Origin of the sequence: Planococcus sp. SE5232 (assembly GCF_050686535.1) — a bacterium.
GTDB lineage: Bacteria > Bacillota > Bacilli > Bacillales_A > Planococcaceae > Planococcus.
Genome location: NZ_JBOGCP010000004.1, coordinates 55835 through 113505, shown reverse-complemented (window position 1 = coordinate 113505; position 57671 = coordinate 55835). Strand labels below are relative to the sequence as shown.

53 protein-coding genes and 1 other annotated feature (1 of these 54 cut by a window edge) are annotated in these 57671 nt (G+C 45.1%); of the genes, 42 read left to right on the top strand and 11 right to left on the bottom strand.

Translation table 11 applies throughout. The features are described 5' to 3' along the window. Positions 1–38 precede the first annotated feature (38 nt). The 5 genes from ACRC6Q_RS14025 to ACRC6Q_RS14005 all read left to right on the top strand — a co-directional run bounded on the left by ACRC6Q_RS14025 (position 39) and on the right by ACRC6Q_RS14005 (position 4549). On the top strand, positions 39–989 hold the full coding sequence (locus ACRC6Q_RS14025; protein ID WP_223637098.1) for an ABC transporter permease: 951 nt from the start codon (positions 39–41) through the stop codon (positions 987–989). Continuing rightward, on the top strand, positions 982–1932 hold the full coding sequence (locus ACRC6Q_RS14020) for an iron chelate uptake ABC transporter family permease subunit (protein ID WP_223637094.1): 951 nt from the start codon (positions 982–984) through the stop codon (positions 1930–1932). The genes ACRC6Q_RS14025 and ACRC6Q_RS14020 overlap by 8 nt, the downstream gene beginning before the upstream one ends. Beyond that, positions 1929–2690 carry an iron ABC transporter ATP-binding protein gene (locus tag ACRC6Q_RS14015; RefSeq protein WP_146558308.1) on the top strand — a complete coding sequence of 254 codons (762 nt, stop codon included), beginning with the start codon at positions 1929–1931 and terminating at the stop codon, positions 2688–2690. Before ACRC6Q_RS14020 ends, ACRC6Q_RS14015 begins: the two co-directional genes overlap by 4 nt. A gap of 21 nt (positions 2691–2711) precedes the next feature. Continuing rightward, the gene (locus ACRC6Q_RS14010; protein WP_431466852.1) at positions 2712–3671 is read left to right on the top strand and encodes a siderophore ABC transporter substrate-binding protein; all 960 of its coding nucleotides are present in this window, start codon (positions 2712–2714) and stop codon (positions 3669–3671) included. 239 nt (positions 3672–3910) lie between these two features. Then, complete coding sequence (locus ACRC6Q_RS14005; RefSeq protein ID WP_223637086.1) at positions 3911–4549, top strand: phosphatase PAP2 family protein; 639 nt, start codon at positions 3911–3913, stop codon at positions 4547–4549. Positions 4550–4576: 27 nt separating this feature from the next. Here ACRC6Q_RS14005 and ACRC6Q_RS14000 read toward each other — a convergent pair whose 3' ends face one another. After that, positions 4577–5866: an ammonium transporter gene (locus tag ACRC6Q_RS14000; RefSeq protein WP_431466851.1), complete on the bottom strand. Its 1290-nt coding sequence runs from the start codon at positions 5864–5866 to the stop codon at positions 4577–4579. A 12-nt stretch (positions 5867–5878) separates the two neighbouring features. Then, positions 5879–6220 carry a P-II family nitrogen regulator gene (locus tag ACRC6Q_RS13995; protein ID WP_298832635.1) on the bottom strand — a complete coding sequence of 114 codons (342 nt, stop codon included), beginning with the start codon at positions 6218–6220 and terminating at the stop codon, positions 5879–5881. A gap of 121 nt (positions 6221–6341) precedes the next feature. On the opposite strand from ACRC6Q_RS13995, the gene ACRC6Q_RS13990 reads away from it, so the two are divergent. The 21 genes from ACRC6Q_RS13990 to ACRC6Q_RS13890 all read left to right on the top strand — a co-directional run bounded on the left by ACRC6Q_RS13990 (position 6342) and on the right by ACRC6Q_RS13890 (position 28196). Next, positions 6342–6989 carry a uracil-DNA glycosylase gene (locus ACRC6Q_RS13990; RefSeq protein ID WP_431466850.1) on the top strand — a complete coding sequence of 216 codons (648 nt, stop codon included), beginning with the start codon at positions 6342–6344 and terminating at the stop codon, positions 6987–6989. A gap of 92 nt (positions 6990–7081) precedes the next feature. Beyond that, positions 7082–7891: a zinc transporter ZupT gene (gene zupT, locus ACRC6Q_RS13985; protein ID WP_431466849.1), complete on the top strand. Its 810-nt coding sequence runs from the start codon at positions 7082–7084 to the stop codon at positions 7889–7891. Positions 7892–7944: 53 nt separating this feature from the next. Next, positions 7945–8892 (top strand): DUF4003 family protein, encoded by a 948-nt coding sequence (locus tag ACRC6Q_RS13980; RefSeq protein ID WP_431466848.1) that lies wholly within the window; start codon positions 7945–7947, stop codon positions 8890–8892. 149 nt (positions 8893–9041) lie between these two features. Continuing rightward, positions 9042–10259 carry an MFS transporter gene (locus ACRC6Q_RS13975; protein WP_223637068.1) on the top strand — a complete coding sequence of 406 codons (1218 nt, stop codon included), beginning with the start codon at positions 9042–9044 and terminating at the stop codon, positions 10257–10259. Positions 10260–10402: 143 nt separating this feature from the next. Further along, positions 10403–11251 (top strand): GNAT family N-acetyltransferase, encoded by an 849-nt coding sequence (locus ACRC6Q_RS13970; protein WP_431466847.1) that lies wholly within the window; start codon positions 10403–10405, stop codon positions 11249–11251. Between the two features lie 87 nt (positions 11252–11338). Then, the gene (locus tag ACRC6Q_RS13965) at positions 11339–12307 is read left to right on the top strand and encodes an ABC transporter ATP-binding protein (protein WP_431466846.1); all 969 of its coding nucleotides are present in this window, start codon (positions 11339–11341) and stop codon (positions 12305–12307) included. Further along, positions 12304–12942, top strand: coding sequence for an ABC transporter permease (locus ACRC6Q_RS13960; protein WP_223637059.1), 639 nt, complete (start codon positions 12304–12306; stop codon positions 12940–12942). Before ACRC6Q_RS13965 ends, ACRC6Q_RS13960 begins: the two co-directional genes overlap by 4 nt. Positions 12943–12954: 12 nt before the next feature. Next, positions 12955–13857 (top strand): glycine betaine ABC transporter substrate-binding protein, encoded by a 903-nt coding sequence (locus ACRC6Q_RS13955; protein ID WP_223637056.1) that lies wholly within the window; start codon positions 12955–12957, stop codon positions 13855–13857. Between the two features lie 476 nt (positions 13858–14333). Continuing rightward, a complete protein-coding gene (locus tag ACRC6Q_RS13950) occupies positions 14334–15482 on the top strand; it encodes a thiolase family protein (protein WP_431466845.1) in 1149 nt (382 codons plus the stop codon). 27 nt (positions 15483–15509) lie between these two features. Next, positions 15510–16280, top strand: coding sequence for a 3-hydroxyacyl-CoA dehydrogenase (locus tag ACRC6Q_RS13945; protein ID WP_223637050.1), 771 nt, complete (start codon positions 15510–15512; stop codon positions 16278–16280). A gap of 14 nt (positions 16281–16294) precedes the next feature. Next, positions 16295–17443 (top strand): acyl-CoA dehydrogenase family protein, encoded by a 1149-nt coding sequence (locus ACRC6Q_RS13940; RefSeq protein WP_223637047.1) that lies wholly within the window; start codon positions 16295–16297, stop codon positions 17441–17443. Then, positions 17444–18427 (top strand): CaiB/BaiF CoA transferase family protein, encoded by a 984-nt coding sequence (locus tag ACRC6Q_RS13935; RefSeq protein WP_298832597.1) that lies wholly within the window; start codon positions 17444–17446, stop codon positions 18425–18427. Then, positions 18424–20040, top strand: coding sequence for a long-chain fatty acid--CoA ligase (locus ACRC6Q_RS13930; RefSeq protein WP_431466844.1), 1617 nt, complete (start codon positions 18424–18426; stop codon positions 20038–20040). The genes ACRC6Q_RS13935 and ACRC6Q_RS13930 overlap by 4 nt, the downstream gene beginning before the upstream one ends. Before the next feature lie 529 nt (positions 20041–20569). Next, positions 20570–20805 (top strand) — a binding site (T-box leader). A gap of 62 nt (positions 20806–20867) precedes the next feature. Beyond that, positions 20868–21860 carry an anthranilate phosphoribosyltransferase gene (gene trpD / locus ACRC6Q_RS13925; RefSeq protein WP_298832592.1) on the top strand — a complete coding sequence of 331 codons (993 nt, stop codon included), beginning with the start codon at positions 20868–20870 and terminating at the stop codon, positions 21858–21860. Continuing rightward, complete coding sequence (gene trpC, locus ACRC6Q_RS13920) at positions 21857–22630, top strand: indole-3-glycerol phosphate synthase TrpC (RefSeq protein WP_298832589.1); 774 nt, start codon at positions 21857–21859, stop codon at positions 22628–22630. Before trpD ends, trpC begins: the two co-directional genes overlap by 4 nt. Beyond that, on the top strand, positions 22627–24423 hold the full coding sequence (gene trpB / locus ACRC6Q_RS13915) for a tryptophan synthase subunit beta (RefSeq protein ID WP_317851919.1): 1797 nt from the start codon (positions 22627–22629) through the stop codon (positions 24421–24423). The genes trpC and trpB overlap by 4 nt, the downstream gene beginning before the upstream one ends. After that, positions 24420–25190, top strand: coding sequence for a tryptophan synthase subunit alpha (gene trpA, locus ACRC6Q_RS13910; protein WP_431466843.1), 771 nt, complete (start codon positions 24420–24422; stop codon positions 25188–25190). Before trpB ends, trpA begins: the two co-directional genes overlap by 4 nt. 20 nt (positions 25191–25210) lie before the next feature. Beyond that, positions 25211–25801 carry a DNA-3-methyladenine glycosylase gene (locus ACRC6Q_RS13905; RefSeq protein ID WP_431466842.1) on the top strand — a complete coding sequence of 197 codons (591 nt, stop codon included), beginning with the start codon at positions 25211–25213 and terminating at the stop codon, positions 25799–25801. Between the two features lie 69 nt (positions 25802–25870). Then, on the top strand, positions 25871–26392 hold the full coding sequence (locus ACRC6Q_RS13900; protein WP_298832580.1) for a type 1 glutamine amidotransferase domain-containing protein: 522 nt from the start codon (positions 25871–25873) through the stop codon (positions 26390–26392). A gap of 164 nt (positions 26393–26556) precedes the next feature. Continuing rightward, entirely contained in the window at positions 26557–26886 is a 330-nt protein-coding gene (locus ACRC6Q_RS13895) for an ArsR/SmtB family transcription factor (protein WP_298832577.1), read from the top strand. A 14-nt stretch (positions 26887–26900) separates the two neighbouring features. Next, on the top strand, positions 26901–28196 hold the full coding sequence (locus tag ACRC6Q_RS13890; protein ID WP_431466841.1) for an arsenic transporter: 1296 nt from the start codon (positions 26901–26903) through the stop codon (positions 28194–28196). 73 nt (positions 28197–28269) lie between these two features. On the opposite strand, the gene ACRC6Q_RS13885 is transcribed toward ACRC6Q_RS13890, so the two are convergent. Further along, positions 28270–29079: a GNAT family N-acetyltransferase gene (locus tag ACRC6Q_RS13885; RefSeq protein WP_223637025.1), complete on the bottom strand. Its 810-nt coding sequence runs from the start codon at positions 29077–29079 to the stop codon at positions 28270–28272. A 209-nt stretch (positions 29080–29288) separates the two neighbouring features. On the opposite strand from ACRC6Q_RS13885, the gene ACRC6Q_RS13880 reads away from it, so the two are divergent. The 4 genes from ACRC6Q_RS13880 (at position 29289) to ACRC6Q_RS13865 (ending at position 33813) form a co-directional block, all read left to right on the top strand. Continuing rightward, positions 29289–30215, top strand: coding sequence for a manganese-dependent inorganic pyrophosphatase (locus tag ACRC6Q_RS13880; RefSeq protein WP_223637021.1), 927 nt, complete (start codon positions 29289–29291; stop codon positions 30213–30215). 334 nt (positions 30216–30549) lie between these two features. Beyond that, on the top strand, positions 30550–31260 hold the full coding sequence (locus tag ACRC6Q_RS13875; RefSeq protein ID WP_223637018.1) for a DsbA family oxidoreductase: 711 nt from the start codon (positions 30550–30552) through the stop codon (positions 31258–31260). A gap of 108 nt (positions 31261–31368) precedes the next feature. Beyond that, positions 31369–32007: an FMN-dependent NADH-azoreductase gene (locus tag ACRC6Q_RS13870; protein ID WP_223637015.1), complete on the top strand. Its 639-nt coding sequence runs from the start codon at positions 31369–31371 to the stop codon at positions 32005–32007. A gap of 252 nt (positions 32008–32259) precedes the next feature. Further along, on the top strand, positions 32260–33813 hold the full coding sequence (locus tag ACRC6Q_RS13865; protein WP_431466840.1) for an FAD-dependent oxidoreductase: 1554 nt from the start codon (positions 32260–32262) through the stop codon (positions 33811–33813). 406 nt (positions 33814–34219) lie between these two features. Here ACRC6Q_RS13865 and ACRC6Q_RS13860 read toward each other — a convergent pair whose 3' ends face one another. Then, positions 34220–34741, bottom strand: coding sequence for a YceI family protein (locus ACRC6Q_RS13860; protein WP_223637012.1), 522 nt, complete (start codon positions 34739–34741; stop codon positions 34220–34222). A gap of 202 nt (positions 34742–34943) precedes the next feature. Between ACRC6Q_RS13860 and murB the strand changes: the two genes are divergently transcribed. The 7 genes from murB to ACRC6Q_RS13825 all read left to right on the top strand — a co-directional run bounded on the left by murB (position 34944) and on the right by ACRC6Q_RS13825 (position 41474). Continuing rightward, positions 34944–35861: a UDP-N-acetylmuramate dehydrogenase gene (gene murB / locus ACRC6Q_RS13855; RefSeq protein ID WP_298832562.1), complete on the top strand. Its 918-nt coding sequence runs from the start codon at positions 34944–34946 to the stop codon at positions 35859–35861. Between the two features lie 134 nt (positions 35862–35995). Continuing rightward, complete coding sequence (locus ACRC6Q_RS13850) at positions 35996–38362, top strand: penicillin acylase family protein (protein WP_431466839.1); 2367 nt, start codon at positions 35996–35998, stop codon at positions 38360–38362. 223 nt (positions 38363–38585) lie between these two features. Beyond that, complete coding sequence (locus ACRC6Q_RS13845) at positions 38586–38774, top strand: hypothetical protein (protein WP_431466838.1); 189 nt, start codon at positions 38586–38588, stop codon at positions 38772–38774. 116 nt (positions 38775–38890) lie between these two features. Further along, positions 38891–39523 carry a hypothetical protein gene (locus ACRC6Q_RS13840; RefSeq protein ID WP_431466837.1) on the top strand — a complete coding sequence of 211 codons (633 nt, stop codon included), beginning with the start codon at positions 38891–38893 and terminating at the stop codon, positions 39521–39523. A gap of 253 nt (positions 39524–39776) precedes the next feature. Further along, positions 39777–40100 (top strand): hypothetical protein, encoded by a 324-nt coding sequence (locus ACRC6Q_RS13835; RefSeq protein WP_431466836.1) that lies wholly within the window; start codon positions 39777–39779, stop codon positions 40098–40100. Between the two features lie 179 nt (positions 40101–40279). Further along, positions 40280–41125: an alpha/beta fold hydrolase gene (locus tag ACRC6Q_RS13830; RefSeq protein WP_431467001.1), complete on the top strand. Its 846-nt coding sequence runs from the start codon at positions 40280–40282 to the stop codon at positions 41123–41125. 40 nt (positions 41126–41165) lie between these two features. Continuing rightward, on the top strand, positions 41166–41474 hold the full coding sequence (locus ACRC6Q_RS13825; protein WP_431466835.1) for a tyrosine-type recombinase/integrase: 309 nt from the start codon (positions 41166–41168) through the stop codon (positions 41472–41474). A gap of 606 nt (positions 41475–42080) precedes the next feature. Here ACRC6Q_RS13825 and ACRC6Q_RS13820 read toward each other — a convergent pair. From ACRC6Q_RS13820 to ACRC6Q_RS13800, 5 genes are all read right to left on the bottom strand, one after another. Further along, positions 42081–43805: a hypothetical protein gene (locus ACRC6Q_RS13820; RefSeq protein WP_431466834.1), complete on the bottom strand. Its 1725-nt coding sequence runs from the start codon at positions 43803–43805 to the stop codon at positions 42081–42083. A 2-nt stretch (positions 43806–43807) separates the two neighbouring features. After that, positions 43808–46576 carry a peptidoglycan-binding protein gene (locus ACRC6Q_RS13815; protein ID WP_431466833.1) on the bottom strand — a complete coding sequence of 923 codons (2769 nt, stop codon included), beginning with the start codon at positions 46574–46576 and terminating at the stop codon, positions 43808–43810. A gap of 218 nt (positions 46577–46794) precedes the next feature. Beyond that, on the bottom strand, positions 46795–47262 hold the full coding sequence (locus ACRC6Q_RS13810; protein ID WP_431466832.1) for a HEAT repeat domain-containing protein: 468 nt from the start codon (positions 47260–47262) through the stop codon (positions 46795–46797). 13 nt (positions 47263–47275) lie between these two features. Further along, complete coding sequence (locus ACRC6Q_RS13805; RefSeq protein ID WP_431466831.1) at positions 47276–48976, bottom strand: FG-GAP-like repeat-containing protein; 1701 nt, start codon at positions 48974–48976, stop codon at positions 47276–47278. A gap of 477 nt (positions 48977–49453) precedes the next feature. Further along, positions 49454–50176, bottom strand: coding sequence for a patatin-like phospholipase family protein (locus ACRC6Q_RS13800; RefSeq protein ID WP_431466830.1), 723 nt, complete (start codon positions 50174–50176; stop codon positions 49454–49456). A 1402-nt stretch (positions 50177–51578) separates the two neighbouring features. Between ACRC6Q_RS13800 and ACRC6Q_RS13795 the strand changes: the two genes are divergently transcribed. The 3 genes from ACRC6Q_RS13795 (at position 51579) to ACRC6Q_RS13785 (ending at position 53218) form a co-directional block, all read left to right on the top strand. Continuing rightward, positions 51579–52472, top strand: coding sequence for an alpha/beta hydrolase (locus ACRC6Q_RS13795; RefSeq protein ID WP_223636978.1), 894 nt, complete (start codon positions 51579–51581; stop codon positions 52470–52472). A 63-nt stretch (positions 52473–52535) separates the two neighbouring features. Next, positions 52536–52889, top strand: a complete 354-nt coding sequence (locus ACRC6Q_RS13790; RefSeq protein ID WP_431466829.1) for a fluoride efflux transporter FluC — start codon at positions 52536–52538, stop codon at positions 52887–52889. Then, positions 52886–53218, top strand: coding sequence for a fluoride efflux transporter FluC (locus ACRC6Q_RS13785; protein WP_431466828.1), 333 nt, complete (start codon positions 52886–52888; stop codon positions 53216–53218). The genes ACRC6Q_RS13790 and ACRC6Q_RS13785 overlap by 4 nt, the downstream gene beginning before the upstream one ends. Positions 53219–53428: 210 nt before the next feature. Here the strand turns inward: ACRC6Q_RS13785 and ACRC6Q_RS13780 are convergent, their stop codons facing one another. Both ACRC6Q_RS13780 and ACRC6Q_RS13775 read right to left on the bottom strand, forming a co-directional pair. Continuing rightward, positions 53429–53848 (bottom strand): universal stress protein, encoded by a 420-nt coding sequence (locus ACRC6Q_RS13780; protein ID WP_223636969.1) that lies wholly within the window; start codon positions 53846–53848, stop codon positions 53429–53431. Between the two features lie 11 nt (positions 53849–53859). Next, the gene (locus ACRC6Q_RS13775; RefSeq protein ID WP_431466827.1) at positions 53860–55326 is read right to left on the bottom strand and encodes a SulP family inorganic anion transporter; all 1467 of its coding nucleotides are present in this window, start codon (positions 55324–55326) and stop codon (positions 53860–53862) included. 247 nt (positions 55327–55573) lie between these two features. On the opposite strand from ACRC6Q_RS13775, the gene ACRC6Q_RS13770 reads away from it, so the two are divergent. Together ACRC6Q_RS13770 and ACRC6Q_RS13765 are read left to right on the top strand one after the other, a co-directional pair. Beyond that, complete coding sequence (locus ACRC6Q_RS13770) at positions 55574–55930, top strand: ArsR/SmtB family transcription factor (protein WP_431466826.1); 357 nt, start codon at positions 55574–55576, stop codon at positions 55928–55930. Next, a protein-coding gene (locus ACRC6Q_RS13765) for a heavy metal translocating P-type ATPase (RefSeq protein ID WP_431466825.1) crosses the window boundary here: on the top strand, positions 55923–57671 show its 5' portion. It continues 321 nt past the right edge of the window; the window shows 1749 of its 2070 coding nt (coding positions 1–1749); its start codon is at positions 55923–55925; its stop codon lies beyond the right edge, outside the window. Before ACRC6Q_RS13770 ends, ACRC6Q_RS13765 begins: the two co-directional genes overlap by 8 nt.

Sequence of the window (57671 nt, the reverse complement as noted above, 5' to 3'; positions counted from 1 at the left end):
ATCAATATTGTTTTATTGAGGACAGATGAGGGACAGGAATGAAGAAACGTTATTTAATACCAACATTAATCATACTGTCAATCATTTCCTTGTTTGTCGGGGTCAGCAGTATCAGCATTGTTGATTTGCTTGATTTCCAATCGGAAGAGACACAGATATTCCTGATCAGCCGTCTGCCAAGGCTGGTCGCGATTTTGCTGGCGGGTGCAGGGATGAGTATGGCAGGACTCATCATGCAGCAGTTAAGCCGCAATAAGTTCGTGTCTCCAACGACGGCAGGTACATTGGACGCCACTCGGCTTGGGATTCTGGTATCGATGCTGATGTTTGCCAATGCATCGATGCTGGAAAAAATGACAGTGGCTTTCGCCTTTGCGCTTGCCGGTACCTTTCTTTTCATGCAAATTCTAAATCGCATCAAATTTAAAGATGCTATATTCATTCCTTTAGTGGGTTTGATGTTTGGGAACATCCTGTCGTCCATTACAACATTTTTCGCTTACCGGGCGGACGTTATCCAGAACATGTCCGCTTGGCTGCAAGGTGACTTTTCGATGGTCATGAAGGGGAGTTATGAACTTCTCTACATCAGCGTTCCGGTCTTTGTCATCGCTTATCTATACGCCAACCGATTTACGGTAGCAGGTATGGGCGAAGATTTCTCTAAAAATTTGGGGATGAAGTATCGGAGTGTCGTCAACATCGGTTTGACACTCGTAGCCTTGATTACGGCGACGGTAGTTTTGACGGTGGGGGTTATCCCATTCCTTGGGTTGATCATTCCGAACATCGTGTCGATCTTCAAAGGAGATCATCTACAAAAAACATTGCCGCATACTGCAATGCTTGGAGCTATTTTCTTGCTGATGTGCGATATCTTGGGAAGAGTGCTGATTTATCCGTATGAGATTTCCATTAGCCTGATGGTCGGTGTTATCGGAAGCTTTATTTTCCTCTTCTTATTGTTTAGGAGGAAATCGTATGCGTGACCTACATAAGATGCTCATACTAGTCGCTTTAGCTTTAGCGGCTTGTGGAGTCTATCTGTTTCAGGACCTGAACGGGAGTTTCGATTACGCATTGCCGAGACGTGGGGTAAAAGTGTTTGCCATGGTTTTGACGGGAGTCGCCATCGCATATGCGACGGTTGTCTTTCAGACCATCACCCATAACCGGATATTGACGCCGAGCATTATGGGCTTGGATTCACTGTATATGCTGCTTCAGACGGTGCTGATCTTTTTCCTGGGTTCAGATCATATTACAATCGTAAACAAGCAAGTGAATTTCTTGCTGTCGATTGCTGTAATGGTAATCTTCGCCTTGTTATTCTACCGCTTGCTCTTTAAAAAGAACGATCGGCCGATCTACTTTCTCTTATTGGTCGGCATCATTTGCGGAACGTTTTTCAGCAGTATTACGACTTTCCTCCAAGTGCTGATCGACCCCAACGAATTCTCGATCATTCAGGACCGGATGTTTGCCAGCTTCAATAATGTCAATTCTGATTTGGTGTGGACCTCACTGGCCATCATCACTTTGCTGATTGCATTCGCCTGGAAACAAAATTCGTCCTTGGATGTTCTGACGCTGGGGCGGGATACAGCGATCAATCTCGGTGTAAACTACGACGCATTGGTAAAACAGATGCTGGTTCTGTCGGCTGTCTTGATTGCAATTGCCACGGCCCTGGTCGGACCGATTACGTTTTTCGGTTTGATTGTCGCAAACTTATCCTATCAATTCTTCACGTCATATAAACATTCGGTCTTATTGACAGGATCTATTGTCATCAGTGTAGTCGCCTTAATCGGTGGCCAGTGGGTAGTGGAGCGGCTCTTCACTTTCAATACGACATTGAGCGTTATCATCAATTTCATCGGTGGAGTCTACTTCATCTATCTACTATTAAAGGAGAGTCGATCTAAATGATCCAAGTTCGTGAATTGACAAAGCTATACGGCAAAAAACAAGTTGTGGAAAATGTCTCTGTTGATATCCAACGCGGCCAGATTACGTCCTTTATCGGACCGAACGGTGCTGGGAAATCCACATTGCTTTCTATGGTCAGCCGTCTTTTGGATGCCGATACCGGAGAAGTCCTCATTGATTCAACCAATACCAAAAAGTTGAAATCCAATGAGTTCTCAAAACGTGTATCGATCTTAAAGCAGTCCAACTATATGAATGTCCGTTTGACAATTCGCGAGCTTGTCTCTTTTGGCCGCTTTCCTTATTCAAAAGGCCGTCTGAATGATGAAGATGAAAAAATGGTGGACCAGTCAATCGATTACATGGATTTGAAGGAAATGGAGAACTCCTATCTGGATGAACTTTCAGGTGGTCAGCGCCAACGCGCATTCATCGCGATGGTCATTGCACAGGACACCGATTATATTTTATTGGACGAGCCTTTGAATAACCTGGATATGAAACACTCTGTTCAAATCATGAAGATTCTGCGCCGTTTGGTCGACGATCTCGGCAAAACCGTGGTCATTGTCCTTCATGACATCAACTTCGCATCTGTCTATTCCGACCGCATCGTAGCCTTGAAAAATGGCCGGGTGGTCAAAGACGGTACGACAGAAGAAATTATCCAAAGTGCTGCATTAAAAGAAATCTACGATATGGATATCCCGATTCAGCAGATGAACAATTGCCGGATTTGCGTATACTTCAATTCTTAAAAAAGAGGAGCTCGAAACGATATGAAGAAATGGTTATTGGTGGCATTTACCCTTATGATGGTGGCTTTCCTTGCAGCTTGTGGATCCACTGAAGAAACGACGGAATCCGATACAGCAACTGCTGAGGCGGAAGAAAAAGAAGAAATGACAGTTACGCACGAACTTGGTGAAACGACTTTTGACAAGAACCCTGAAAAGGTAGTCGTATTCGATTTTGGTGTTCTTGATTCAATCGACAAATTAGGTGTTGAAGCTGTTGCTGGAGTTCCACAGGAATCTTTGCCGGCTTACCTTGAAAAATATGCTGACGCTGAGAAGTACGAGAACGTCGGTACGTTGAAAGAAGCGGACTTTGAAGCGATCAATGCTATGGAGCCGGACTTGATCATCATCTCTGGGCGCCAGGCTGAAATGTACGAAGAGTTTTCTGACATCGCCCCAACTATCCATATGGCTGTAGATACTACTGATTACATGGGATCGTTCAAATCAAACATGACCACTCTGGGTGAAATCTTCGGTAAAGAAGATCAAATCGTTGAAGAGTTGGCAGCAATTGATGAACAAATCGAATCTGTAAAAGCAACAGTAAGCGAATCTGATGAAAAAGCATTGATCACTCTTGCCAATGAAGGCAAAGTAAGCGCATATGGCGCAGCTTCACGTTTCGGCATCATCCATGATGTGTTCGGTGTCAAACAAGCTGACGAAGGCATCGAAGCTTCAACTCACGGCCAAAGCGTTTCATTTGAATACATTTTGGAAACAAACCCGGACATCATGTTCGTGGTTGACCGCAACGCTGTAGTTGATAGCGGCACAAGTGCTGCAGAATCTCTTGAAAACGAATTGGTTGAAAAAACGAATGCTTACAAAAACGATAAAATCATCTACTTGGATCCGGATTTCTGGTACTTGTCAGGTGGCGGATTGCAGTCTGTCGCTCAAATGATAACAGACATAGAATCTGCATTCGAATAAAAAACAATAAAAATCAGCGGGAATCCAGAGGATTCCCGCTGATTTTCTGTTTGTATGCTTCGACGATGGGCAGCCCTTGGTTCTGACAAATGAAGATGTTCTGAACTTTTTAAAATGGTTGATGGTGTGCTTGAGCTGCAGTGAGTGGAAGGGCATCGAGTCCGTTTGCCGATAGGGCAGGCGGGCTTTTCGTTTTGCATATGTTAAAATATAGGTATTGATGAAAGAGGGTGGATGTCTTGAAGCGTCTTTTTTATCCGTTGGCAGTAGCGGCATTGCTTGGCTTTTTTGCCATACTCGTAAATTACTCAAGTGAGTCCATTATTCGGATCGATCGGTCTGCAGGAGAGTTACTCGGTGGCAGGACGCTGCTTAGCAGCATGTCATTTTTAGGAGATCCTTGGATGATCATTTCTGTCAGCCTCTTATTGCTCGTCTATCTTTGGTTGTTCCAAAAAAACTATCGGGCAATGTTGTTTGTCTTTTTTGCGGTAGGTGTGGGGAATGTTCTGAATCAGTTAATGAAGGGCTGGTTCGAGCGTCCGCGACCGGAATTACCGGATGCTTTGGAGTCCTTCAGTTTCCCGTCGAACCATGCGATGGTCGGTTTGCTGTATCTCTTTACGTTGGCTTATTTTGTTTCTGAAGGGAGTGCTTCCCGGACATCGAAGGCAGTGGTCTGGCTGGTGGCTGTCGTGTTGTCCGTGACTGTCGCCTTATCAAGAGTGGCAGGTGGAGAACATTATTTTTCTGATGTAATTGCCGGGCTGTTTGCTGGATATGCGTGGTTTGTTGGAGTGGCTGTCTGGTATGAACTCCGTGAGCGACTGTTTCGTAAAAAGACAAGTATTGAAAAAGAAGAGGAATTCCTGGACTAGACAGGAATTCCTCTTCTTTTGCTTTGTTCAGGAGATCGATTTCTGGGAAGAAGGTGTCTCTCCCAATTGATTCAACCGGTGGGCAAACGAATCGTTGCGTCCGGTCGGTGAACCCTGCAGAACATCCTGCATCGAATATGCTTGTGAGCCGTGCTCTGAAAAGTCCAGGCCTGCTTCTTCGTCTTCTGCTGTGACCCTTAGCGGCACGATGCTGCCAACGGCGAAGAGCACCAAGCCTGTTGAAACCGAAGCCCATGCAATTACGGCGAGAACGCCGACTGTCTGGATGCCGAGAATTTCTGCTCCGCCTCCGTAAAGGAGTCCACCCGTGGTATCAAATAATCCGATTGCAAGCGTCCCCCAGATACCTGCAATACCGTGAACGGAAATAGCTCCGACCGGATCATCGATGCGAATTTTAGAGTCAAGCAAGCGAATCGCTTCGGTCATGACAACTCCGGCTATCAACCCGATAGCAAGAGCGCCGACAAGAGAGACGTTCGCTGCCCCTGCGGTAATGCCGACAAGGCCGGCAAGTGCGCCGTTCATCGTCAGGGAAGCATCGATGCGGCCGTAGCGCAACCGTGTATATCCAGCGGTAGCGATAACCCCGGCTGAAGCTGCCAATAAGGTATTAGCGATTACCGGAGGCACGAGGGCAGGATCGGCTGCCAAGGTGCTGCCTCCATTAAATCCGAACCACCCCAGCCAAAGGATGAAAACGCCTAATGCGCCAAGTGGTAGACTGTGGCCGGGAATTGTATTGACAGACTTTCCGCTGTACTTGCCAAGGCGTGGACCGATTTTCCATGCTGCTACAAATGCAGCCACCGCACCTGTTAAATGCACTACAGTGGATCCTGCAAAATCGATGAAGCCGATCTGTGACAGCCAGCCGCCTCCCCATACCCAATGTCCGACAATTGGATAGATGATGGCGGTCATAGCGATGGTCAGCAAAATGTATGCGGATAAGTTCATCCGTTCAGCCACCGCCCCGGAAATGATTGTTGCACAAGTGGCGGCGAAAACTGCCTGGAAAACAAAGAATCCAATATCTTCGACCCCTGAAAGAGCAAATCCTTCAGTGCCGATCAATCCGAAAGAAGAAGGACCGAACATTAGAGCGTATCCCACAATAAAGAAGAGAATCGAGCCAAGTGAAACGGTGATCATGTTCTTCATTAAAATATTCAAGGTGTTTTTAGAACGTGTAAATCCTGACTCCACCATTGCGAATCCTGCATGCATGAAAAATACCAGCATAGCCCCGAGCATCACCCATATCATATCTACTGAACTTTGAACTGCTTCCATCCAATCTCCTCCTTATCCAATTGCGACTGTGCCGCGTTCTTTTGTTCTGATCCGTATTGCTTCCTCTACCGGTAAAATAAAAATTTTCCCATCCCCAACCTGGCCGGTTGAAGCGTAGTCCAACAAAGCTTGAATAATATCTTCGACTTTGTGGTCCTCCACCACCATCTCCAGTTTCAATTTCGGAGAAAACTCCATTGTGTAGGCATTCCCGCGGAACAATCCGACTCGGCCTTCCTGCTTTCCGATTCCGGCAATTTCCGTTACACTCAAACCGTCTATTCCTTCAAGTGCCAAAGCTTGGCGAACGTCTGCGAAAACGGATGGCCGAATAATCGTTTCAATCTTTTTCATGTTATCTCCTCCTTGATGTTAGGTTTGTTAACATATTAGTTTATATTTTCTGATAATGCAAGAGTTTTTTTGAATTAATGTTAGGTTTTCTAACATAAAATAAAAATAGAGGTGAATTTGGATGTATAGAATTTCAGAAGAAGTAGCTGCAATGGGAAAAAAACGGATTGAGGGATATCCGGTTGATGGCTTTGTATGGGGGAGTGGACCGAAAAATCCGGCGATTATGCTCGTAGGGGAAGCGCCGGGAGAAAATGAAGTGGAAACGGGCATCCCATTTACAGGGCGAGCAGGAAAAGAATTGATGGCTTCTCTGCAAAGTGTTGGTTTGGCAAGGGAGGATGTTTATATCACCAGTGCGGTAAGAAGCAGACCTTATAAATGGGGAACCAAAAAAAAGCGCAACGGAGAAATCATCGAAAGAAAGTACAACCGGCCACCGACCAAAAAAGAAATAATCGCCCATGCGCCTATTTTGGATACCGAGATTCAAGACGTCCGTCCGCCGCTGATTGTAACTTTAGGGAATGTCGGATTGCAGAGATTGATCGGTCCCAAAGCGAAAGTCATGGAACTTCATGGAGTGCTGATGGAGACGCCGATTCTATATTGGGATGACGAAGATGGCCATTTCAAAGAAACGGCTGAAATTTACCACATTTTCCCTACCTTTCATCCAGCCAGCGTATTTTATAATCCGCCTGTTCGAACGTTAAAGGATGCTGATTGGCAAAAATTGAAAAGTTTGCTTGGTGATGTGAATGAATAATGGGAAATCTTTCTTAGTTAAAAAAAGTTGCGCTAAGGAAACTTTCGCTGTACAATAACCATATTCACTAGAATTGGAAAGAAGGCATGACTATGGATAGTACAGTCTTATTCGCACTTGGACTAACTCTTTTTGCTGGACTGGCCACAGGGATTGGCAGTTTAATTGCATTTTTTGCATCCCGTACCAATACAAAATTCCTGTCGATTTCTTTAGGATTTTCAGCTGGCGTCATGATTTATGTCTCTATGATCGAAATCTTCTTTAAAGCAAAAGATTCCTTGACGACTGCCCATGGTGAGACGATGGGCTACTGGCTGACTCTCGCTGGGTTTTTCGGCGGAATGATTTTCATGGCGGCGTTGGATCGGATTCTGCCTCAACTGGGAAATCCGCATGAAGTCAAAACAGTGGAAGATATGGATGAAGGACCCACCAATGACGAGTATGCCAGGCTTCGGAAAATGGGGATCTTTACTGCTTTAGCAATCGGTATCCACAACTTTCCGGAAGGGATTGCCACATTCATGTCGGCTATACAGGATCCTGCACTTGGGGTAGCTATTGCAATCGCCGTAGCCATTCATAACATTCCGGAGGGCATCGCCGTATCAGTACCGATTTACTATGCAACCGGCAGCCGGATAAAAGCTTTTCAATACAGCTTTCTCTCCGGGATTTCAGAGCCGATCGGAGCAATTGCTGCCTGGTTGTTCCTGATGCCTTTTCTCAGCGACACATTGTTCGGAATCATATTTGCCGGCGTAGCTGGCATCATGGTCTTCATCTCACTTGATGAATTATTGCCAGCAGCGAAACGCTATGACGAAGCGCATCTGTCCATCTACGGATTGGTGGCCGGCATGGCAGTGATGGCTGTCAGTCTGGTGCTGATCGTTTAATCATGAAACTTTTGCCTCCTGTTCTCGTAGTAAAGAGAAAGGAGGCTTTTTCTATGGACATCAAACGCATTGAACAGACTTTCTCGGAGGTATCGAAAATAGCCGGCTGGGCAGTAGACAAGCGGATTGTATTGGCTGTCACAAATGTTTACTTATCCCGCGGCCGAAGTTTTGACGGCAAGGCACACGAGGGAGCGGTCGAAACCATCAAAAAGAATGAGGGCTGGACTTCGCCTCTCCGCTCACACTTGCTCCATATCGCGGCAGCTTTCATGGTGATCAAAGAAGAAGATGTGGGAAATTCGTTGAAGTTGGTCAACCAAAATCAGAAAGAGCTTAACAACGCTGGATTTTGGAAAACTTCCTACACGTATCTGGCAGCGCTGTTGATGAAGCAGCCGGAAGAAGCGGAACGGACAAGAAAATTATACGAAGAGATGAAGAAGCATCATAAGTTTCTGACATCAAACGAAGACATTCCTTATGCAGCTTTATTGGCGAGCAGGGAAGGGGATCTTGAAGAACGGGCAACAACCATGAATATGTATTACCGCGACCTTCGCGAACAGGGCTTCACGATGGGCAACGATCTTCAATGGCTATCTCAAATCATGACTTTCGATTCCCCGACCTATGATCCGGAAATGGTGGGGCGGGTTTTAGCAATCCATCAATTCTTCAAAGAGGAAAAAATAAAAATCCGTACTGCCCAATACCCCATTCTTGGTTTTTTAGCGGTAACGCGAGTGGACGGTGAAGCGCTAAGTGGGATTGCATCAAATACACGTGAGTTGGAAAAACATAAAATTTTCCGATGGTATAAGGATATGGCTTTTTCTACGGCTGTCCAACAGGCGATGACTGACAGTATCGATGCCCAGGACATAGCTGCGATGACTTTTTCGACCTCGTTGGAGACCTTGATGCAAGCCCAACAAGCTGCGATGATGGTCAGCATGAACGCAGCGATTATATCGTCGACAAATAATTCTTCCAGTTAAACTGCAGGGATGATTTGATTGCTTCGTGCCATCTGACCTTGAATTTTTGGAAAAAACAGATTTTCATTCGCGGCTTGTCACCAAACGGCCTTCAGCGTATAGTTGTGTAAAGACACCACTGTACATGTGTAAAGACAAGGAGAATGGCAATGTCGACTGTAGCTGAGAAAAATTCAGGTTCTATTTCAAGAAACAAACTACTATGGGTCGCCGGATTGGGCTGGCTCTTTGATGCGATGGATGTCGGGATTCTATCTTTCGTAATTGCAGCATTGCACGAGGACTGGGGACTGACCTCCAGTCAAATGGGTTGGATTGGCAGCGTCAATTCAATCGGGATGGCGGTTGGGGCGTTCGTCTTCGGCATCTATGCAGACCGCGTTGGCAGGAAGAAGATATTCATCATTACTTTACTGCTGTTTTCCATAGCGAGCGGACTTTCCGCCTTTACTACGACGCTCGCAGCGTTTATGATTCTGCGGTTTTTTGTCGGAATGGGACTGGGCGGAGAACTGCCGGTGGCTTCTACGCTGGTATCAGAAAGTGTGCCAGCAAGAGAGCGCGGGCGTGTCGTCGTCCTGCTGGAAAGTTTTTGGGCAGCTGGCTGGCTGGTTGCGGCAGTTATTTCATACTTCATCATTCCGTCTTTCGGCTGGCGTATTGCGCTGCTGCTGACGGCGTTGCCGGCGCTTTATGCACTTTACCTGCGCATCAATTTGCCGGATTCACCCCAGTTTTCCGCTAAAAAGGATGTATTGCGGTCGATTTCCACCAATATTAAAGACGTCTGGTCCAAAAAATACAGGCGCCCTACTTTAATGTTGTGGATCGTCTGGTTTACAGTCGTCTTTTCGTATTATGGAATGTTCCTGTGGCTGCCGAGTGTAATGGTGCTTAAAGGGTTTACGCTCATTCAAAGCTTCCAATATGTCTTGATCATGACCCTGGCTCAATTGCCCGGCTACTTTTCAGCTGCTTGGCTTATCGAGCGTGTGGGGCGGAAATTCGTGTTGGTTACGTATTTAATCGGAACAGCTGCCAGTGCCTTGGCGTTCGGTAATGCGGATACGATCACCTTATTGATCGTTGCGGGGGCTTTCCTGTCCTTTTTCAACCTGGGAGCTTGGGGGGCGTTGTATGCGTATTCCCCGGAACAGTACCCAACAGTCATCCGAGGTACCGGTACAGGCATGGCTGCATCTTTTGGACGGGTTGGCGGAGTGCTCGGACCGCTATTGGTCGGTTCGATGCTGACAGCTGGAATCGGCATCAATATAATTTTCGGGATTTTCTGTGTCTCCATCCTCATCGGAGCGATGGCCGTCGCATTTCTTGGAACTGAAACAAAACAGATGGAATTGGAATAGCACAGCTTAAAAACAACGTAGCCGATACACTTTCGGAGTACGTTGTTTTTTAAATAAAGAAATAGCGGATATATGCAGGAGATTTTCCATAATATAGCTAATACCTTATGAATAGGAATTACAACAGAAATGGACGTGGGGAAATGGAATTGCTTATCTATTCGGATTCAGCAGTTTTTTCGGAAAAAGTGTCACCGCTGCTGTACCGGAACGAAGACATTCATAGTTTGTTCTTGGGCGTGCTTGGACAAATTCAAGCAAATCAATACGAAGATTATTTCCTGGCGCTCGCAAAAAAGGAAGGCGAAATTGTAGCGGCTTGCCTGATGACGCCCCCGCATGCCTTGCAATTGGTTGTTTTTCGGCATTTCCCTGAAATTGAACAAGAGATAGCCGGCCACTTGCAGAATCTTGGGGTTGAAGTCAGTGGGATTGTCGGGGAACAGGAAACGTCCCGTCTCTTTGCGGAAGCGTGGACCCGCCATACGGGAGAGCAGATAAAGGTGTTGATGAACCAAGGCCTGTACCGGATTGATGCGGTCACTAAAGGACTCCAGAAAAGTGAAGGGACATGGCGGGTCGCCAGTAAAAAAGATGCGGAAATTTTGGAGGAGTGGTACCGGCTTTTCGAACAGGAAACGGGAATAGGCCGTCATTCTACTCAAGCGGAAGCTACGCGTCGGATTGCTGACTTTCTGGAAAGGAAAGAAGTCTATGTGTGGGAAGTCGATGGAGTGGCCGTCTCCTGCATGAAGAAATCACGTCCTTCAAAAAATGGCATAACGGTCTCATTTGTATTTACTCCAAAGGGTCAGCGGGGCAGGGGATACGCACGGTCGTTGGTCGCTGAAGTCACAGATGAGCTGTTGTTGGAGTACGATTTTGTCATGCTTTATACGGACCTTGATAACACCACGGCCAATAAAATCTACAAGGAAATCGGCTATGAGCAGATCGCCAATCCGGTTCACCTTGTTTTTGAAGAACAGTAATTTGAACCTGAAAATTTTAGGGAGTATAAAGAGTTGCCAGAGGGTATAAAAAAGCTAGGCTGAAAGAAACAGAAGGGAGCGGAGGCTATGATTCGATTTGAAAATGTCACAAAGCGTTTTCCGGATGGAACGGAAGCATTAAAAGACATTTCACTCGTACTTCCCACTCATGAATTGACTGCCATCATCGGCCCCAGCGGCTGCGGTAAAACCACTTTGATGAAAATGATCAATAAACTGGAAAAACCGACTGATGGGAGTATTTATATCGATGAAAAGCCCATTAATGGAATGGATGAAGTTCAACTGCGCCGTTCAATCGGCTATGTTATTCAGCGTATTGGACTGTTTCCTCATATGACCATTTCGGACAATGTGGCGCTGGTTCCGAAACTGCTGGAATGGCCAAAAGCTAAAAAAGAAGAGCGGGTACGCGAGTTGCTCCAGTTGGTCGGCTTGGATCCCGAAATCTATATGGACCGCTATCCCCTCGAGTTGAGTGGAGGACAGCAGCAGCGCGTAGGAGTAGTGCGTGCCTTGGCTGGAGACCCAAACATCGTCTTAATGGATGAACCGTTTTCAGCACTTGATCCCATCAGCCGGGAACAATTGCAGGACGAACTCCGAAATCTTCAACAAACCATCAACAAAACCATTGTTTTCGTTACACATGACATGGATGAAGCACTGAAAATCGCAGATTCCATCATCGTAATGCGTGACGGCCAAGTCGAACAGACAGGAACGCCCCAGCAATTGATCGACGATCCCGCAAATGAGTTTGTCCGTAATTTTATCGGTGTAGAACGCATCAATCAGAAGCGGACATTCGGGGAAAAGAGATTGGTGGAGTTTCTGGATCTATTTACAAGGGACTGGGCAGGCGATGCCGAGAATATTTCTGCTGACTCCACAATTGAAGCAGCTTTCACTCAACTGGATAACAGCGATCAGGACTATTTGGCAATCATCGAAGATGAAAAGGTCGTGGCTTATGCCAATGACCGTGATTTATTGAAGGCTGCTCTTGTTAAGGAATCGGGGGTATTGGTATGAGGAATTTTTTCGATACACTCATCAATCGGCAGGATATGATCATCAGCGCGCTTCTGGAACATATTTATCTATCATTCGTAGCGGTTGCAATCGGCATTGCGATTGCACTGCCGCTTGGAATTGTCATCACACGCTACCGGCGATACGCTGAACCGATTATTGGTGTGACGGCTGTTTTCCAAACCATCCCAAGTCTTGCGCTGTTCGGCTTTTTGGTTCCTATATTGGGAATCGGTTCACCAACGGCTTTAATTGCACTCATCATCTATGCCTTGCTCCCGATTCTGCGGAATACCTATGCCGGAATTGTAGGTGTCGACGGTTCCACGATTGAAGCGGGGCGGGGGATGGGCATGACCCGGACACAGATATTGCGGCAAATCGAATTACCGCTCGCATTGCCCTTTATCATGGCGGGGATACGAACGGCGACCGTCCTGACTGTCGGGATCGCTACACTTGCGACATTCGTCGGGGCTGGCGGTTTGGGGGACATCATCTACCGCGGCCTGCAATCGTATAATAACGCGTTGGTTCTTGCAGGAGCCCTTCCAGTTGCGCTGCTTGCCATCGGGTTTGACCAGATATTGAAGTGGATCGAAAAGAGAGCAACGCCAAAAGGCTTAAAAACATAGGAGGAAATGAGCATGAAAAAAATAGCATTTGGTATTTTATTGGCTGGAACCACAGTGATTGCGGGTTGCGGATCAGGTGGAGATGCATCGGATCCACTTGTGATCGGCGGTAAGCCATGGACAGAACAATATATTCTACCTCATATTCTTGGGCAGTATATTGAAGCGAACTCGGAATACACCGTAGAGTACGAAGATGGTCTCGGTGAAGTATCAATTTTAACGCCTGCCTTGGAACAAGGAGATATCGATATGTACGTAGAATATACGGGTACGGGGTTGAAGGACGTTCTGAAGGAAGAATCAGTGCCTGGCCAATCTTCAGAAGAAGTGCTGGAGATTGTCAGAGCTGGCTATGAAGAAGAACTGGGGGCAACCTGGCTTGAACCGCTGGGTTTTGAAAACGGCTATACTTTAGCTTATTCAAAAGACAGTGGCTATGAGGCTGAAACCTATTCGGATTTAGCGGAGATCTCACAATCGGAAGGCATGCGTTTCGGTGCACCCCATCCGTTCTATGAACGTCAGGGAGATGGTTACGACGACTTGGTCGCCATCTATCCATTTGAGTTTTCTGCAACGGAAAGTTTTGATCCGGCCATCATGTATGAGGCTGTCCAAAGTGGAGAGGTAGATGTCATTCCAGCTTTCACAACAGATAGCCGAATCGAATTATTCGATCTTGAAACAACAGAAGATGACCTGTCGTTTTTCCCGAAATATGATGCAGTTCCTGTTGTGCGGATGGAAACACTTGAAGAGTACCCGGAACTTGAAGAAGTATTAGGCGGACTGGCTGGGCAAATCAGTGAAGAAGAGATGCTGGCCATGAATTCACGCATTGATGTAGACCAAGAGGCTGCGAGTGATGTCGCCCGTGAGTTCCTGATTGAAAAAGGATTGATCGAAGAGTAAATGAAAAATCCGCTGCTTAGGCAGTGGATTTTTTTGGTTTCCAACGAGAGTTATCAGGCAAAGAACGCCGCACTGCTGGTCTGCCTTATGCCCGGCAGAGCTAAACGGCTGCCTGCGCTTTTCTTATTGTCCAGACTCCGACAGCCAGCTCTTTGGGTCATAAGTCAACCCAGCTGCGTGGCAAAGAACGCCACACTACTGGTCTGCCTTATGCCCGGCAGAGCTAAACGGCTGCCTGCGCTTTTCTTATTGTCCAGACTCCAGCACCCAGCCCCTCGAGTCGCTTCAGGCTTACCCGCGATGGCAAAGACCGCCATCACCGGTAAGCCTTCCAGCTCTTGTCGGGACTACACGGGTGCTTCCGCTTTTCTTGTAGCATTTGGGAAAAGGTTCTTGTACAATAGATTTAATGAGTGAATAGTCATTCAATTCTGCTAAATGAAAGCGATTTCAATAATTGTGATGGGGTGAAGAGTATGAGAGAAGTTGTCATTGTAGAAGGGGTGCGTTCGCCGGTAGGGCGGAGAAAAGGACAGTTTGCCAATCAACGTCCGGATGAATTGGCAGCTTTAGTGCTGGAAGAGTTGGTGAAGCGTGCAGGTGTAGAAAAAAGTGAAGTAGAAGATATCATTCTAGGCTGTGTTTCCCAAGCGGGAGAACAAGGCGGCAATATTGCGCGAACTGCGGCGCTAATTGCCGGTTTTCCAGACTATGTGCCTGGAGTGACTATCGATCGCCAATGTGGCTCGAGCCAGCAGGCAGTGCATTTCGGAGCGCAGGCGATTTTAGCGGGAGATATGGATATCGTCATTGCGGGCGGAGTGGAAAGCATGACGCGCGTACCGATGTTTTCCAATATGCAGGGGTCGGAGCTAAGCGAAAAGTTGACCGATCAATATGAAATCATCAATCAGGGATTGTCGGCAGAACGAATTGCTGAAAAATGGGGATTCACCCGAGATCAGCTTGATGCTTATGCAGTGCAAAGCCATGAACGGGCGCAAAAGGCCATTCGTGAAGGACATTACGAGCGTGAAATTGTGCCGATTGAAACACAGGGGCCAGACAGGGAAAAACAAACCGTTGCAGTTGATGAAGGGCCGCGTCCTGGAACGACCCAGGAAGTTCTCGGAGGGTTAAAAACGGCCTTTGATGAGAATGGCGTAATTACTGCAGGCAACGCCAGCCAAATGAGTGATGGTGCTTCTGCGGTTCTATTGATGTCAGCAGAGAAAGCGCGTGAACTTGGCTTAAAGCCGAAAGCCCGGATATTGGCGCGTGTTGTGGTCGGTTCCGATCCAACTTTGATGTTGACGGGGCCGATTGCGGCAACGAAGAAAGTCCTTAAAAAAGCAGGGCTCGAAATTGGCGATATGGATCGTTATGAAGTCAATGAAGCGTTTGCGCCAGTTCCGCTTGCTTGGCTGAATGATATCGGTGGAGACCCTGAAAAATTGAATGTCAACGGTGGCGCGATTGCGCTTGGCCACCCGCTTGGGGCAACTGGAACCAAATTACTGGTATCGCTGCTGCATGAACTGGAGCGAACGAATGGGCGTTATGGTCTGCTGGCAATTTGTGAAGGCATGGGAATGGCAAATGCCACAATCATTGAGAAACTATAGATTTTTTGAAAACTAAGGGGGATGACAATGGAATTTTCAAAGGTTAGTGCAGTAATTACGGGGGGAGCTTCCGGGCTTGGGGAAGCGACGGTGCGCCGCATTGCAGAAAGTGGCGGAAAAGCTGCTATTTTTGATTTGAATGCGGAACGCGCGAAAAAGTTGATTGAGGAACTGGGGGAAGAATCGGTCATCTACAAAGAAACCGATGTGACGAACGCGGCGCAGGTTGAACAGAATATAAGCGAAACACTCGAACAGTTCGGCAGCATTGATTTGGTCGTCAATTGCGCAGGGATTGGTACACCGGGGAAAGTGTTATCCAAAGGCACACCGATAGCATTGGATCAATTCGAAAAAGTCATCAAAGTGAACTTGATCGGCAGTTTCAATGTAATCCGGGTTGCCGCGGCAGCTATGCAGAAAAATGAACCGAATGAAGAAGGGGAGCGCGGAGTCATTATTTCAACAGCATCAGTAGCCGCATATGAAGGGCAAATTGGGCAGGCGGCCTATAGTGCATCAAAAGGCGGGGTGGTATCGATGACGCTGCCGATAGCGCGGGAACTGGCAAGAGACGGAATCCGCATCATGGCAATTGCACCTGGATTAATGGAGACGCCGATGGTGGAAGGGCTGCCGGATGCAGCCATTGCTTCATTGTCGGCAGCTGTACCATTTCCGGCGCGTCTCGGGAAGCCTGCTGAATATGCGCAATTAGTGGAAAGTATAACGGCAAATCCGATGTTGAATGGGGAAACGATCCGACTTGACGGAGCAATCCGCATGCAGCCGAAATAAGGGGGACGAAGAGGATGGGGAAATATCGTTTTGAAGAAGAAGAACAGGTGATGTTCCGTAAATCGTTACGGAAGTTTTTGGAGAAGGAAGCAGTACCGAATTATGACCAATGGGAAAAAGATCGCCTCATTCCGAAATCATTCTGGAAAAAACTTGGGGATATGGGTTTTTTAAGCCCTCAAGTTGAAGAACAATACGGCGGTCTCGGTCTTGATTTCCGATACGCAGTTGTTATTGGGGAAGAAATGGAACGTGTCGGTGCCAGTTTGACAGGGGTGGGTCTGCATAATGACATTACCGTACCTTATATTGAAGCCTACGGAAACGAAGAGCAGAAACAGCGCTGGCTGCCAGGCTGCGTTTCTGGCGATCATATTACAGCGATCGCTATGACAGAGCCGGGAGCAGGGTCTGACCTTGCCAATATATCAACCACTGCCGTTCGGAATGGCGATAATTACATAGTCAATGGCCAGAAGACCTTCATCACCAACGGCATCAATTCAACATTGGTGCTGGTGGTGGTAAAAACCGACCCGAAAGCGGAACCGAAGCACCGGGGGATTTCCTTATTGATGGTGGAAGAAGGAACGCCGGGCTTTGAGAAAGGGCGCAAGCTCGATAAAGTTGGCCTTCATGCACAAGATACTTCGGAATTGTACTTCGAGGATTGCGTTGTCCCAGCCGCCAATTTAATCGGCGAAGAAAACAAAGGCTTTACTTATTTGATGGAAAAACTGCAGCAGGAACGCCTGGTGGTCGCAATGGCTGCACAAGTGGCTTCAGAGGATATGCTGGAAATGACCTTGGAATATGTGAAGTCAAGAAAGGCTTTTGGCAAGCCGATCGGTTCGTTTCAGAATTCCCAATTTAAATTGGTGGAGATGGCGACGGAAATCGAATTGGGCCATTCATTTTTGGAATCGCTCATTGAAGACCATATGGCTGGAAAAGACATTGTGTCCAAAGTGTCGATGGCGAAGTTTTGGTTGACCGATACGGCCAAAAAGATTTCCGGTGAATGCATGCAATTGCACGGAGGGTACGGCTATATGGAAGAATATAAAATTGCACGCCGGTACCGCGATATTCCAGTGGCAGCGATTTACGCCGGTTCCAACGAAATCATGAAGACCATCATTGCCAAGCGGATGGGCCTATAGATGAAAGATGCGTTGAAAGGCGTGCGCATATTGGATGTCACTTATTACGTGCCGGGGCCGTATGCGGGCATGCGGCTTGCTGAACTGGGTGCGGAAGTCATCAAAGTTGAACCGCCGGCCGGCGATCCGGCGCGCTATATGAGCGGAGGGCATGTCCACGAGGCGAATAACCGGGGTAAAAAAATTGTCCATATCGACTTGAAATCACCTGAAGGCCACCTGGAAATGCTGGAATTGGTGAAGAGTGCTGATGCACTTATAGAAACATTCCGGCCCGGTGTCATGAAAAAGTTAGGGTTGGATTATGACAGCTTGAAGCAGGTAAAGCCGGACCTGGTTTATTGTTCCCTGTCGGGTTATGGACAAAGGGGTGAAATGGCTGGATTGGGAAGCCATGATTTGAACTATATGGCTTTGTCGGGTGCTTTGGACCAATTGAGGGATGCATCGGGCCGGCCGGTCCATCCGACAAATACATTTGCTGATTTTACGGGTGGACTGTTGGCATCTGAACAGCTGATAGCCGCTTTATTTAAAAAATTCCGTACGGGGCAAGGGGAATACCTGGATATTGCTCTGGTTGAAGTGATGGCGGAATTTCTCGGAAATCATGATGTCTACCATGCGGCGGGTGTGTCGGAAAGAGGGGTCCCGGAAATCGGGGGCGCGCGGATCAGCTACGCCATCTATGAAACAAAAGACGGACGTTATATGACTTTAGGAGCGCTGGAAGAGAAATTTTGGCGGGCGTTTTGTGAATTTGCCGGACAGCCCCAGTGGCTGGAATGGGGAGAAAAGTCGGTGGGGGGTCCGGAGCATCAGCAAGTCGCTGATTTTTTCTACTCGAAGGATTGGCAGGAGTGGTACCAAATTTCCTTGCAGGTGGATGCCTGCCTGGCGCCTGTCTTAAAAGCGTATGAACGGCACGAGCACCCGTTTTTCATTGAAAAAAATAGAGCGAAAAAGGAGTCGGATGTCACATGATGGAATCGCCGTTATTATTATCTTCTTTTGTAAAAAGAGCAGAGCGTTATTTTCCTGAAAAATTGATCATTTCGCGGACTGGTGAAAACATGGTCCACCGCATTCCCTATAAAGAGTTTGCGGTAAGAACCCGCAAATTGGCTGCTGCTTTGACGAAAATCGGTATGGAGCGGGGAACGAAAGTCGGAAGTTTTGCCTGGAATCATCATCGCCACCTGGAACTGTATTTTGGTGTGCCGGGTGCCGGTGCCATTCTGCACATGATCAATATCCGCCTGTCTCCGGAACATATCGCCTATGTCATCAATCATGCCGAAGATGAAATTCTGTTGGTTGATCACGATTTGTTCCCGCTAATCGAAAAACTCGCGCCCATGCTGAAATCGGTCAAGCATTTCGTCATCATGAAAGATGGAACGGATTTACCCGAAACCACGCTTGAAAATGTTTACTCCTATGAAGAACTGCTGGTTGCTGAAGATGGCAGCTTTGAATTTCCGGAAGATCTGGACGAAAACACGCCGGCCGGCATGTGCTACACATCGGCGACAACCGGCAACCCGAAAGGTGTCGTCTATACACACCGCGGCCTGGTGCTCCACAGCTATGCGCTGGGCATGGCCGATGCCATGGGCTTGTCGGAACGTGACATTGCTTTGTCGATTGTTCCAATGTTTCATGCCAACGCATGGGGCTTGCCATTTGCCTGCGTCTTGTTCGGCACTACGCAAGTGCTGCCGGGGCCGGGCTTTGCTCCAGGCATGCTGCTGGATTTGATTGAATCAGAAAAAGTTACACTGACTGCTGGCGTTCCGACCATTTGGATGGGCGTACTGAAAGAATTGGAAGCGAACCCGCGCAATATCGAAACCCTTCGAATGATCATCTGTGGTGGATCGGCTTCACCGAAGGGCTTGATCCGGGCGTTTGAAGAAAAATATCATGTGCCGTTTGTGACTGGCTATGGGATGACAGAAACGGCTCCGCTTGTCAGTTTGGCCATCACTACTTCGGCGATGGCTGATATGACGATGGATGAGCGCATTGAGCGCCGGTCTATGGCGGGCTTGCCGATGCCGGGATTGGAAGTGCGGATCGTCAATGAAAACGGCGAAGCCCCATGGGATGGCGAAACGATGGGTGAACTGAATGTTAAAGGTGCATGGATCGCCGATGAATATTATAAAGACGAACGGACCGCAGATGCCTTTAGGGGCGGCTGGCTTTATACGGGCGACATCGCCGTCATCGAACCGGATGGCTACATTAAACTGACAGATCGGACGAAAGACCTGATTAAGAGCGGCGGCGAATGGATTTCCTCCGTCGACCTGGAAAATTCATTGATGACCCATGATGCGGTTTTTGAAGCGGCAGTTGTCGCAATTCCACATGAAAAGTGGATGGAGCGGCCGCTCGCCTGTGTGGTCCTGAAAGAAGGCTATACGGAAGACGAGGCGACGAAATCCGAATTGCTGACTTATCTGGAAAGTCAATTTGCCAAATGGTGGGTGCCGGACGATGTGGTCTTTTTGAAAGAAGTGCCGAAGACCTCGGTCGGGAAATTCCTGAAAGCGGCTTTGCGAAAAGAATTGGATGGTTACTATCAGTGATTATTATTTAACGGAGCGCAAGCGGCGGGGAGACTCTGGCTGTTTGCGTTTTTTTCATTGTCGAGGCTAGATGGCTGCTTCTGCTTTTCTTAAGCCGACCCAGCGGCGTGGTAAAGAGCGCCACTCTGCTGGTTCGTCTTATGACTGTCGAATCTACATGGGCGCCTCCGCTTTTCTTATTGTCCAGACTCCAACGGCCAGGTCCTAGGGTCATAAGCCAACCCGGCTTTGCGACTGAAAAGATGTCGCTTTGCCGGTCTGTCTTATGCCGTCGGACCTACATGGCCATTTCCGCTTTTCTTTGTCCAGCTCCAGCAGCCAGCCTCTCGAGTCGCTTCAGTCCTGCCAGCAATGGCAAAGAGCGCCATTACCAGCAGGACTTCCAGCGCTTGTCGAGGCTAGACGGCTGCTTCCGCTTTTCTTTTACTTGACAGAATAAACAAAACCTTTTAAGATAAGGGTCAACTTGTTGTACGAGAAGCAAGTCCTTTTGAGAGAAGAGCCCAGTGAAGACGAGAATAGAAGAGTGTATAAATCGAGGATTGAGACGAGTAGGCAGGGAGCTCCATTTAGAGAGTCAGCGGCTGGTGCAAGCTGATTGGATGAACTGCGCGAATGGACTTAGGAGAGCTGGCCTGAAAGCGGAAGCGAGTAAGGGAGACGTAAGCCCTGCGTTAAAGGGAAAGGCGAAGAGCCTGTTTAAGTGAGTGCAGAAATTCATTGCATTAATGCGTGGTGGTACCGCGGTTTCAACCCGTCCCCGCAATCAGATAACTATCTGGTTGCGGGGATTTTTGCATTCAAAAACGAGACGAGGAGAGATTGAGATGAGCAGAGTAGAGAATATGAACGAACAAACGATGTATGAAAGATCATTGGAGATTTTGAACGGCACAATAGATGAACAACAGGTAAAAAACTTTTTATCCGGATTGCATGAAAAAGGCGAGACCGCAGATGAACTGGTGGGGCTGGTCAAGGCGATGCGTGAAAAAGCCGTGAAACTTCCAGCAGTGGAAGGGGAACTGGTCGATGTTTGCGGAACCGGCGGGGATCGTTCATACAGCTTTAACATCAGCACATTGACGGCTTTTGTGCTGGCAGGCTGCGGCTTAACGGTTGCAAAGCACGGCAACCGCAGTGTTTCCAGCAAAACTGGTAGTTCAGATGTTTTGGAAGCACTGGGTATTTCAACGGAAACGGACGTTGCAGCGATTCCGACAATGCTGGACCAGACGGGAATTGCGCTACTCTTTGCACCAGCCATCCATCCTGCACTTGGGGGCCTGCGCCAGATTCGTAAAGACATCGGTACGCCGACGATCTTCAATTTAGTTGGACCTTTGGCGAATCCTCTTCCGATTACGGTTCAGATGACCGGGGTTTACCGCCGTGACATGCTGGAGCCGATGGCAGATGCCTTGATCCGGCTGGGTCGGAAAAAAGGAGCTTTGGTCCACGGAGCAGGCGGATTAGACGAATTATCGCTTGCCGGCACCAATGAACTGATCGTTTTTGATGAACTGGGCAAGCGGGAAATGACCATTCACCCGAACGAAGTCGGTTTAGAGGTCGCCCCAATCGAAGCGATTCGTGGAGGAGACCCTGAACGCAATGCAGAAATTTTTATGGATGTATTATCTGGAGCCGACAGCCCTTATCTGGACACGATTGCTTTGAACGCAGGTACTGTATTGTATATCAGCGGCAAAGCGAAAACAGTGAAAGAAGGGGTGCAGCAGGCGAAAGCATCACTCAAATCTGGCGAAACCGCGCGCGTCTTTGACTTGCACCGGTTAGCAGCGGGGGTATTTGCATGACGATATTGGATAAAATCATTGCGACAAAATATGAAGAAATAAAAACCTATAAACCGGTACAGCCCGAAAATAACGCTTTTCCTGAAAAATCAAAGCTGCTTCCACATCTGCAGGAAAAGAATGGTGTCATTTCAGAGATTAAGCGGGCGTCTCCGTCGAAAGGTGATATCCAGACCGAAGTGGATATTGTGGGGCAAGCCAAAAAGTATGAAGAAGCGGGAGCTGCCGCAATTTCGGTGCTGACGGATGAAACCTATTTTAAGGGATCGATCGACGACCTGCGGAAAGTGGCGCAAGCTGTTTCAATTCCAGTGCTATGTAAAGATTTCATGGTCAGTGAAATTCAGATTGACCGTGCGCAAAATGCAGGCGGCACCATCATTCTGTTGATTGTCGCAGCACTTGAAAAACAGCAGCTGGAGAACCTTTATCAGTATGCCCTTTCTAAAGGGCTGGAAGTTTTGGTGGAAGTCCACGACGAAGAGGAATTGCAGGCGGCACTCCAATTGGATGCAAAACTGATCGGCGTCAATAATCGGGATTTGAAGACCTTCGATGTATCGATTGAACGAACCGCGCAATTGGCTGAGAAATTTCCATTTGATGGCGAGCGGGTGCTCATCAGCGAAAGTGGAATGCATACAAAGGAGGATGCGAAATTCGCTTATGCAAACGGAGCTTCCGGTATTTTAGTGGGGGAAGCGTTAATGCGCTCAGAAGATCCGGGGAGCTGGATTCGACAGGCGACGAGTGAGGAGGCAATCCAATGACCAAAGTGAAGATCTGTGGTTTGAAGGAAGAACAACATGTCAAAGCGGCGAAGCGGGCAGATGCCATTGGATTTGTCTTTGCTCCGAGCAAGCGTCAGGTGACGATTGAGCAGGCAGCTGAGTTGGCTAAACACATTCCCGCAGATACAGATAAAATCGGCGTTTTTGTCAATGCTTCCTTGAAGGAAATTGAAGACACTATCGCGGGCGTTCCATTAACGATGGTTCAGCTGCATGGGGATGAGCCGGACGAACTGGTGCAGGCAATCCAAGTTCCCGTAATCCAAGCTTTTTCAATCCGCACGAAAGAAGATGTAGGGAAATTGAAGAAGTCGCAGGCTGATTACATATTAGTGGATGCCCCGGGTACTGAATACCGAGGGGGCAGCGGCAATGTATTCGATTGGTCTTTACTCGATGGAGCCGATATCGATCCATCCCGTCTGATTGTGGCGGGCGGCTTGAATCCTGGAAATGTCCATGCGGCAATCGGTCAGACTGCTCCTTATATGGTAGACGTTTCCAGCGGAGTTGAAACGGATGGACGTAAAGATACAGCGAAAATACAGGAGTTCATAAAACAGGTAAAGGATGATTCGATGGAACAGACAATAGAGAAAACAGGATTTTTCGGCAAGTACGGTGGACAATTTGTGCCGGAAACCTTGATGAAAGCCGTCAAAGAATTGGAAGATGCCTATGAGGCAGTAAAAGAAGATCCTGAATTCCATAAAGAATATCATCATTATTTATCCGAATATGTAGGGCGTGAACAGCCGCTGACATTCGCAAAACGGATGACGGAAGCATTGGGTGGTCCGAAAATCTATTTAAAACGGGAAGACTTGAATCATACCGGTGCCCATAAAGTGAATAATGCGATCGGCCAGGCGCTGCTTGCCATGCGCATGGGCAAACGTAAAATCGTAGCGGAAACCGGAGCGGGACAGCATGGGGTTGCGACAGCGACAATCTGTGCGCTTTTCGATTTGGAATGTGTTATTTTCATGGGCGAAGAAGACATTAAGCGCCAGCAATTGAACGTTTTCCGCATGAAGCTTCTAGGGGCGCGTGTGGAAAGTGTCACCAAAGGCAGTGCAACGTTAAAAGATGCCGTCAATGAAGCACTGCGCTACTGGGTGTCCAATGTGGAAGATACGCATTACCTGATCGGCTCGGCTTTAGGACCGCATCCATTCCCAACGATGGTCCGCGATTTCCAAAGCGTCATCGGGGAAGAAACGAAACGCCAGATTCTTGATAAAGAAGGTCGCTTGCCTGATGCCATATTGGCATGTGTGGGCGGCGGCAGCAACGCCATCGGCATGTTCTATCCATTTATTAAAGACAAAGATGTTCAGTTGATCGGTGTTGAAGCAGCCGGTGAAGGTGTCGATACGGACAAGCATGCTGCAACCTTAACCAAGGGAACTGAAGGTGTCCTTCATGGGGCGTTGATGAAATTATTGCAGGACGATGCAGGCCAGGTGCAGGAAGCGCATTCGATTTCTGCAGGCCTTGATTATCCGGGGATTGGGCCGGAGCATGCCTATTTGGCGGATATCGGCCGCGTTGAATACCGGTCGATTACGGACGAGGAAGCCTTGGCTGCGGTCATCAGCATGTCCCGTCTTGAAGGGATCATTCCGGCACTGGAGTCCGCTCATGCCATTGCGGAAGCTGAAAAGCAGGCAAAAACGATGACTGCCGATCAGATTTTGGTCATTTGCGTGTCAGGCCGTGGCGATAAAGACATGGCAACATATGCCGAGAAACTGGAGGGACTGTCATGAATCGACTGGAGCAACTGAAAAGTACAGGAAACAAAGCGTTTGTCGCTTACATCATGGCGGGAGACGGCGGGCTTGACCGCTTGAAAGAACAAGTGCAGTACCTGCAGACAGCGGGTGTAACGGCCATTGAAATCGGTATCCCTTTTTCGGATCCGGTGGCGGATGGCCCGACAATCGAAGCAGCGGGCAACCGTGCGTTGAAGCAGGGCGTCACTCTTCAGAAAGTATTGGAAGAACTGCAGAGTTGGACTTTTCAGGTTGAGATTCCTTTGCTGGTGATGACGTATTTGAATCCGGTGCTGAAATTCGGGGTGGAACGTTTTGCTACTGAATGCGGCAAAGCTGGCGTTTCAGGCGTCATCATCCCGGATCTTCCCTTTGAACACAAGCAGCTTGTGCAGCCTTATGTCGATAAGGAAGGCATCAAGTTGATCCAGTTGGTGACGTTGACGACGACTGATGCCCGGCTGAACGATATTTTAAGCGAAGCGGAAGGCTTCGTTTACGCTGTAACCGTCAAAGGCATAACCGGTTCACGCGATGAAATGTCGGAAGAAGTGAAAGGGTTCATGCGCAAAGTCCGGGAGAAAAGCCCGGTTCCGGTTTATGCCGGCTTCGGAATTTCGAAGAGCAGCCACGTCGAGATGCTGCGGGATGATGTGGATGGATTTATTGTGGGAAGTGCGATCGTCGAAGCTTTCAACGACGACAGAATTCAGGAAATCGAACCGCTTATCCATGCAGTGACTGCCTCCCATTCGATATAATAGAGGCAGGAGGGGATTTTATGTTTACACCAGTCTCTGCTGATTTTTTCGATGCTCCGACACTGGAACTGTCCCGCAGTCTGCTGGGCCAGATCCTGGTCCATGAATTGCCGGACGGCATCGTTGCGGGGCGCATCGTAGAAACGGAAGCCTATATGGGTGCGGAAGATCGCGCTGCCCACAGCTTTGGCAATCGGCGCACGAAGCGTACAGAAATCATGTTCGGAAAACCCGGACTCGCTTATACTTATCAAATGCATACCCACACATTGATCAATGTCGTCAGCGGGCCGGAAGACACCCCGCGGGCGATTTTAATCCGTGCAGTCGAACCGGTGGAAGGCATAGACCTGATGGCTGAACTGCGCGGTAAGCATATGCCGATTAAACAGTGGACCAGTGGACCAGGGAAGCTGACCAAAGCGATGGCCATCACGATGGATCATTATGGCCACCATTTTACGGAGAAACCGCTTTATATCGCCGAGGGAGACCCCGTCCATGCCGTATCGGTCGGACCGCGGGTAGGGATCGGAAATTCACTCGAAGCGGTTCATTATCCTTATCGTTTTTGGGAGTCGGAAAATCCATTTGTCTCGAAATTTCGCTAGTTCGGTGTTTAATCCCGTTTTTTTGTGGAATACTGAAAGGGAATGATTAAACAGAAGGAGTGGAAGATAGTGGCAAAAATTGCAACGTTGATTACAGACATGTTCGAAGATGTGGAATATACTGATCCGTCGAAAGCATTTAATGATGCAGGTCACGAAGTTTTCACTATCGAAAAAGAAGCAGGCAAAGAAGTTACCGGCAAACAGGGAGAAGCGGTTGTCACCATCGATAAAGGCATTGACGAAGTCAGCGCCGATGATTATGATGCTTTGTTCCTGCCGGGAGGATTTTCTCCGGATCAATTGCGTGCTGATGATCGTTTTGTAGAGTTTACAAAAGCTTTCATGGATGCGAAAAAACCTGTCTTTGCCATTTGTCATGGACCTCAATTATTGATTACGGCGAAAGCATTGGAAGGCCGCAAAGCCACAGGCTATAAGTCGATTCAAGTCGATATGGAATATGCTGGCGCCACTGTAGTGGACGAAGAAGTGGCCGTGTGCCAGGACCAATTGGTCACCAGCCGCCAGCCGGATGATATCCCGGCGTTTAACCGTGAATCATTGCGTGTCCTTGAGCAACTCGCGTAATAAAGAGCAGAACCCGAATCAGCATTGCTGGTTCGGGTTTTTTTGTGTGAGAAATTACGGATGAAGGTTTTGAGGAGCAATAGTTCGAGGTTTTCACATTCTCTCTTGAATACATAAGTGGTTGCTTATATAATGGGTGAAGTGCTGTAAAAGAAGGTGAAGATATGGAATATGATCAAATGGAGACGTATTTAAAAGCAATTGGTGATCAGAAAAGATTGCTGATTTTAAAATTCCTGGCCAAAGAGGCTTTATGCATCTGTGAATTCACAGATCTTCTGGAAATGACGCAGCCGGCCATCAGCCAGCATATGCGCAAATTGAAACATGCTGGACTGGTTTGGGAAGAAAAGCGCGGACGTTGGACGATTTGGTCCTTGAACACGCAGCATATGCAGTACTCGGTGTTGATTCATTTATTGGATCTATTGCCGGAACCTCGCCGCTCAATTGGCCGCTTGATTGCGGAAGGGAAAAAAGTGAATTGTGAATAGGGAGTTGGATGAACGTGGATGTATTTTTAGCGAGTTTTATTTTTATCGTCACATTGATATTTGTTATTTGGCAGCCGAGAGGCTTGTCGATCGGCTGGTCCGCCATTGCGGGGGCAGTTGTTGCGTTGCTGTTTGGGGTTGTTGATTTCGGCGATGTCTGGGACGTGACCGGCATTGTCTGGAATGCGACATTGACATTTGTTGCATTGATCATCATTTCATTGATTTTGGATGAAATCGGCTTTTTCGAATGGGCCGCTTTACATATGGCGCGTTTTGCCAAAGGCAGTGGATTGCGGATGTTCTTCCTGGTCATCATGCTGGGGGCAGTCGTAGCGGCGTTGTTTGCGAATGACGGGGCGGCATTGATCTTGACGCCGATTGTTTTGGCGATGGTCCGGGCACTGAAATTCAAAGACGCAATGATTTTACCCTTTATCATGGCTTGTGGATTTATCGCTGATACGGCGTCACTGCCTTTTGTAGTCAGCAACCTGGTCAATATTGTCTCTGCAGATTTCTTCGGCATCGGCTTTACCGAATACGCAATCCGCATGGCTGTACCGAACTTGTTCAGCATCGCGGCAAGTATGCTGGTATTGTACCTGTATTTCCGGAAAGATATTCCGAAACATTTTGATGACAGTGTCTTGAAAACGCCGGCATCGGCAATAAAAGATATCAAGATTTTTCGTTTGTCGTGGGCAGTACTGGTGATTTTGCTGATTGGTTATTTCAGCAGCGAAGCATTGAATATTCCAGTTTCCTTTATCGCTGGATCGGTCGCCATCATCTTCCTGGCGATTGCACGAAGAAGTAAATCAGTTGAAACAATGACTGTTTTAAGAGGGGCGCCTTGGGCCATCGTCTTTTTCTCCATCGGCATGTATGTCGTGGTGTATGGTTTGAGAAATGTGGGGCTGACATCGGTGCTGGCAACAGCAATTGAATGGACAGCAAGCCATGGTTTATATTCAGCCACCATTGGAATGGGCTTCATCGCAGCAATTCTGTCGTCTGTTATGAACAATATGCCGACTGTCATGATTGATGCCTTGGCTATCGCGGAAACCGAGACAACTGGAGTTGTGAGGGAGGCGTTAATCTACGCCAATGTGATTGGGTCAGATTTAGGGCCGAAAATCACGCCGATCGGTTCACTGGCGACTTTATTGTGGCTGCACGTACTGAAGGTGAAAGGCGTAGAAATTACATGGGGTTATTATTTCAAAATCGGTATCATCCTGACGGTTCCGACTTTGTTCATCACCTTGACCGGCTTGTACTTATGGCTGACAATTTTAAATTAAATCGACAAAAAAGGAGCATGCCAGTGGTATGCTCCTTTTTTGTCTGGGTTATGAAAATGTGTGATGCGCTTTTCTAATCCAGAAACTTGGCCAAGTAAATTTCGTTATGGGGTTCGTCGTTAATCATCATGGACTTTTGTCGGATGCCTTCAGATTCGAACCCGGCCTTTTCATATAATTTGCGGGCAGGTTCATTTTCTTCGACGACCGTCAATTCCAGTCGGGTGATGCCCTTTTCCTTGGACCATTCCTCTGCTTTTTGGAGCAGGGATTTTGCGATTCCTTTGCCTTGTGCATCCTTTTGGAGACCGAGGTCAATCGAGGCACGGTGAGCGGCCCGTTTGGCTGCATTGCCCATAATCATCAAATAACCGACATGCTGGCCATTGAGGATGGCGATGATGATGGTCGAATGGCCACTTTGTTTCCATTCGATGATTTGCTTTCGGACTTTCTGTGTGGATTGGGTCCGTTCATCTTTAGCGTATAGCATAAAGTCAGATTCGGATTCCACTGTTTTCTGTAAAGCGGCCAGGGAGCGTGCGTCCCCATGCTCTGCAGTTCGGATCAATAAAATGTCCTGGTCTTCGTCATCGTTAGCCGAACCTTTTCCATTTGAAAGATCCGCTCTCTCGAAGACAACAAAGCGATCTGGTTCAACATCGCTGACGAAATAACCGGCATCCACCCACGCGTGAAAATGTTTGGCCGGCGCTTTTGTCTTTTTCCACCAACTTTTGTTTAAGTAGGCAGCATTAGGCAAATTCTGTCCCATGATTTGTTCAATTTCGGAAAATGTTAACTTTATTGAAGAATTCGTCGCTCCGGAGAAATAATCAGCCAGAGGAATGTATTTCTTTTCCAGTAAAATAGTCACAGACATCTCTTCCTTCCACCTAACTTTGAATTAGTTAGTCATATTATACCATTCGCATATGCTAAAGTACACAATGAATTTTAAAAATACTGATAATTCTATAAACTTACCCATCTTTAGTTTTATTTATTTGGTTCTTGGAGTTTGGTTTTTTCAATTGGGGTACTTGTGATAGAATAAGCACAGAAACTAAGTTATCCAGGAGGCTATCATTCATGTCAAATGTTTTAGTATTGGGTCACAAAAATCCGGACACCGATTCAATTTGTTCGGCCATTTCATATGCCTATTTAAAAAATGAAATGGGCATGGTTGCTGAACCGATCCGCTTAGGTGAAGTGAACAACGAAACCATATTCGCTTTGGAGACTTTCAAATTCGACCAGCCAAGATTGGTGACGCATGTTGCCAAAGAAGCCGAACAAGTGATTCTGGTGGATCACAACGAACGCCAGCAAAGTGCTGAAGACATCAACGAGGTCCAAGTGATTGAAGTGGTGGACCATCACCGTATCGCCAACTTTGAAACGACCGATCCGTTATACTTCCGTGCGGAACCGGTTGGGTGCACGACGACCATCATCTTAAAGCTGTTTAAAGAAAACGGCATAGAAGTACCACCGAACATTGCAGGTTTGATGCTTTCTGCTATTATTTCGGATTCTCTTCTTTTCAAATCACCGACCTGCACAGACCAAGATGTGAAAGCTGCTGCTGAATTGGCGGAAATCGCGGATGTGGATGCGCAAAGCTATGGCCTTGATCTATTGAAAGCTGGAGCCGATTTGAGCAATAAAACATTGGAAGACCTGATTTCATTGGATTCGAAAGAGTTCGAAGCAGGCGAGCACCGATTTGAAGTTGCGCAAGTCAATGCGATCGATGTAGAGGAAGTCATGATTCGCCAAAAAGAACTTGAAGTATTGATGGCTGATACCATCTCTGCTAAAAAACTCGATCTTTTCGTATTTGCTGTTACCGATATCCTCAACAATAATTCAGTCGCCATCGTTCTTGGCCAAAGAGCCGGCATCATCGAAAGCGCCTTTAAATCAAGCGTAGTTGATAACCGTGTCCTGTTGCCGGGCGTCGTATCACGCAAAAAGCAGATTGTACCAGTCATTACAGAAGCATTAAGCTGATTCCCTCTTGGGAGTCAGTTTTTTTGTGTCCAGCTTCGGCCCCTTGAATCTCGGGGTCTTAAGTCATTCCGTCTATGCGACAAAAAGCGCCGCTTCGACGATCGGCCTTAAGCCCGTCGATTCAGGACAGGCGCCTGCGCTTTTCTTGTTGTCCAGTTGCAAGTGCCTAGCTCTTCGGGTCATAAGTCAACCCAGCGGCGTGGCAAAAAGCGCCACACTGCTGGTCTGTCTTATGCCCGGCATAGCTACACGGGCGCCTCCGCTTTTCCTTCTACAGGCAAAAAAATTGAGCGCTGTTGTTTTCGTTGCTATAGTTAATGGCGAGGTGGATAATATGAAAATTGAAGTTTGGTCAGATTATGTGTGCCCATTCTGTTATATAGGCAAGCGAACTTTGGAACAGGCATTGGTTCAATCAGGTTTTGAAAGCCAGGCGGAGATTTCGTTTAAGGCCTATCAACTGGATCCGAATACGCCCATTGATTCTACTGTCCCGACGTATGAAAGTTTAGCGAAGAAATTGGGGCAAACAGTGGAACAGGCGAAAGAGATGACTAAGGGAGTGGCGCAGCATGCCCGCTCGGTTGGTTTGGAATATGATTTCGATAACATGGTGGAAGCCAATACCTTGGCTGCTCATCGTTTGGTGAAATGGGCTGAAACTAAAAACAAGGATGCAGAACTGACTGAACAGCTTATGCACCAGTATTTTGTAGAAGCGAAAAATGTTGGCAGTCATGATATTTTATTGACCATTGCAGAAGCGGTCGGTTTGCCTCGCGATGAAGCGAAGCAAGTATTGGAATCGGATCAATTTATGGCACAGGTCCAGGTTGATATCGCTGAAGCCGGCCAAATTGGTGTACAAGGTGTACCGTTTTTTGTAGTCAACCGCAAATATGCGCTTTCCGGTGCACAGCCGTTGGATGCATTTGTGGAAGCATTGGAGCAGATTGCTGAAGAAGAAGGCATCCGCCCAAAGCTTAAGCCGATGGGGAAGAAGAAAACCAGTTATTGCACAGGGGATTCCTGTGACGGAGTATAAGTCCGAGGCAGAGTAATTGACTTATACTCTGCCTTTTCTTATGATAAGAAAGTGCTTTTAATTTGAGATAAATAATTTTAATATAATTGAAGAAGGAGTTTTAACCTAATGACTAACGTTTTAGTAGTAAAAGCAAATAACCGCCCTGCATCTGAAGGGGTTTCAAGCAAGATGTACGAAGTATTCATGGATTCAATCGGCATGGGTACAGAGCTTAACGTCAACACTTTCGATGTATTCAAAGAAGATATGCCGTATTTCGGCCAGGATTTCTTTGATGCTATGCAAAAATCAGCGCAGGCTGAAGAAATGACTGAGTTGGAACAACGCATTTTGACTGCTGCCAACAAAGCTATGGATGCATTTATGGATGCTGACGTTGTTGTATTCGCCTTCCCATTATGGAATAAAACAATTCCTGCACCGTTACAGACGTTCATCGATTACGTTTACCGTGCAGGCGTTACGTTCAAATATACAGCTGAAGGCCCAGTCGGTCTTGTTCCTGAGAAAAAAGTCATCATCTTGAACGCGCGCGGCGGAGTTTACTCAACACCTGAAATGGCTCCTGCTGAAATGAGCGTCAACTATATCCGGTTGATCATGGACTTCTTCGGTATTACTGATATTGAAGAAGTTATCATCGAAGGACATAATATGTACCCTGATCGCGCTGAAGAAATCATTGCTGATGGCATGAAACGCGTCGAGCAATCTGCAAATTCATTAGTAAAAGTATACGCATAAGTTTCTCACAGAGGACTGCCCCTTAAAGGGCGGTCCTTTTTTTGCTTTAAAAGGCGTTTCGACAGAAAATGTGCCGGATTGGAAAGTAAACTACCTGGATTGGACAGTATTTCTGGGATTTGGACAGTATTTCAGCCATTTTGGACTGTATGTCCAAATAACTGGAAAATTTCGCTGGTAATCCATTATATTGATTAGGATTTTTCTATGGGGGTAGACATTTACTAAAAGCTTTCTATGAGGAGGAACGGCATGGTGCAAAGTGATAACGTGAGTCGGGTTCCAGAAGTGCAGAAGTCATATTGGAGAGAATACAAAGATATTCCAAGTTATCCCGCTTTACAGGCAAATGAGTCGACAGATATTGCGGTTGTTGGTGGAGGGATGGTTGGGATCATCAGTGCCTACCTATTGGCCAAAGCCGGAAAAAAAGTAACCTTGATTGATGCCGGAAAATTAGTGGATGGGGTGACAGGCTATACGACTGCCAAAATTACGGCGCAACACGGGTTGTTTTATTATCCGCTGGTCAAGCTTGTGGGAGAAGAGCAGGCGAAGCTGTATTACCAGGCGAATATGGATGGCTTAAAGTTCATTGAAGAAACTGCCGAAGAGCTTGGCATCGATTGTGACTTTTCGCATCATAATGCATTTGTCTATGCGAATACTGTGGTAGGGGCGAAGTTGGTGGAAAAAGAGGCGGAGACCTATCAGCAACTGGGCATTGACGGCGAGTTGGCGAAAGATGAAGTCGAATTGCCGTTCCAGGTGAAAGAAGCGGTGGTCATGCGCAACCAGGCGCAGTTTCATCCGGTGAAATTCCTGGCAGGGCTGGTAAAGGAGATTGAGCGATTGGGCGGTACGATTTATGAAAAAACCCGTGCGATGAAAATCCTCAGTAAAAATGATCCGGTTATCCAAACTGAAAATCTTTCGCATTTATCGTGCAATAAAGTCATTGTGGCGACGCATTATCCATTCAATGATTTTGACGGGATGTACTTTTCCCGTCTCTCTGTCACCCGTTCGTATATCATTGCGGCCAAAGTGAACAGCAAGATTCCGAATGATATGTACATCAGTGGGGATATGCCTTCCCGTTCCTTGCGCTATGCAACAGATGAAAACGGAGAAAAGCTGCTGCTGATCGGCGGCGATGACCATCCGACGGGCAAGAGTTCGAAAGAAACAATGGAACATTACCATAATCTTGAGAAATTCGGAGACGAGCATTTCGGTATTCAGGAAATTCCGTATCGCTGGTCTGCACAGGACATGACAACGCTCGATCAAATCCCTTACATCGGGACCATCACTGCAGGATATGACAATATCCTGGTGGCTACCGGTTTCCATAAATGGGGAATGTCGAATGGGGCATTAGCCGGAATGATGCTGACAGATCAGATTTTGGGCAAGGAAAATCGTTATGCCCCAGTCTTCAGTCCGACCCGTTCGAAAATGAAGGCGGTGGATGCCGCAAGTTTTGCGAAAGACAACGCATCGGTTGCCAAGGAATTGGTCAAAGGAAAACTGAAAAGGGCTTCCAAAACAGTCGATGATCTTGGCAAAGACGAAGGTTCATTGGTCAAAGTCGGCAAGAAGAAAGCTGGCGGTTATCGCGATGAATATGGACAGGTGCATCTGGTCGATACGACCTGCACCCACATGGGATGCGAAGTTAACTGGAATGACGCAGAGCGTTCCTGGGACTGTCCATGCCACGGTTCCCGTTTCTCCCATACCGGAGAAGTGTTGAATGGTCCGGCTGTTAAACCGTTGAAGAAGATAGAACAGGAATTTTGAAATGCGGAAGCTGCCGTTTAGATTTGACGGGCATAAGACGCTCCGGCGAAGCGGTGTTTCCTCAACCGCATAGCTGGAGTGACTTATGAGCCTAGAATCTGGCAGCTGAAGCTGGACAATAAGAAAAGTAGAAGTGCCTGTTCAGCTCTGACAGGTGTAAGATGAGCTGGCGAAGCGGCATGTTTTCAGCCGCACAGCCGGATCGGCTTACATCCCGAAGAGCTAGGCACTGAACTAGACACCTGGAGCGACTTATGACCCTAGAATCTGGCAGCTGGAGCTGGACAATAAAGGCGCAGAAATTAAGCTTTCATAATACTGAAAAAAGCAGTGCGAGGATTTTCCCTCGCACTGCTTTTTTGAATTTCTTGTTGGCTGATAGTACAGCCATTTCCACTTTTCTTGATTAAGCTGGGTTGCCTTCTAATTCCAAAGTGATTTTGATGTCTTCGCCGACCATTACGCCGCCTGTTTCAAGTGCCTGGTTCCATGTAAGGCCGAAATCTTTACGGTTTACTTTGCCTTCTACATTGAATGCAACGACTTCAACGCCCCATGGGTTTGTTGCTTTGCCGCCGTACTCCACTTCAAACGTAGTAGGACGGGTAACGCCTTTCATCGTCAGGTCGCCAGTCAATTCGTACTCGTCGCCTTTTTTAACGATATCATTCGCTTTGAATGTGATGTATGGGAATTGCTCAGCGTCAAAGAAATCAGCAGAGCGAAGGTGATTGTCGCGGTCTGTGTTATTCGTATTGATGCTTGCTACGTCGATTTTGAAGTCGATCAATGCGCCTTGCAGATCTTCTTCATTTGCTTCAACGGTTGCTTCGTATGATGAGAAAGAGCCTTTTACTTTTGAAATCATCATGTGTTTTACTGAGAATCCGACTTCCGAGTGTGCTGTGTCTACTGTCCATTTTTTCATGTTAAATTCCTCCTAGATATGTTGTTCTGCACCTAATATAACAAGATGAAATCTCGATGTCAATAGTTATTAATTAATAATTCTCGAATTCGAGATAATAATTTATTGGACTTTTGTACCGAAGAACGTTATATTGCTTGTCAAATCGGGATGAAAATCGGATACTAGTAGAAGTTAAAAGTTTAGAAGGGATTTGCTTTGAATGACGAAAGAACAATGGCTGACGGATTTGCGCGGTTTTTTAACCGATGATCACGTCAAAATGGATGAACCGCTACACCTTCATACATTAACTAAAATGGGTGGGCCAGCTGATATTTTTGTGACACCGACTACTGAAGATGAAACTGCATATACAGTTAAATACGCATATGAAAACAATATACCATTGCTGCTTCTTGGGAATGGGTCCAATATGGTCGTTCGTGACGGAGGATTCCGTGGAATCGTCCTAACTTTGAAGAGCTTGCAGGCGATTCAAATAGAAGGGACGAGAGTTTATGCGCAAGGCGGGGCGAACATCAAGAAAGTCTCGAAAACTGTTGCAGCGAAACAACTGACCGGATTTGAGTTCGCTTGTGGAATCCCAGGTTCCATCGGTGGAGCCATGGCGATGAATGCTGGCGCTTATGGCGGAGAAATTAAAGACATCATTATACAAGCGACAGTTCTTTCGAAAGAAGGAGAGAAACTGATTTTATCCAAAGAAGATTTGGAGCTCGGCTATCGCAAGAGCATCATCACCAAAAAAGGCTTCTACGTCTTGTCGGCAGAGTTTGAGTTGGAAGTCGGCAAACAAACAGTCATTGATGCGAAAATGAGTGAACTGACTTATCAGCGTGAAACGAAACAGCCTTTGGAATTTCCTTCTGCAGGAAGTGTCTTCAAACGTCCGCCTGGTAATTTCGCCGGTAAATTGATTCAGGACAGCGGTTTGCAGGGACGCGGATTTGGCGGAGCGGAAGTCTCCACTAAACACGCTGGATTTATCGTCAATAAAAACAATGCATCCGCGAATGATTATATCCAGACAATCGAGATGGTCAAAGCGGCGGTCCAGGAGAAGTTCGGAATTGATTTAGAGCTTGAAGTAAAGATTGTAGGAGAAGACCAAGTTTAATCAGAAAGATGTCCCAGCTCTGGGGCATCTTTTTTTATGCGGATGGAAGCGGCAGAGGGATTATTTTATTCTCAAAAAAGGGATTTATCCTTCGCCAGTCGAATAAACATCATTAGGAAAAAGGGGGCAAGACCATGAGGGGAAAAGTGAAAAATAAAAGGTGGTTGAAATGGCTTCTGGCTGTACTGGGTGTTCTTGTCACAGTTGCGGTTGCTGGATTGATTTTTGTAAACGTTTACATAGGGAAGTCCAAACCGCTCATTGAAGGAGAAGCGGCAGTTGCGATACTGGACAGCGATGTTACCGTCATCCGTGACGACATCGGGGTTCCGCATATACAGGCGGACACAGATGCCGACCTTTACCGGGCACAAGGATATGTACAGGCGCAGGATCGCATGTTCCAAATGGATTTATCCCGTAGGCAGGCCAGCGGGCAATTGGCGGAAGTGATTGGAGCGGATGCGCTCGATACCGATAAGTTTTTCCGGACCTTCAGTTTGCGGAATGCTGCTGAAAAATCGTGGGATGGCTATGACGCGGAAGCCAAGCAAGTTCTGGAATGGTACGCAGAAGGCGTCAATACCTATATGGAAGAAGCGAAAGAAAATGGCGGCCTCAGCTTCGAATTCGCTTTGCTCGGATACGAGCCTACCGAATGGACGCCTGTCGACTCTTTGACGATCGGAAAGTTTATGGCTTATGACCTTGGGGGGCATTGGAATACACTTGCCGTCCGCCACTGGGCATTAAATGAATTTCCTGAAGACAAGGCCCGTGAGCTGTTTATCGAATATCCGGAAACGGCGCCGGCGATTTTGGCGGCGAACAAAAAGCAGCCCGTCCAAGTGGCCGGTGAGTTTGATGCTTCTGTCATTCCGCCTGAATTTAATGGCAGCAACAACTGGGTGGTGGCAGGAGACAAAACGGCGAGCGGCAAACCACTGCTTGCGGACGATCCGCATCTCGGGCTCAGTACACCGTCCATCTGGTATCAGATGCATTTGGAATCCCCTGAACAAAATGTCAGCGGCGTCATTTTTGCCGGCATTCCAGGAATCATCCTCGGCCATAACGAAGAAATCGCGTGGGGCGTCACCAATGTGGGGCCAGACGTTCAGGATCTCTATATCGAAACCCCAAATCCGGAAGATCCGACACAATTCCGGTATGAAGGTGAATGGGAACAGGCAGAGGTAAGAGAAGAGCCGATCAAGGTCAAGGACGGAGAAACGGAAGACTTTGAAGTACTGGTGACGAGGCATGGCCCTGTCGTTTCGAACGTCTTATACGATGAAGAAGAGCCGGGAGCCGTGTTTTCGATGCAATGGACGGCTCTCGAGCCGACTTTAGAGCTGCAGGCAGTCCTGAATTTCAATAAAGCATCCAATTGGAAAGAATTCGAATTGGCGCTGGAGGACTTCCAGGCGCCTGCGCAGAACTTTGTCTTTGCCTCCACTGATGGAACCATCGCCTATAAAGCCAATGGCCGCATCCCAATCCGCAAATCCGGAGATGGCCAGCTGCCGGTTCCGGGAGATTCGGCGGAATATGGGTGGGAGGGCTATGTGCCTTTTGATGAATTGCCGCGGTCAGTCAATCCGGAAAGCGGGTTCATTGCCACTGCGAACAATGAAGTCATCGATGATTCCTATCCGTATCACATCACCGATTTCTGGGCGCAGCCATATCGCTACGAACGGATTGCCGAAGTTTTGGAGGCATCGGACGAGTTGACGGCACAGGATATGATGGACTTGCAGATGGATCAGAAGAATTTGTATGCAGCGGAATTTTTGGACGAAATGATTGCAGCTGTGCGCAGTGAAACTGACGAACATGATGAAGTGCTCACGATGCTGGAGAAGTGGGATCAGGTCGACAGCCAAGAACAGGCCGCACCTTTGGTATTCCATAAATGGATAAAACAATTGCCTGAGACGTTATTGGCAGAGGAATTTCCGGAGGATGTCTTTGACATGCTGTCAGGCAAGAACCACATTACCGATGAAATGATGCGGGGTGCTTTCGCTGGTGAAGAAGGTGTGTGGGTAACGGAATACGGTGGCGTGGAAAAATGGCTTGTGGATGCTCTCGAGGCAGCGGTCGCCGAAATTGATGATGAGCAAGGAAACGACCTGGCCGACTGGACATGGGGCGAACATCATCAATTGACCTTCCCGCATCCACTTGCAGGAGCGTCCCCGATCTTTGCCGAATTCTTGAACCCGGATCCTGTACCGATCGGAGGCTCCAATATTACAGTACAAGCAGCCGCGTCTACATCAGAAGGCAATGTGAATCACGGGGCATCCTGGCGGTTTGTGGCGGACCTCGCTGATTTATCGAGTGCCTATCACATTGTCGGCCCTGGTTTGAGCGGACATTTGAAATCGGATTACTTCCATAACCAAGTGGACGATTGGGCAGAAGGCGATTTCCACGAAACAGAAATTGAAGACGAAGTGGAAGGATCAACATTAACGCTGAAGGCTCAATAAGATAGATTCAAAAATTGTTTGTAAACGTCTATGTAAACTCGCGAACGTTCGTAAAGTGTTTTGATACTTTTACGAACGTTCTTTTTGTGTTTTTTAGTTGTTTTTTGAAGCGTTCGTAAATGTGTACTTTTACGAACGCTTTTTTAGCGAGAAATAATTTATCGGCTTCTATCTATAAAACTCAAGAATGGTAAAATAAGTATTATAGTGAAGAGACACAAAAATGAAAGTGAAGGTAAATAGTAGAATGACACATCCATATGAAAAATATGAAAATACAGAGCTATGGAAAAAAATAGATCAGGCACTAGATGAGTTAGTTGAAAATCAGGACATCGAAGAAATAACAAAGAGAGAATACATTGTCGGATATATCTGCAAGAAGCTCATAGAAAAGGAAGAACCAAAATAACATAGAATATCAAGGATTTGAATGTAACTTATGTGCAGTTAAGTTACATTCAAATTCAATCGAGAATTACAGCCCAAAATATGAAGCAGGATGGATAGGCAAAGGAGAAAAATTCAATGGATAAAAAGAAACTGAAAGCCATGCTGCTGCATGGCTTGGCAGACTTACTTGCAGATCATGGGTTTAAAAAAAGGATTTCCGCCCAAAGCTTTTACAAAAAAACCGATGACGGAAAAGTTAGCATCCACCTGGCCTTCATCAACCATATCGATGATTTTGATGTGACAGTGGATTTTGCAATTCGACTTAACGATGTGGAAGATATCCTGAATGAAATTGACCATCCCATGACTCCTCCAAAAAAACTAGATACATATACGCTCGGAGCAGAACTTGGCAATGTCACTGGAGAAGGGCAGAAACGATGGACCATTGAAAACGAGGAAGATGTAAAAATTGCAATGTGTGGAATTTATTTGGAAATTTTATCGGTATTATTTCCCGTTATTGAGAAATACACCACAAAGGAAAGTGTTTATGAACTCGCCGTCAAAGATAACGAAGAGGCAGACATTTTCTGGGGGTCTACTTATGATCGAGCCAGATGCGCCATCGTTTTGGCCGAAATCCTCCAGAAGGATACCGACATTCGAATGGAGTTGATTCGAAAGAATGAGGAGCATCTCAAAAACATAGAAGATCTTAATCTGGAGGGGTTCATTGAATTCACTGAACGATTTAAAGGTTAAATTGGGAAGGGAAAAGGAAGTTCTGTTTCAACCTCAAAGTGAAAAATTGTTGATTACAGACTCTAGCATGTGAATGTAACTTATTGTGAATTAAGTTACATTCAAAATCCCAATAAAGTAGGGTCAATTTATTTAATAACTTTCACTAGATGGAAACTTTTGTAAACCTTTGTCGTTGTTATTAGTATCAATGACAGGGGTTTTTATGGCTCCCAAAATTGATTAGAAACTGAATGATTTAGGAGGAGTAAATGTGCAGCCAGTATTTCTAAGAATTATCCTATTTTCTTTACTTGTTTCTTCTCTGGTAGCTCTTTGGATTATAAAAACAAAAGCGAATAAATGGACAAGAATTTTAGCGGCCTTTTTTGTAAATGCATTTATTCTTTCGGTTGCTTCGGCTTATCTTTACAGATTGGACGTTCAAACTTTTCATAAACAGACGGAAGGTTTATTTGATTCACTGGGTATAGGGACATTACTATTTTTTGTTCCGATAAACACATTTATTAATATTCTTGTTATGGAGTTCTTCAAAAATAAAAGAGATCGTATAGGTAATGAACGACAAATCTGAATGTAACTTATTAGTAAGTAAGTTACATTCAAAAGCCTGATTCCAATGACTTGATCATAAAACTAAGCGAAATTGAACTTGCTAGAAAAAATGATACATTCAGTAGGCTGTTCCGTATGGTTTTAAACTCGGATTTTGAATGGATAATCTAAAGGTAAGAGAAAGAGGTAAATCTTATGATGTGGGAAAGAAACCTAATTACCACTGTTCGTGGAGAATTTGAAGTGTTTGTAAAAGGTGAGGGAACTCCCTTGTGCGTCACTCATCATTATTCGGAGTTCAATGAAACAGGAGATTACTTTGCAGAGTCTTTTACCCAGAAAAACCAGGTATATCTAGTCAATTTAAGAGAAGCTGGAAGTTCTGAGAAGGCGGTTCATCCTTATCAATTAAGCATGCTGGAGACCATTCTGGACTTAGAAGCGATTCGTGAATCCTTAGCCCTGGATCAATGGGGATTTGCTGGACATTCAACCGGCGGCATGCTGGGGGTTATTTATGGCATTCATTTTTCAGAGAAGCTCAGCTTCAACGTGATCGTTGGCGCAGCAGCACGGGAATATATGACTTTTTCGAATGATTGCATTTACAATCCGGCACATCTCCACTTTACGAGAATGCAAGAACTGATGGAAAGCTTAAAACACCCCAATTTGTCGGTAGAGAAAAAAAGAGACTTGAAGGTGCAAAGGACCAAACTGTCTTTATACTACCCAGACAAGTATGAAGAGTACTTTTCATTGGATATCAGTAAAGGGATGTCAGCTATCCGGCTAAATTTCTTCAGCAGAGAAGTACATATTTTTGACGTAACCAAAAAACTACCGCTGATTACCACGCCTACCTTGATTATTTGCGGAAGGCACGATGTGCAATGCCCTCTCGAATATTCGAAAGAAATGGGAGAATCAATTCCGAATGCAACGCTAGCCATCTTTGATCGAAGCAATCATTATCCTTTTTTAGAGGAAGCTGAACAATTTAATGCGACCTATCTTTCATTTGTAGAAGGTTTAGCAAAATGAAATGCAGTAGTTTACATATCATCGGGTTATCGGAAGCTACTTGTATTCAAAAGGAGAAAAGAGGCTGTACGTAGCACATCATTTCTCCTTTTGTGCCATTGAGAACCTGGTGACCAAATACACCGCTGCCTTTGCTCAAGGTGAAGACATGAGTCCGCACAAATTCCGTCATAGCTTTGCGGCAGACTTTATCCGCAATAGCGACAACATTGTTTTTCTGCGGGATCAGTTGGCTCACAGCAATATCGAAACCACTTCTCTTTATACTAATCTGTCCAATAAGGACAATGAACAGATTTTATCACGGATGGAAGCAAATCGATTAAATCGTTCGGATACTATAAAATAATTATTATTATAAGTAAAAGGACAGACGGTTTTGTTAGGCTGTCTGTCCTTTTGATTGGTTATATCCCTATTACGATTAGTAATAATTTTTTGAGAAACAGAAATCAACTCTTCTTGCTTGTCACTAAGTTCCTTAAATTTCTTTATCTATTATAGCCTAATTGAAAATAGGTTCCTCTGCTATACCAAAAGCAAACCCCAAACTGTTCATCTGAACTATCAGATACCACCAATCAAGCTCAGAGGAGCAATGTTTAATATTGTATACGTTCATTTATTCATAACGCTTAAAGAAAGTAAGGTCTTGTATTTTCAAAACAAACATGAAGTTTACTTCGATTCACTGGTTTGCCAAATGAAAAAGGATAATTCAGCTTTTATGAATTTTAAGAAGCCTATCAATAAGCTTAACTCCTTGGATAGACGGTCACTGAAACAGCGCAGGCAACTATTCAGGTGTAGAGAAATTCATCAAAGAAAGTGGTGGAAATTATCACCGTAGACCTGCATTAAACTTTAGAAATAGCGCCAATGACAAATAAACAGCAAAAGGCATTCGGTATAATATCCAAATGCCCCATATTAATAATGTTCAATATATTATGCTTCAGGTGATTAAATCTAAAGATTGATGGAAAAATTTATATATCGTTTGTCCATCCACAGAAAGTTCTTGCCCACTGGAAATTATAAAATTATGCACATAGTATCCTCCATGATCATTATTTAATTTAGGAGTAAAAATTATTTTAATAATTTGTTCATCATTAAACCCAGATTTTCTGAATTTCTCGATGATTTCTTCGACTTTCAACTCTTTTTTAACGCTGTAAAAATCAATAACACCGCTTTCTGATCCAAGTATATTAGTAATAACATTATCTGAATTATTTTTAAGCAATCGTGAATAATGTCGTTTTAAAACTGGAAACGCACTAGGATTGTAAGGTTTAGATACATCTGGATATTCTAGTATAGAATAATGCGACTCATCTGGTAAAAGTATTAATTTTGAATGAGAAACTCCATCAGGTAAGTATTTGGATTCCCATTCATTTTTGCGCCTACCAACAATAATTACTTTTCCACCTTGTGCCAATAGGGCCGGAATTACATTTTTACCAAGGGTTAATTGCTTGTTTTCATCATGCTTATTCATATATTGCACTTCAAAACATATAATAGCCTTAATATCTTTTAAATTTCTTTTAGTAGCCGTAAATATATTCCCCCCAGAATTACTATAACCCGTAAGAATTAGCTGTTTAACATCAATAGTTTCATAAGTTAACGTATTGGTATGCGTATAAATATAATATATAACATTTTTTACAAGACCCATTAAATTTTCTTGAATAGCTATTCCACCATCGCCGCCATTAATTTGTGGAATCAAAAGAATTTGTTGCTGTTTGTCTATAGCCTGCTCAAATCCAAATGGTTTATCCCAGCTTAGAGGGTAAAGCCCCTCTTTAGAGGGGTCATAATTAAGAAGATCTCTGAAATGATGTAGTGGTGGTAATTTTCTACCGAGTCTATATTTGAAACGATCTTGTAGTTTTAGATAATCTTTCAAATAAACATCATAATCAGGGTCAGTTATAGGTTGGGTTAAAAAACTAAACAATGTCTCACCACTACATTGTATGTTGCCAACACTCATATTATGATTATTCGTTGTAATTCCTTCAATTTTGTCTGCAACGTAATTAATACCACCAAAACCAGCAGGATAAATTAATAAATTGGGTTGGAGTTCCTTAATATGAGCGACCGAACCTGGTACCACAACAAACCAAATAAACGGATGCCCCCGAAGCGAGGCCATCACCCGAATATGACGTTGAGTACCTTTTATCAGATTTAAAGCACTAAACCATGGAGTATCACCATGAATATCGTTGAAAAGTCTCGTAATGTCGACAAAATCAATTAAAATTGTAATCATTCCACCTTTAACATTAAGTAAAGGATGTAATGAAGGTGTGGTTCTAGCAATAGTCGTCTTCTGTTCTAAGCTCAATTTTTGCCATCGTGTTGGAATAAGTTCAACAATGTGGTTATCTTCTCTCTTTACAAGAAACCGTTGTATTATCTTTAGAAGTTGATATTCTACTCCATTGTGGCGAAACATTGTACTTATAATAATTTCAATTTCTTCGAACGTATCTTCTAATTCATAACGAAATGTATCCTTAGTTTTTAGTATGTCATCGCTACCAGTAATCCCTAATTTGGCATTAAATTTATTTATAGTCACTTTTGTATCTTTGAGAAGAAAATGATCCCAAATTTGAGCTTTCACATTCGAATATTTTATAATCAACTCCATAATTAAATTCCCCTTCCTGTTTTGGGGTCGTATTCAACTTCTACAGGAACTACTTGATCCGTCGGTAAAACCTCGATCCATTGGTCAAAAACTTGGAAGTTTCTTTCCGAATTGTCGGGGTTAGGATTACCGCCATCTACTTGGGCACGGAATCCTCCATGCAATGCATAAAAACCGTGCTCAAATACTTTTTGAGTAGGGGTCGTGTTTACTTTGTCATCATCATTTATTGCAGGATCTTGTGGAAAAGTTTTAACTTTAAGCGATTCTTCGTGCTTTTCAGCTACTTCCATACATAAGAAATCAATCGCATCTTTAAGAGTAACAGCTGTTTCATCAGCCAGACCCATTTTATTTCGAATTGCGTCCAATTCTTCTTCAGGTGCTGCATACTCAGCATCCAACCCATCTGCACCCTCAACATTTACCGATTGCAACCACTTGAGTGCAGCCTTTTCCTTGCCTGGACGTATAGGAATGACAGCTTTAACCCAAGGAGCATTCAGAAAAGTATTACGTAAATTGTCTCCGTCTAACTGAAGAAGCCACCCTAGTGAACTACCCATAGGGGCTGGTGCACTCGCATCAGTAATCATATAATTAGCTGGTCTGTGATTCATATCTGGCCATGCTATAGAGAGATTATTTATTCGAGTCTGTACGTTAAATATACTAGGCTGTTGTGTTCTAGGTTTCCACCAGTCAGGAGCCACGAAATACAACATTTTATCAATGTCAAATATTGAATTTATTAATTCTGATAATACATGTCTGCGTTTACCATCTACATGTTTATAGTTGAGTTCAGACATTAAACTACTAATAAGTTTACGGTAAACTAAAATACGTTCTTCTTCTCGTAAATCTTCAAAATTGCGTTTCGCAATTTTACTAGCAATATTTATGCGTTCTTTGGCATCCTTAAAAGCCACTTCAGAAGCTTTTCTAAAGGTTTCTTCGGTGGCAACCTTTTCAGCATCTTGCTGTCTTTGCTTATTAAGCTCTTTAATTTTATTTCTGGTGTCATTATTCGGAACACATTTAAATTCAATCTGAACTTCAAAGTCTACTCGTTCATCCCAGTCTAGGCCATCAGGTAATCCATATGCCAATACACCAACCTCTATTTTTCCATTAGGCTTAAACCTGGCTCCAAATGACCAAACTCCTGTAAAATCCTCACCTCTAGCAGAAAGTTGAGTAGCAGGAAGATGTACGTGTTCGGGCTCTATAGAAATGTCAAACCCATCTGGCGCAGGAGGCAGGTGAAATTCACCAACCCCTATAAATCCAGCTTTTGGTTCATCATAATTCCATAAGCAATACACCTTGTGAAAAAGAGGTCGATCCGGTGGCAATGGAATCTCTTCAGGATTAGTTGGTACTACTAATTCAACCGGCGATGATACATGTATTAAATTTGCAAGACCGAGGTCATTACCAGGCTCATCGACAAAAGTTTGCCAACACAAAAATGTACCAATATCTTGAACTTGAACGCCAACTTGTCTCATCTTTCTGCGCAATTCATAATTGATTAATTTATCTGTGGAATTATTGAGTACATACCTTTTGCTTGAAGTATCTGTAGTTTCTGTAACAATTTTAAATGTAGATTTAAAGCTTTGACGAATCTCAGTAGACAATTTTTGCGTTTGCTGTCTCATTTTTTTGTGAACAGTTTCTCTAGCAAACTGTTGAGTCTTATCCATATTTAAATTTCCAGTAGCTGTCATACTGCCTGTTCCCCAAGACTGATTTACTGTCGTAGTAAATCCTAATTTCAAATCGTTTTTATTTTCCTCTTTAACAGATTCACTTAGATCCTCTTGACTTACTAGGGTATCTTCCGTTTTATTAGAAGTTTCGGTAAATGTTTCAGTTGTCTTTTCAATGATTGTCTTACGCGTACTAGTTTCAATTAATTCAACTGTAGAACCAGGACTTAACCAAACATGACTAGTAGGTGTTCCAAGGAACGTATCTAATTCAAAGAAAAATTGTCGATATAAATGCACGATACCAAGAGGAGACACATTAACATTGTCAATATCTTTTGTTGGATCAAACGTAAGATAGGGATCATGAAAATCGTTCTGTGTTCTTGTTAGTAATTTATTGTATTCTTCTTGTGCATTCAAATCCAAATTTCTATAGAAAATCTTGTTCAACTCACTAACGTGTTTATTTGCAATTAATTCTTTAATAACACCAGCAATTTTTATTTCTTTCTCAATGGCTGTTACTAATTCCGCCCTCACTTCTTCCATCAAATGGTGCTTCCGGCGATAAAACACCTCATCTGATTCATTAGGTAGTTTTACTGCAGCATTGATACTTTGTCTCTTGTCTGATGCAAGCTCTGAATAGTGGCTACGAACTGGATCATTGAGTATGTCATTTAAAACTGCATCATTTATAAGGTGTGACCATTCATCAGCATCCTGCGGAACTTTACCAAACGATTGTAATTTTTGGTAGATTTCTTTAAGAATAATTACGCTATTATGCGGAATTAGGTTGGCTTCTGCAAATTCACCAACTTTTAAACTACCTTTTTCAATATAACTGTCAGCGTTTAGCATAACTTTCGTTTTATTTTCAAACATATTGCTTAATGTTATAAGAGGAAAATTTTTAGATTTCATTCGATCAAAGATTCTTTTAGATTTCCATCCAATTAGTGATTGGTATACTCCAAACAATTCGCTATCATAGGGCAGTATACCCTCATATTTTGATAAATCCGTAATTCTTTTCATATTTGGCATATAAAGCACCTCCAATTGTAAGTTAGTTTGCTATCGTTTCTTGTAACCTCCCAATTCTAGATTTTTTATTTCTTTTATATTCTAATGAGTAAGTCCATCATGCTATTACCAAGTGACATATGAAATAATCAATATTAGATTTATTAACCTTTGTGACCCATGGAAATCTCATTCACAGCTACATTTCTTGGTTCAACGTGTCCATCCCTAAACTGTTGTCAAGGGATTTGTCTTTTAGTTTTCATCGTTTTCACAATATTTCCAGCCAATTCGGAGACAAACGGCATAGAATCTTTATCGGCCATTTTCTGGAATTTCTTTTCTACTTCTATAGATTTAAATTGTGCAGCTGATTTAAGCATGACTTTACGAATCCCGGCATCTGGATCATCTATTAATGGATCTAATAATTTCTCCGCTTGGATTTCCGGTAAATTGCGGATACCTGAAGCGACAGCTACCCTCAACAGGGGCTCATTTCTTGCCATTGCTATTTCCAACACTTTTATGGATTGTTCAGTATTAATAAGGCTTGCAAGATAAGTAGCTTTTGATGCGAGTCCCAGGTTTGGATCCTGTACAAGCTCCATCAAAAGTGGGACGGCCTCTGGACCGAGCCTGCTTGCTCTTGTATAGTCTACTTCTTCGGCATCCAGCCAGCTGCGAATGTCTTTCTTTGTAACCACTTTAATTCCCTCCTTAACTATCAAAGGTAATTGTGCTCGCCCTCATCGAATTCACTTCCCTAGAAATTAAGTTAGGCGGAGGATTAGTAATATTACTTGTTCCATTACCTGTCATCAATAGATTATTATCATCGACATGTCGGAGACCCAAGACATGTCCTACTTCGTGCGCTAAAGTCCACATGGTGGCGATTTGAGCGACCACTGCACCTGGCTGTCTCGCAGGATGTGCCGCACAGCCATTATACGGTGGTACTGTGGAGCGCACAAAGTACACTACTATATCACTACCCCAAGCATTATTTCGATTGTTAAAGAGCTGAATCTGCTCCTGTGTGACACGTCCCATAACGCAATCCCCAACATCTACGTCATTAAGAATTGGCATGTTGAGTGCCTCAGTGCTTACTCGATGTACACGGATTCCAACTGACTCATAAACCTGTTGCATTGCTACGATCATACGATCAATAGCAATGGTAGGATTGGTAAGAATTTTCACATGGAGCCGGACGGTTTGCTCTCCAAGTTCGAATTGATTATCACGTGTGTTGAGCAACCAGCCGCCGAAGCGTTTCCCGTTCGGTGCCATCATAGGAACTTTAAATGTGTTTCCTTCGAAACGGAAAATACCAATTCCCCATGGGCTAGTGACCAAGATGTCTAATTTACCATCGCCAGTGAAGTCTGCTAGATGGTCGAAGTGGTTGTCAGCAGTGTTAAGTAACCATTCCCCGAAACGAGTGCCGTTTGATGCTATCATCAGTACGTTAAATGTGTTTCCTACTAGTTTGAGAATTCCGACCCCCCATGGGCTCGAAATAAAGAGCTCGTCTTGTCGGTCACCGTCAAAATCTGCGACAGGTCCTACTCGATTATCTAATGTGTTTAATAGCCAGCCGCCGAACCGAGTTCCGTTTGGTGCCATCATAAGAGCAGTGAGAGCATTTCCTGAAAGCTTTAGAATTCCAATTCCCCATGGGCTAGTAATCACAATTTCTTCCTTTCCATCGCCATCTAAATCTGCTAGAGCATGAATATGGTTGTCAACGGTATTGAGTAACCAGCCGCCGAACCGAGTTCCATTTGGCGCCATCATAAGCGCAGTAAGAGCATTTCCTGAAAGTTTTAAGATACTAATTCCTCGTGGGCTGGTGACCACAATTTCATCTTTTCCATCTCCGTCGACATCCCCGACTTGGGTAAAGCGGTTGTCGGCGGTATTAAGCAACCAGCCGCCAAAGTGTGATCCGTTTTCTGCTATCATAACTACAGTAAATGTAGCCCCAGAGAGCTTCAAAATTGCAATTCCCCATGGGCTAGTGACCAAGATCTCATCCTTACCGTCCCCGTCAAAATCACCTACAGGTCCGAAACGGTTATCAACAGTACTTAGAAGCCAGCCGCCGAAACGCGTTCCATTGGGTGCCATCATCGATACCGTAAAAGTATTTCCTGATTGTTTTAAAATGCCAATCCCCCAAGGACTCGTGACGAGTAATTCGGTTTTACGATCACCATCGAAGTCTGCCATCAAGTCGAAACGGTTGTCTCCAGTATTAAGTAGCCAGCCACCGAAACGTGTCCCATTGGGTGCCATCAACGGTGCCGTAAGAGTATTTCCTGAAAGCTTTAAAATACCAATCCCCCATGGACTAGTCACTGGAATTTCGGAAACTCCATCCCCGTCAAAATCACTCTTTTTTATTACCATTGCCCTATCTCCTTTCAGGAGTTTTGATGTTTTTACTGAAAGGCATAATTCGCTCTGGATTCATTCCACCGGCTTGGTTTAGCAGAAGAAAAAATTATCTTTTCTTATATAACTTGAATATCTTTTACGCTATATCTCGCTGTTTTGTATTAATAGAATGACTCAGCTTTCATTGCATCACTGAATCCCATTGTTATAGTTTCCTTCTGCTACGGATTGTCTTACTTATTCATACATTTAACTTGCTGCATAACTCTTGAAGCACTTGTTTGTTGTTATCAATCATATATTCGGCCATGTTGCATAAAGCACTAACGTTTTATCTGAAATGTCGTCTAAATTGTCGTTTGCAAAAGTCAAAGGAGATTGAAAGCGATAATATCTTCTGTCACAGTCTTGAAAAGGCAAAAGTTGATTCAGTTGGTAATCAACGGCTTTGCTTACACCATCGAAAACAATGTCTAATATGCTGGGAGCCTATTCCACAAGACCCCAATCCTTTGCTTTTTCATACCGGATGTGTCGAGTGTACTCGCCTGTTCCTAATGAAACCAGCAAAAAATCCTTTTCATCTGGAAACAATGTTTTAGCTTCCGCATATGCATACATAGCTGGATTATTCGCAAACATTCCTCCATCAACAAAGAAAAAGTTTTCATCCATTTCTATCTTTTTTGGTTCGAAATAAGTTGGGGCTGCTGACGTTGCCCTGGCTATATCTTTCATGCGAGCATTTTCATTTATTCCTCTGTAACTTGCATCTTTCGCTTTACAACTTCTAAAAACCCATGGCTTCCGTCTTTCAATTTCGTAACACATGATGATCACTTCTGTTAAGGCATCAGACAGCCTAAAATCACTGAAATAGTTATGAAGCACATCTTCGTAACTTTTCGAACCGTAACGTTCTTGCAACAAAGCGCTTACTGTGTGGTCAAAACGATCCAGTCTCAAAGGCGAAAAAATACGTTCTTTTTCATTTTTGTAGAGCTTTGCTAGTGCATCTGCAGAATATTGAGGTTTTCCATTCCCATCCGGTTTTACAAGACCTAATGCAAGGAGTCCGCCTGTTGATGTGCCGGCAATCAAATCGAAAAGTTCGGCGATGCTCTTTCCGGTTTGCTTTTCGATGTCGGCTAATATTAGGGCAGGGATAATCCCACGAATTCCTCCACCATCAATTGAAAGTATTTTTTTCATGTCTCCATCTCCTGTGTTGGGTTTTTGTACATACTACCGATTTACCAAACACATTTTTTTGACAGTCAACTGTTCTTTCTACAATGTAAACTTCCTTTTCAGTCAATATATCTTTCAGTTATCCATTGATAATAACCGGCGCAGCAGTGCACCTGGTTACACCTGTGTCCAGTTTTCTAGCACAGTCCCTACTGTCCATACCTGTCGTCTGCTCGCTGTTCTTACGATAGCTGAATCTTTTGCAGCAACATCTTAGCGATTGCTCTTAAATGGTTTTAGATGGTACAAACACTAGATGATTGCTTTGTTAAAAATCGGGAGCTGTCCTGTACTATCAGAAGTGAGAAACTCAATGGTATTAAAGAAATCGAACAGACTTTTAACCTTAACAAAATTTCTTTTAAAATGGCTCCAAAGTAATGAAATCAATTTTAAGTTTTTAAATTCCGCCTCCTTTGACAAATTAAAGTCTTTTCTTACTAACCAATTCTTCATAGAGCGGTGCTTCTGTCCATACTGTGATGTTTCCACGAATAAATAAGGTGGAAATATAATTATTAGAAAGAAATTGTTTATTTTATTGAAGTTTAAAATATGTAGGACTATAAAAAACTTGTTTTTATGTATGTAAAACTTAAAAAGGAAAGAATCAAGTTTATGTACAAGGTATTGATATGAATGTAGAAAAGATTAATAATATTATGAGTTTTCGCCTATATAATATCACATTTTTACTAGTGTGAATATAAAAATATTAAAAATTCTGAATATTTTAATCGATATTATCAAATTTTATAAATTTTATAAATACTTTAAGTTCTTTCCTAATCATCATTCACAAAAAAATAAGAGCGTAAAATATCTTGTGTAAATCAATTAGAAAAAATTCTGATCAGGTTTCAGTTTACATATGAGGGATTATCGGAAGTTGTTTAAACACAAGGGAGAGAAGCGGCTAATCAAAGCCGATTTCTTTCTCTTTTTTCGGTAAAAGTGTATTTTTATGAATAGTTTTCCTTTTTTTAAGTGCTAAAAAAATGTATGAACAGCTGCAAAAAAAAAAGAGAGCTAAAAGGGCAATCCACCTTCAAAGTATACCGAAAACATGCTTAAATTCGGTTCCATATTATTCCTACTTACTGGAGAAATCTTTCCTTTGGTTTTAATATAAATTTACTATAATAATTTAAAGGCTATAATGAATAAATAGAAATAGGAAGATGTAGACGCAAAAGATATGTACAGAAAAAAATTAGCATTCCTAGATGCCAAGTATGAAATGTTCTGAGATATATCTCTTGAATATCATTGATTTTGGGTGATTTATTTTTTAAAAAAATTTATACAAACAAGTGAGAAGAAAACGGTTATTGTGTGTTCTTCAATATAAGGAGCGAAAACTATGAACCAGTTTATCACCATCAATGATCGGAAAATGGAAGTAGTGCAAAAAGGTGGAAATGGAGTACCTATCTTTATTCTGCCGGGAATGGGCTGTTCGTTTGAGGAATGGTTTGAAGTGACAGAAGCTCTGAGTAAAACGAATAAAATTATTATGTTCCACCGTCCAGGATCAGGAAAAAGTGAAATTGGAGAAGAAAAACGTACGACAACGGCTAATGCTGAAGAGATGAAGCAACTAATGGAGAAGTTGGAAATAGTGGATCCGGTCATTCTGATCGGACATTCTTATGGGGGCTTATGCGCGCAGCATTTTTCAAAACTCTATCCTGAAAAAGTAAAAGCATTGCTCTTAATTGATTCTACATCTGAGGATTTGGAAAGACTGGATGAGCTTGAACTTCCTGTTTTAAGGGGGAATTCAGCTGATAATAAATGGCTAGAGGATTTTCAAAACTATGCAAGTATGAACGAAGAAGAAACCAGAAAAATTATTCACCCCAAATTAGCCGAAAACCAGAAAAAACTGCCTTCACATATACAAAGGCAATTAATCCAGTTTCGGCAAAAGCCAAACTTGTACAAAGCAATGATATCTGAATTCGTAAACTTTAAAATAGATGCAAAAATGATCAAAAAATTAGGTATGCTGAGCAACATTCCACTAGTCGCTATCGGCCGCGATAAAAACTATGTAATTCAGGAAGGTGTAAGCAGAGGTTTGCCTGAGTCGGAACTGTTGATGTTGGAAAACATGTGGCAGCAATTAATACTCGAACAAGGAAAGCTTTCGAAAAGAAGCACAGTTAAGTTTGCAAAAAGTGCAGGACATTCGATACATTTGGATCGACCGGATTTAGTCATATCGACTTTAAAAGAATTAACAGAAGACTAAAAAAACAAACACGATTTTTTTCAGTAAGTTAAACTGTAGAAAAACAGATGCGGGGCGTTGGGGATGAAGCGGATACTGGCTGTGGGATTTGGCGGAATGATCGGTTCGCTTTTGCGTGCGGGAATATATATGGTGGCTGCAGGTGGATCTGGACTCTGGCTCGTCAATATAGCCGGCAGTTTTTTAATCGGTCACGCAGCCATCCGGTTAAGCCGGAAGTCGGCAGAGCTGAGGCTACTGGTTTCAACGGGGCTGCTGGGCTCGTTTACGACATTTTCCGCGTTTTCTGCTGACTGGTTCCATTACCTGGAGTCCTCCATTTGGCTGGGCATGGCATTTGCAGGCGGGATGACGGTTGCTTGTGTTGCCGCCGCAGCCGCAGGTTTGTGGATTGGCCGGAGAGGGGTGCAGTCATGATTGGCATTGCGGTTGGCGGATTTTTAGGAGCGGTCACGCGCTACTTGTTTTACTTGTTGATTGAAAGCAGGATGTGGCAGCCGAAAGCCGCAACCTGGCTGGTCAACAGCATCGGTTCGTTGGTGCTTGGCCTGTTTATCGGCAGCGGCAGCTTATCGATTTTCTGGATCACCGGTTTTCTCGGGGCTTTCACGACGTTTTCGACGATGGCTTTGGATGTGGTGAAAGATTTGGAAGACGCTAAGTGGCTACAGGCTGCCGCTTATGTCTTTGCCACTTTAGCCAGTGGAATCGCTCTATTTAGCCTGGGCTATGTCTGGATGCACTAAATTTCTGTACCTCCTGTGTTTGCTGCAGGAGGGTTTTTTGCGAACGCCCACAAATCCTGCTGAACGCCCACAAATTCGGATAAGCGCCCATAAATCTCGCTGAACGCTCACAAATCCAAATAAGTGCCCACAAATCCTTGCAAACACCCACAAATCGAAAATAAACAAAACTCCAGCCGCTCTTCGCAGATTCACGAAGAGCGGCTGGAGTTATTTGACGATGATGACTGGAGCTTGAACACGTTTGGCCACTTTATGGCTGACGCTGCCGAGCACCATTTCCTGGAGTGCATTCAATCCGCGGCTGCCGATCAATACGACATCATAACCGGTTTCATTGGCATGCTTGACGATGGTCGGACCCGGTACGCCGTGCAGCGTTTTGGTTTCAAAATCAACGCCGGCAGAACGGAAGATTTCTTCGAGCGGCATCAAGTGCTTTTTGCGTTCCAAATGGACTTCGTCGCTGCTTTGGCCGTGAAGAATTTCGGTTCGCGCTTTTTCATAATCGATGACATACAGCAAAGTGATGAAAGCTTGTGGGTTGGCTTTGGCCATTTTGACCGCTTCGTGAGCGGCCCGCTTTGAATGGTCAGAGCCGTCGGCCGCAACTAAGATTTTCTCGTACATAAGCATCCCCCTTAATGTGTGCTCTTGCCTGCAGTGCCATAGGTCGCTAATTTGTCGACGAGCTTTTGGCTGGAGGCGTTCAACCCGGTGATTTCAACGGTCTGGCCCTGCGCCTGCAGTTTGTTCATGACCCGGTCGATGGCGCCGACGCCTGAATCGTCCCAGACAGTCGCATCTGAAAAGTCCAACACAATCCCTTCGGAAGCTTCCACTTTATCGAATGCGGAAACAAAGTCCTGGGAAGATGCGAAAAACAATTGTCCGTGTATGGTATATCTATTCGACGCATTGGACTCCAATCCTTCTTTGCGGACCTCCACTTTGGAGATCTTCGCAGCAAACAGGATGGTGCTCAAAATGACGCCGGCGAATACGCCCTTGGACAAATCATGGGTATAGACGACAACGACGACAGTCAATAGCATGACGATCGCATCTGATTTCGGGGCAGTCGCCAAGTATTTGAACGAACCCCAGTCAAAGGTGCCGATGCAGACCATGACCATGATTCCAGCTAAGACCGGCATCGGTATCTGGACGACCCAATTGCCGAGGACAATAATCAGGAACATCAGGAATACGCCGGCTGTGAAGGTGGACAAACGTCCTCGACCGCCGGAACGGACATTGATGCCGGACTGGCCGATCATCGCGCAGCCTGCCATGCCGCCGAAAAATCCAGTGATGATGTTGGCGATTCCCTGGCCGCGTGCTTCCTGGTTTTTATCGGAGCCTGTTTCAGTCGCATCATCGAGTATCGATGCAGTCAACAAGGATTCCAGCAATCCGATGATGGACAAAGCCAGTGCAGTCGGGAAAATGATTTGCAGGGTTTCAAAGTTGAACGGTACATTCGGAATGAAGAAGCTCGGCAAGGTTTGTGAAATCGTGCCCAGGCTGCCGACATTCTGCATATCCATTCCGCTGTACATGACGACTCCCGTCAAGACTAGGATGGCGATCAAGGGAGCCGGAATAGCCGTAAAAAAACGTGGCAAAATGTAGACGATCGCCAACGTGATTCCCACAAATACATAAGTGATGGCATTGACGCCAAAGATAAATGGCACCTGTGCCATGAAAATCAGGATGGCCAGTGAATTGACAAAGCCAATCATGACAGCCCGCGGGATGAACTTCATAAAGCGGGCGACTTTCAACAATCCGAATATGAGTTGCAGCACACCGGTCAATACGGTTGCCGCGAGTAAATAATCCAATCCGTGATCACGGACCAGCAATACCATCGCAAGTGCCATGGCGCCAGTTGCTGCTGAAATCATGGCAGGGCGGCCGCCGACAAAGGAAATGACGACAGCGATGGAAAATGAAGCGTACAGGCCGACCATCGGATCGACTCCTGCAATGATGGAAAAAGCGATTGCTTCCGGAATCAGGGCAAGTGCCACCACAATTCCCGCCAGGATATCCCCGCGGATATTGCCGAACCACTGCTCTTTATAAGGTAAGGTATTCAAAAAACTCCACTTCCTTCTATAGTAAATGAACACGCATTATTTAGTGGTTATCCCATAAACCGGTTGCTCTTTCCGGCGCAGTGGACAAATCGTCCACGAAGCTTTTCAAGGAAGAACTTTCAAACTGTATCACCTTTTTTTATTCGTGTAAATACACTTCATTCAAATATCCGTTTGACTGTAATTGCCAAGACCTATATACTGAAGGAAACAATCAAATCTTTATTTGAATGAAAGAGGTGCCGGCATGAAAGAAGTATGTGAAGTGACAAAAGTCCATCCGGAAGCGGTCAATCGTGTACAGAAGAGCATGACCGATTTAAGCGAGGTGGCGAACCTGTTTAAAGCGCTGGCGGATGAAACCAGATTGAACATCGCATATGCCTTAACTATAGAAGAAGAGATGTGTGTCTGCGATATCGCCGCAGTCATCGGGTCTTCCACAGCAACGGCTTCCCATCATTTGCGTTACCTTCGGGAGCGGGCTTTGGCGAAGTCCGAGCGCAAAGGAAAACAAATCTATTATTCCTTGTCTGACGATCATGTCCGCCAGTTGGTGACAATTGCGCACGAACACACGAAAGAAGGTGTGGAAAATGGTTAAAACCTATCGTCTTGAAAATTTATCATGCACCAGCTGTGCGGCCAAGTTTGAGAAGAATGTCCGAGAATTGCCCGATATAAGAAACGTCAATTTGAATTTCGGTGCTTCCAAATTGACGATTGATGGGAATGTGACGATTGAAGTGCTTGAAAAAGCGGGGGCTTTCGATCATATCCGCGTCTATCCTGAAAAAGAAAAAGTGAAACACGTTCCTTTCTATCAGCGACGCCAGACGATAGAGACGGCTCTCTCGCTGCTGCTGTTGATAGCGGGAATCATCGTTTCCTTCCAAATTGGTGAAACGCATCCCTGGTCCATCGCATTGTTCGGCGGTTCCATGGCAATAGGCGGTTATCATATGTTCTGGACCGGGTTGAAAAATCTCAGCACGCTCCAGTTCGACATGAAGACATTGATGACCATCGCCATTATCGGGGCTGTCATCATCGGTGAATGGCGCGAAGGGGCTGTAGTCGTGTTCCTTTTCGCTGTCAGCGAAGCATTGGAGTCCTTCTCCATGAACAAAGCACGCCAGTCGATCCGCAGCCTGATGGATCTGGCTCCGGCACGGGCGTTGATTCAGCGCGGCGGTGAATTAGCCGAAATGGATACGGAAGACATCCGGATTGGAGACGTTCTGATCGTCAAGCCGGGACAGAAAATCGCCATGGACGGCACAGTCCTTCGCGGGCAGTCTGCCGTCAATCAGGCAGCGATTACAGGAGAGTCGATTCCTGCAGTCAAAACGGTTGGAGATGAAGTTTTTGCGGGTACGATGAATGATGAAGGAGCACTGGAAGTCACTGTCACGAAACGTGTGGAAGACACCACCATTGCGAAAATCATTCATCTCGTTGAAGAAGCGCAGGCTGAAAAAGCGCCGACCCAGAAATTCATCGACCAGTTCGCCAACTACTATACGCCGGCAATCATCGCCATCGCCTTTTTCGTGGCTTTGGTACCGGGCTTTGTAACCGGCAACTGGGAACTATGGGTTTACCAGGGCTTGGCCGTTCTCGTCGTAGGTTGCCCATGTGCACTCGTCGTATCGACTCCGGTTGCCATTGTCACGGCCATCGGCAATGCCGCGCGTCAAGGAGTCCTCATTAAAGGGGGAGTTCACCTGGAAGAAACCGGCCGCATCAATGCGGTGGCTTTTGACAAAACGGGCACACTGACCAAAGGATATCCTGAAGTGACAGATGTTCTTGCAGAAGGAGCGGTAACAGACGAAGAACTGCTGAAACTGGCAGCATCTGTCGAGACCATGTCGCAGCATCCATTGGCCAGAGCCATCTCGAAAGAAGCAGCAGGTGTCTATGCCTCTGAAAACTTCAATTCTGTTACCGGGAAAGGCGCTTATGCGACAGTCAATGAAGAAACCATTTACGTCGGCAGCTTAAACTGGGCTGAAGAAAAGGGCTTACGTATTCCGGATAAAGCGCGTAAACTGCAAGAGAGTGGGAAATCCGTCACCGCTGTATTTTCAGAAGCGATGCTGATGGGAATCATCGCAGTAGCGGATGCCATCCGAACAGAAAGCCCTTCCATCATTCAGAAGTTGAAAGCGATGGGAATCAGCCAGACCATCATGTTGACTGGGGATCATCCAGCAACAGCAACAGCCATTGCAGCAGAAATCGGTGTAACCGATGTCCGTGCAGGGCTGATGCCGGAAGACAAATTAGCAGCAATCAAAGATCTGCAAAAACAATATGGCCGGGTGGCGATGGTCGGCGAT

Bases quoted from the DNA above. Each gene is read 5' to 3' on its own strand.
- ACRC6Q_RS14025 (WP_223637098.1), top strand. From the start codon at position 39: ATGAAGAAACGTTATTTAATACCAACATTAATCATACTGTCAATCATT.
- ACRC6Q_RS14020 (WP_223637094.1), top strand. From the start codon at position 982: ATGCGTGACCTACATAAGATGCTCATACTAGTCGCTTTAGCTTTAGCG.
- ACRC6Q_RS14015 (WP_146558308.1), top strand. From the start codon at position 1,929: ATGATCCAAGTTCGTGAATTGACAAAGCTATACGGCAAAAAACAAGTT.
- ACRC6Q_RS14010 (WP_431466852.1), top strand. From the start codon at position 2,712: ATGAAGAAATGGTTATTGGTGGCATTTACCCTTATGATGGTGGCTTTC.
- ACRC6Q_RS14000 (WP_431466851.1), bottom strand. From the start codon at position 5,866: ATGGAAGCAGTTCAAAGTTCAGTAGATATGATATGGGTGATGCTCGGG.
- ACRC6Q_RS13995 (WP_298832635.1), bottom strand. From the start codon at position 6,220: ATGAAAAAGATTGAAACGATTATTCGGCCATCCGTTTTCGCAGACGTT.
- ACRC6Q_RS13990 (WP_431466850.1), top strand. From the start codon at position 6,342: ATGTATAGAATTTCAGAAGAAGTAGCTGCAATGGGAAAAAAACGGATT.
- zupT (WP_431466849.1), top strand. From the start codon at position 7,082: ATGGATAGTACAGTCTTATTCGCACTTGGACTAACTCTTTTTGCTGGA.
- ACRC6Q_RS13980 (WP_431466848.1), top strand. From the start codon at position 7,945: ATGGACATCAAACGCATTGAACAGACTTTCTCGGAGGTATCGAAAATA.
- ACRC6Q_RS13975 (WP_223637068.1), top strand. From the start codon at position 9,042: ATGTCGACTGTAGCTGAGAAAAATTCAGGTTCTATTTCAAGAAACAAA.
- ACRC6Q_RS13970 (WP_431466847.1), top strand. From the start codon at position 10,403: ATGGAATTGCTTATCTATTCGGATTCAGCAGTTTTTTCGGAAAAAGTG.
- ACRC6Q_RS13965 (WP_431466846.1), top strand. From the start codon at position 11,339: ATGATTCGATTTGAAAATGTCACAAAGCGTTTTCCGGATGGAACGGAA.
- ACRC6Q_RS13960 (WP_223637059.1), top strand. From the start codon at position 12,304: ATGAGGAATTTTTTCGATACACTCATCAATCGGCAGGATATGATCATC.
- ACRC6Q_RS13955 (WP_223637056.1), top strand. From the start codon at position 12,955: ATGAAAAAAATAGCATTTGGTATTTTATTGGCTGGAACCACAGTGATT.
- ACRC6Q_RS13950 (WP_431466845.1), top strand. From the start codon at position 14,334: ATGAGAGAAGTTGTCATTGTAGAAGGGGTGCGTTCGCCGGTAGGGCGG.
- ACRC6Q_RS13945 (WP_223637050.1), top strand. From the start codon at position 15,510: ATGGAATTTTCAAAGGTTAGTGCAGTAATTACGGGGGGAGCTTCCGGG.
- ACRC6Q_RS13940 (WP_223637047.1), top strand. From the start codon at position 16,295: ATGGGGAAATATCGTTTTGAAGAAGAAGAACAGGTGATGTTCCGTAAA.
- ACRC6Q_RS13935 (WP_298832597.1), top strand. From the start codon at position 17,444: ATGAAAGATGCGTTGAAAGGCGTGCGCATATTGGATGTCACTTATTAC.
- ACRC6Q_RS13930 (WP_431466844.1), top strand. From the start codon at position 18,424: ATGATGGAATCGCCGTTATTATTATCTTCTTTTGTAAAAAGAGCAGAG.
- trpD (WP_298832592.1), top strand. From the start codon at position 20,868: ATGAGCAGAGTAGAGAATATGAACGAACAAACGATGTATGAAAGATCA.
- trpC (WP_298832589.1), top strand. From the start codon at position 21,857: ATGACGATATTGGATAAAATCATTGCGACAAAATATGAAGAAATAAAA.
- trpB (WP_317851919.1), top strand. From the start codon at position 22,627: ATGACCAAAGTGAAGATCTGTGGTTTGAAGGAAGAACAACATGTCAAA.
- trpA (WP_431466843.1), top strand. From the start codon at position 24,420: ATGAATCGACTGGAGCAACTGAAAAGTACAGGAAACAAAGCGTTTGTC.
- ACRC6Q_RS13905 (WP_431466842.1), top strand. From the start codon at position 25,211: ATGTTTACACCAGTCTCTGCTGATTTTTTCGATGCTCCGACACTGGAA.
- ACRC6Q_RS13895 (WP_298832577.1), top strand. From the start codon at position 26,557: ATGGAATATGATCAAATGGAGACGTATTTAAAAGCAATTGGTGATCAG.
- ACRC6Q_RS13885 (WP_223637025.1), bottom strand. From the start codon at position 29,079: ATGTCTGTGACTATTTTACTGGAAAAGAAATACATTCCTCTGGCTGAT.
- ACRC6Q_RS13880 (WP_223637021.1), top strand. From the start codon at position 29,289: ATGTCAAATGTTTTAGTATTGGGTCACAAAAATCCGGACACCGATTCA.
- ACRC6Q_RS13875 (WP_223637018.1), top strand. From the start codon at position 30,550: ATGAAAATTGAAGTTTGGTCAGATTATGTGTGCCCATTCTGTTATATA.
- ACRC6Q_RS13870 (WP_223637015.1), top strand. From the start codon at position 31,369: ATGACTAACGTTTTAGTAGTAAAAGCAAATAACCGCCCTGCATCTGAA.
- ACRC6Q_RS13865 (WP_431466840.1), top strand. From the start codon at position 32,260: ATGGTGCAAAGTGATAACGTGAGTCGGGTTCCAGAAGTGCAGAAGTCA.
- ACRC6Q_RS13860 (WP_223637012.1), bottom strand. From the start codon at position 34,741: ATGAAAAAATGGACAGTAGACACAGCACACTCGGAAGTCGGATTCTCA.
- murB (WP_298832562.1), top strand. From the start codon at position 34,944: ATGACGAAAGAACAATGGCTGACGGATTTGCGCGGTTTTTTAACCGAT.
- ACRC6Q_RS13850 (WP_431466839.1), top strand. From the start codon at position 35,996: ATGAGGGGAAAAGTGAAAAATAAAAGGTGGTTGAAATGGCTTCTGGCT.
- ACRC6Q_RS13845 (WP_431466838.1), top strand. From the start codon at position 38,586: ATGAAAGTGAAGGTAAATAGTAGAATGACACATCCATATGAAAAATAT.
- ACRC6Q_RS13840 (WP_431466837.1), top strand. From the start codon at position 38,891: ATGGATAAAAAGAAACTGAAAGCCATGCTGCTGCATGGCTTGGCAGAC.
- ACRC6Q_RS13830 (WP_431467001.1), top strand. From the start codon at position 40,280: ATGTGGGAAAGAAACCTAATTACCACTGTTCGTGGAGAATTTGAAGTG.
- ACRC6Q_RS13820 (WP_431466834.1), bottom strand. From the start codon at position 43,805: ATGGAGTTGATTATAAAATATTCGAATGTGAAAGCTCAAATTTGGGAT.
- ACRC6Q_RS13815 (WP_431466833.1), bottom strand. From the start codon at position 46,576: ATGCCAAATATGAAAAGAATTACGGATTTATCAAAATATGAGGGTATA.
- ACRC6Q_RS13805 (WP_431466831.1), bottom strand. From the start codon at position 48,976: ATGGTAATAAAAAAGAGTGATTTTGACGGGGATGGAGTTTCCGAAATT.
- ACRC6Q_RS13800 (WP_431466830.1), bottom strand. From the start codon at position 50,176: ATGAAAAAAATACTTTCAATTGATGGTGGAGGAATTCGTGGGATTATC.
- ACRC6Q_RS13795 (WP_223636978.1), top strand. From the start codon at position 51,579: ATGAACCAGTTTATCACCATCAATGATCGGAAAATGGAAGTAGTGCAA.
- ACRC6Q_RS13790 (WP_431466829.1), top strand. From the start codon at position 52,536: ATGAAGCGGATACTGGCTGTGGGATTTGGCGGAATGATCGGTTCGCTT.
- ACRC6Q_RS13785 (WP_431466828.1), top strand. From the start codon at position 52,886: ATGATTGGCATTGCGGTTGGCGGATTTTTAGGAGCGGTCACGCGCTAC.
- ACRC6Q_RS13780 (WP_223636969.1), bottom strand. From the start codon at position 53,848: ATGTACGAGAAAATCTTAGTTGCGGCCGACGGCTCTGACCATTCAAAG.
- ACRC6Q_RS13770 (WP_431466826.1), top strand. From the start codon at position 55,574: ATGAAAGAAGTATGTGAAGTGACAAAAGTCCATCCGGAAGCGGTCAAT.